The organism is Psychroflexus tropicus DSM 15496 (assembly GCF_000378765.1).
GTDB classification, from domain to species: domain Bacteria; phylum Bacteroidota; class Bacteroidia; order Flavobacteriales; family Flavobacteriaceae; genus Psychroflexus; species Psychroflexus tropicus.
The window spans coordinates 576,543-633,970 of the sequence record NZ_KB905342.1 but is presented as its reverse complement, the minus strand read 5'-3'; the positions used below and the strand labels follow the sequence as shown (position 1 = coordinate 633,970).

General features: G+C 35.7%; 58 protein-coding genes and 1 pseudogene. 20 read left to right on the top strand and 39 right to left on the bottom strand.

All coding sequences use genetic code 11. The features are described 5' to 3' along the window. The first annotated feature begins 1 nt into the window (after nt 1). Complete coding sequence (locus F598_RS0102835) at nt 2–2,455, top strand: ligase-associated DNA damage response DEXH box helicase (protein WP_019037509.1); 2,454 nt, start codon at nt 2–4, stop codon at nt 2,453–2,455. 285 nt (nt 2,456–2,740) lie between these two features. On the opposite strand, the gene pncA is transcribed toward F598_RS0102835, so the two are convergent. From pncA to F598_RS0102730, 22 genes and pseudogenes are all read right to left on the bottom strand, one after another. Then, nucleotides 2,741–3,331: a bifunctional nicotinamidase/pyrazinamidase gene (gene pncA, locus F598_RS0102830; protein WP_026302480.1), complete on the bottom strand. Its 591-nt coding sequence runs from the start codon at nt 3,329–3,331 to the stop codon at nt 2,741–2,743. 4 nt (nt 3,332–3,335) lie between these two features. Beyond that, nucleotides 3,336–4,739 carry a nicotinate phosphoribosyltransferase gene (locus F598_RS0102825; RefSeq protein WP_019037507.1) on the bottom strand — a complete coding sequence of 468 codons (1,404 nt, stop codon included), beginning with the start codon at nt 4,737–4,739 and terminating at the stop codon, nt 3,336–3,338. A 141-nt stretch (nt 4,740–4,880) separates the two neighbouring features. Continuing rightward, nucleotides 4,881–5,633, bottom strand: a complete 753-nt coding sequence (locus F598_RS0102820) for a glycosyltransferase family 2 protein (RefSeq protein WP_019037506.1) — start codon at nt 5,631–5,633, stop codon at nt 4,881–4,883. After that, on the bottom strand, nt 5,633–6,982 hold the full coding sequence (locus F598_RS0102815; RefSeq protein ID WP_019037505.1) for an undecaprenyl-phosphate glucose phosphotransferase: 1,350 nt from the start codon (nt 6,980–6,982) through the stop codon (nt 5,633–5,635). The genes F598_RS0102820 and F598_RS0102815 overlap by 1 nt, the downstream gene beginning before the upstream one ends. A gap of 3 nt (nt 6,983–6,985) precedes the next feature. Continuing rightward, nucleotides 6,986–7,972, bottom strand: coding sequence for a UDP-glucuronic acid decarboxylase family protein (locus F598_RS0102810; RefSeq protein WP_019037504.1), 987 nt, complete (start codon nt 7,970–7,972; stop codon nt 6,986–6,988). A 3-nt stretch (nt 7,973–7,975) separates the two neighbouring features. Next, nucleotides 7,976–9,283 carry a UDP-glucose dehydrogenase family protein gene (locus tag F598_RS0102805; protein ID WP_019037503.1) on the bottom strand — a complete coding sequence of 436 codons (1,308 nt, stop codon included), beginning with the start codon at nt 9,281–9,283 and terminating at the stop codon, nt 7,976–7,978. 100 nt (nt 9,284–9,383) lie between these two features. Continuing rightward, nucleotides 9,384–10,484 carry a DUF1972 domain-containing protein gene (locus F598_RS0102800; protein ID WP_019037502.1) on the bottom strand — a complete coding sequence of 367 codons (1,101 nt, stop codon included), beginning with the start codon at nt 10,482–10,484 and terminating at the stop codon, nt 9,384–9,386. Continuing rightward, on the bottom strand, nt 10,447–11,715 hold the full coding sequence (locus F598_RS0102795) for an O-antigen ligase family protein (protein ID WP_019037501.1): 1,269 nt from the start codon (nt 11,713–11,715) through the stop codon (nt 10,447–10,449). Before F598_RS0102795 ends, F598_RS0102800 begins: the two co-directional genes overlap by 38 nt. Further along, the gene (locus F598_RS0102790) at nt 11,708–12,874 is read right to left on the bottom strand and encodes a glycosyltransferase family protein (RefSeq protein ID WP_019037500.1); all 1,167 of its coding nucleotides are present in this window, start codon (nt 12,872–12,874) and stop codon (nt 11,708–11,710) included. Before F598_RS0102790 ends, F598_RS0102795 begins: the two co-directional genes overlap by 8 nt. Then, nucleotides 12,831–14,090, bottom strand: a complete 1,260-nt coding sequence (locus tag F598_RS0102785; protein ID WP_019037499.1) for a hypothetical protein — start codon at nt 14,088–14,090, stop codon at nt 12,831–12,833. Before F598_RS0102785 ends, F598_RS0102790 begins: the two co-directional genes overlap by 44 nt. Beyond that, nucleotides 14,084–15,052, bottom strand: a complete 969-nt coding sequence (locus F598_RS14300; RefSeq protein ID WP_019037498.1) for a glycosyltransferase — start codon at nt 15,050–15,052, stop codon at nt 14,084–14,086. The genes F598_RS0102785 and F598_RS14300 overlap by 7 nt, the downstream gene beginning before the upstream one ends. Then, complete coding sequence (locus F598_RS14860; RefSeq protein WP_019037497.1) at nt 15,049–15,927, bottom strand: sulfotransferase; 879 nt, start codon at nt 15,925–15,927, stop codon at nt 15,049–15,051. The genes F598_RS14300 and F598_RS14860 overlap by 4 nt, the downstream gene beginning before the upstream one ends. Further along, nucleotides 15,914–16,399, bottom strand: coding sequence for a hypothetical protein (locus F598_RS0102770; RefSeq protein WP_019037496.1), 486 nt, complete (start codon nt 16,397–16,399; stop codon nt 15,914–15,916). The genes F598_RS14860 and F598_RS0102770 overlap by 14 nt, the downstream gene beginning before the upstream one ends. A gap of 2 nt (nt 16,400–16,401) precedes the next feature. Continuing rightward, a complete protein-coding gene (locus F598_RS0102765) occupies nt 16,402–17,700 on the bottom strand; it encodes a flippase (protein ID WP_019037495.1) in 1,299 nt (432 codons plus the stop codon). An 86-nt stretch (nt 17,701–17,786) separates the two neighbouring features. Then, a complete protein-coding gene (locus tag F598_RS0102760) occupies nt 17,787–18,761 on the bottom strand; it encodes a hypothetical protein (RefSeq protein WP_019037494.1) in 975 nt (324 codons plus the stop codon). A 104-nt stretch (nt 18,762–18,865) separates the two neighbouring features. After that, nucleotides 18,866–20,767 (bottom strand): amidophosphoribosyltransferase, encoded by a 1,902-nt coding sequence (locus F598_RS0102755; protein WP_026302479.1) that lies wholly within the window; start codon nt 20,765–20,767, stop codon nt 18,866–18,868. A 42-nt stretch (nt 20,768–20,809) separates the two neighbouring features. Beyond that, nucleotides 20,810–21,733 carry a PfkB family carbohydrate kinase gene (locus tag F598_RS0102750; RefSeq protein ID WP_019037492.1) on the bottom strand — a complete coding sequence of 308 codons (924 nt, stop codon included), beginning with the start codon at nt 21,731–21,733 and terminating at the stop codon, nt 20,810–20,812. A 232-nt stretch (nt 21,734–21,965) separates the two neighbouring features. Continuing rightward, a pseudogene (locus tag F598_RS15575) lies at nt 21,966–22,043 on the bottom strand (ribonuclease H); the annotation flags it as partial. Between the two features lie 79 nt (nt 22,044–22,122). Then, the gene (locus F598_RS0102745; protein WP_019037491.1) at nt 22,123–22,755 is read right to left on the bottom strand and encodes a hypothetical protein; all 633 of its coding nucleotides are present in this window, start codon (nt 22,753–22,755) and stop codon (nt 22,123–22,125) included. Nucleotides 22,756–22,758: 3 nt separating this feature from the next. Next, a complete protein-coding gene (locus F598_RS0102740) occupies nt 22,759–23,442 on the bottom strand; it encodes a hypothetical protein (RefSeq protein ID WP_019037490.1) in 684 nt (227 codons plus the stop codon). Nucleotides 23,443–23,489: 47 nt separating this feature from the next. Beyond that, nucleotides 23,490–23,981 carry a hypothetical protein gene (locus tag F598_RS0102735; protein ID WP_019037489.1) on the bottom strand — a complete coding sequence of 164 codons (492 nt, stop codon included), beginning with the start codon at nt 23,979–23,981 and terminating at the stop codon, nt 23,490–23,492. Next, nucleotides 23,944–24,243, bottom strand: a complete 300-nt coding sequence (locus F598_RS0102730) for a hypothetical protein (protein WP_019037488.1) — start codon at nt 24,241–24,243, stop codon at nt 23,944–23,946. Before F598_RS0102730 ends, F598_RS0102735 begins: the two co-directional genes overlap by 38 nt. Nucleotides 24,244–24,449: 206 nt before the next feature. Between F598_RS0102730 and F598_RS0102725 the strand changes: the two genes are divergently transcribed. Beyond that, entirely contained in the window at nt 24,450–24,782 is a 333-nt protein-coding gene (locus F598_RS0102725; protein ID WP_019037487.1) for a helix-turn-helix domain-containing protein, read from the top strand. A 3-nt stretch (nt 24,783–24,785) separates the two neighbouring features. Here F598_RS0102725 and F598_RS0102720 read toward each other — a convergent pair whose 3' ends face one another. Continuing rightward, entirely contained in the window at nt 24,786–25,406 is a 621-nt protein-coding gene (locus F598_RS0102720; protein WP_019037486.1) for a ribonuclease H1 domain-containing protein, read from the bottom strand. A 124-nt stretch (nt 25,407–25,530) separates the two neighbouring features. On the opposite strand from F598_RS0102720, the gene F598_RS15420 reads away from it, so the two are divergent. Further along, entirely contained in the window at nt 25,531–26,145 is a 615-nt protein-coding gene (locus F598_RS15420; protein ID WP_019037485.1) for a 2TM domain-containing protein, read from the top strand. 40 nt (nt 26,146–26,185) lie between these two features. Beyond that, nucleotides 26,186–27,322: an amidohydrolase family protein gene (locus tag F598_RS0102710; protein ID WP_019037484.1), complete on the top strand. Its 1,137-nt coding sequence runs from the start codon at nt 26,186–26,188 to the stop codon at nt 27,320–27,322. A 95-nt stretch (nt 27,323–27,417) separates the two neighbouring features. Here the strand turns inward: F598_RS0102710 and purN are convergent, their stop codons facing one another. Next, complete coding sequence (gene purN, locus F598_RS0102705) at nt 27,418–28,005, bottom strand: phosphoribosylglycinamide formyltransferase (protein WP_019037483.1); 588 nt, start codon at nt 28,003–28,005, stop codon at nt 27,418–27,420. Nucleotides 28,006–28,159: 154 nt separating this feature from the next. Here purN and F598_RS0102700 point away from each other — a divergent pair, with 154 nt between their 5' ends. The 5 genes from F598_RS0102700 (at nt 28,160) to pyk (ending at nt 32,465) form a co-directional block, all read left to right on the top strand. Then, nucleotides 28,160–28,396, top strand: coding sequence for an acyl carrier protein (locus tag F598_RS0102700; RefSeq protein ID WP_019037482.1), 237 nt, complete (start codon nt 28,160–28,162; stop codon nt 28,394–28,396). A 13-nt stretch (nt 28,397–28,409) separates the two neighbouring features. Beyond that, a complete protein-coding gene (fabF, locus tag F598_RS0102695) occupies nt 28,410–29,663 on the top strand; it encodes a beta-ketoacyl-ACP synthase II (protein WP_019037481.1) in 1,254 nt (417 codons plus the stop codon). A gap of 14 nt (nt 29,664–29,677) precedes the next feature. Further along, nucleotides 29,678–30,415 carry a ribonuclease III gene (rnc, locus tag F598_RS0102690; RefSeq protein WP_019037480.1) on the top strand — a complete coding sequence of 246 codons (738 nt, stop codon included), beginning with the start codon at nt 29,678–29,680 and terminating at the stop codon, nt 30,413–30,415. Nucleotides 30,416–30,555: 140 nt separating this feature from the next. Then, a complete protein-coding gene (locus tag F598_RS0102685; protein ID WP_026302477.1) occupies nt 30,556–31,035 on the top strand; it encodes an IPExxxVDY family protein in 480 nt (159 codons plus the stop codon). Then, entirely contained in the window at nt 31,035–32,465 is a 1,431-nt protein-coding gene (gene pyk, locus F598_RS0102680; protein WP_019037478.1) for a pyruvate kinase, read from the top strand. Before F598_RS0102685 ends, pyk begins: the two co-directional genes overlap by 1 nt. A 49-nt stretch (nt 32,466–32,514) precedes the next feature. Here the strand turns inward: pyk and rsmI are convergent, their stop codons facing one another. Next, complete coding sequence (gene rsmI / locus F598_RS0102675; RefSeq protein WP_019037477.1) at nt 32,515–33,195, bottom strand: 16S rRNA (cytidine(1402)-2'-O)-methyltransferase; 681 nt, start codon at nt 33,193–33,195, stop codon at nt 32,515–32,517. Then, complete coding sequence (locus F598_RS0102670) at nt 33,195–34,121, bottom strand: hypothetical protein (protein ID WP_019037476.1); 927 nt, start codon at nt 34,119–34,121, stop codon at nt 33,195–33,197. Before F598_RS0102670 ends, rsmI begins: the two co-directional genes overlap by 1 nt. A gap of 99 nt (nt 34,122–34,220) precedes the next feature. Here F598_RS0102670 and F598_RS0102665 point away from each other — a divergent pair, with 99 nt between their 5' ends. Beyond that, a complete protein-coding gene (locus F598_RS0102665) occupies nt 34,221–34,862 on the top strand; it encodes a thymidine kinase (RefSeq protein WP_019037475.1) in 642 nt (213 codons plus the stop codon). Next, the gene (alr, locus tag F598_RS0102660; protein ID WP_019037474.1) at nt 34,862–35,965 is read left to right on the top strand and encodes an alanine racemase; all 1,104 of its coding nucleotides are present in this window, start codon (nt 34,862–34,864) and stop codon (nt 35,963–35,965) included. Before F598_RS0102665 ends, alr begins: the two co-directional genes overlap by 1 nt. A gap of 122 nt (nt 35,966–36,087) precedes the next feature. Here the strand turns inward: alr and F598_RS0102655 are convergent, their stop codons facing one another. The 3 genes from F598_RS0102655 to F598_RS0102645 form a co-directional block, all read right to left on the bottom strand. Then, entirely contained in the window at nt 36,088–37,455 is a 1,368-nt protein-coding gene (locus F598_RS0102655; protein ID WP_026302476.1) for an alpha/beta hydrolase family protein, read from the bottom strand. 24 nt (nt 37,456–37,479) lie between these two features. Beyond that, nucleotides 37,480–37,782, bottom strand: coding sequence for a DUF3784 domain-containing protein (locus tag F598_RS0102650; RefSeq protein WP_026302475.1), 303 nt, complete (start codon nt 37,780–37,782; stop codon nt 37,480–37,482). A gap of 187 nt (nt 37,783–37,969) precedes the next feature. Then, nucleotides 37,970–38,383 carry a hypothetical protein gene (locus tag F598_RS0102645; RefSeq protein WP_019037471.1) on the bottom strand — a complete coding sequence of 138 codons (414 nt, stop codon included), beginning with the start codon at nt 38,381–38,383 and terminating at the stop codon, nt 37,970–37,972. Nucleotides 38,384–38,850: 467 nt separating this feature from the next. On the opposite strand from F598_RS0102645, the gene F598_RS0102640 reads away from it, so the two are divergent. Further along, nucleotides 38,851–39,078, top strand: a complete 228-nt coding sequence (locus F598_RS0102640; RefSeq protein WP_019037470.1) for a GIY-YIG nuclease family protein — start codon at nt 38,851–38,853, stop codon at nt 39,076–39,078. On the opposite strand, the gene F598_RS15790 is transcribed toward F598_RS0102640, so the two are convergent. After that, on the bottom strand, nt 39,035–39,388 hold the full coding sequence (locus F598_RS15790; protein ID WP_211209317.1) for an SdpI family protein: 354 nt from the start codon (nt 39,386–39,388) through the stop codon (nt 39,035–39,037). The two genes, F598_RS0102640 and F598_RS15790, sit on opposite strands and share 44 nt — an antisense overlap. Nucleotides 39,389–39,532: 144 nt before the next feature. Between F598_RS15790 and uvrC the strand changes: the two genes are divergently transcribed. The 6 genes from uvrC (at nt 39,533) to F598_RS0102610 (ending at nt 47,676) form a co-directional block, all read left to right on the top strand. After that, nucleotides 39,533–41,335: an excinuclease ABC subunit UvrC gene (uvrC, locus tag F598_RS0102635; RefSeq protein WP_019037469.1), complete on the top strand. Its 1,803-nt coding sequence runs from the start codon at nt 39,533–39,535 to the stop codon at nt 41,333–41,335. Further along, the gene (locus F598_RS0102630; protein WP_019037468.1) at nt 41,325–43,568 is read left to right on the top strand and encodes a patatin-like phospholipase family protein; all 2,244 of its coding nucleotides are present in this window, start codon (nt 41,325–41,327) and stop codon (nt 43,566–43,568) included. Before uvrC ends, F598_RS0102630 begins: the two co-directional genes overlap by 11 nt. Before the next feature lie 173 nt (nt 43,569–43,741). Beyond that, complete coding sequence (locus F598_RS0102625) at nt 43,742–44,908, top strand: homogentisate 1,2-dioxygenase (RefSeq protein ID WP_019037467.1); 1,167 nt, start codon at nt 43,742–43,744, stop codon at nt 44,906–44,908. Between the two features lie 206 nt (nt 44,909–45,114). Further along, the gene (gene hppD / locus F598_RS0102620) at nt 45,115–46,254 is read left to right on the top strand and encodes a 4-hydroxyphenylpyruvate dioxygenase (protein ID WP_019037466.1); all 1,140 of its coding nucleotides are present in this window, start codon (nt 45,115–45,117) and stop codon (nt 46,252–46,254) included. Nucleotides 46,255–46,398: 144 nt separating this feature from the next. Beyond that, complete coding sequence (locus tag F598_RS0102615; RefSeq protein ID WP_019037465.1) at nt 46,399–47,166, top strand: DUF3108 domain-containing protein; 768 nt, start codon at nt 46,399–46,401, stop codon at nt 47,164–47,166. A 21-nt stretch (nt 47,167–47,187) separates the two neighbouring features. Further along, nucleotides 47,188–47,676: a UpxY family transcription antiterminator gene (locus F598_RS0102610; RefSeq protein ID WP_019037464.1), complete on the top strand. Its 489-nt coding sequence runs from the start codon at nt 47,188–47,190 to the stop codon at nt 47,674–47,676. 27 nt (nt 47,677–47,703) lie between these two features. On the opposite strand, the gene F598_RS0102605 is transcribed toward F598_RS0102610, so the two are convergent. From F598_RS0102605 to F598_RS14850, 3 genes are all read right to left on the bottom strand, one after another. Continuing rightward, a complete protein-coding gene (locus F598_RS0102605; protein ID WP_019037463.1) occupies nt 47,704–49,065 on the bottom strand; it encodes a DUF5723 family protein in 1,362 nt (453 codons plus the stop codon). Further along, nucleotides 49,062–49,631: a hypothetical protein gene (locus F598_RS0102600; RefSeq protein ID WP_019037462.1), complete on the bottom strand. Its 570-nt coding sequence runs from the start codon at nt 49,629–49,631 to the stop codon at nt 49,062–49,064. Before F598_RS0102600 ends, F598_RS0102605 begins: the two co-directional genes overlap by 4 nt. A 62-nt stretch (nt 49,632–49,693) precedes the next feature. Next, nucleotides 49,694–50,152, bottom strand: coding sequence for a toxin-antitoxin system YwqK family antitoxin (locus tag F598_RS14850; RefSeq protein WP_019037461.1), 459 nt, complete (start codon nt 50,150–50,152; stop codon nt 49,694–49,696). 83 nt (nt 50,153–50,235) lie between these two features. On the opposite strand from F598_RS14850, the gene F598_RS0102590 reads away from it, so the two are divergent. Next, on the top strand, nt 50,236–51,108 hold the full coding sequence (locus F598_RS0102590) for a transporter (protein ID WP_157594932.1): 873 nt from the start codon (nt 50,236–50,238) through the stop codon (nt 51,106–51,108). Between the two features lie 13 nt (nt 51,109–51,121). Then, a complete protein-coding gene (locus F598_RS0102585) occupies nt 51,122–52,114 on the top strand; it encodes a fasciclin domain-containing protein (RefSeq protein WP_019037459.1) in 993 nt (330 codons plus the stop codon). A gap of 90 nt (nt 52,115–52,204) precedes the next feature. On the opposite strand, the gene F598_RS0102580 is transcribed toward F598_RS0102585, so the two are convergent. The 6 genes from F598_RS0102580 to F598_RS0102555 all read right to left on the bottom strand — a co-directional run bounded on the left by F598_RS0102580 (nt 52,205) and on the right by F598_RS0102555 (nt 57,172). Further along, entirely contained in the window at nt 52,205–52,669 is a 465-nt protein-coding gene (locus F598_RS0102580; protein ID WP_033408322.1) for a hypothetical protein, read from the bottom strand. 214 nt (nt 52,670–52,883) lie between these two features. Then, nucleotides 52,884–53,561: a hypothetical protein gene (locus F598_RS0102575; RefSeq protein ID WP_019037457.1), complete on the bottom strand. Its 678-nt coding sequence runs from the start codon at nt 53,559–53,561 to the stop codon at nt 52,884–52,886. 114 nt (nt 53,562–53,675) lie between these two features. Further along, complete coding sequence (locus F598_RS14845) at nt 53,676–54,323, bottom strand: hypothetical protein (protein WP_019037456.1); 648 nt, start codon at nt 54,321–54,323, stop codon at nt 53,676–53,678. Nucleotides 54,324–54,566: 243 nt separating this feature from the next. Next, nucleotides 54,567–55,046 carry a hypothetical protein gene (locus tag F598_RS0102565; RefSeq protein WP_019037455.1) on the bottom strand — a complete coding sequence of 160 codons (480 nt, stop codon included), beginning with the start codon at nt 55,044–55,046 and terminating at the stop codon, nt 54,567–54,569. 148 nt (nt 55,047–55,194) lie between these two features. Continuing rightward, on the bottom strand, nt 55,195–56,292 hold the full coding sequence (locus tag F598_RS14840) for a TlpA disulfide reductase family protein (RefSeq protein WP_019037454.1): 1,098 nt from the start codon (nt 56,290–56,292) through the stop codon (nt 55,195–55,197). A gap of 154 nt (nt 56,293–56,446) precedes the next feature. Next, a complete protein-coding gene (locus F598_RS0102555) occupies nt 56,447–57,172 on the bottom strand; it encodes an outer membrane beta-barrel protein (RefSeq protein WP_033408235.1) in 726 nt (241 codons plus the stop codon). Nucleotides 57,173–57,428: the final 256 nt, after the last annotated feature.

Genomic DNA, 57,428 nt, shown 5'->3' with positions numbered 1-57,428 from the left:
TATGCCTAAGCCAGCTGATATATCCTTATTCACCAATTGGTTTGCCTCCAAGGGCTGGACTCCTTTTAAATTCCAGACTGAAACCTGGCAAGCTTTTGCAGAAGGTAAACACGGTTTGCTAAATGCTCCCACCGGCAGTGGTAAAACCTACGCGCTTTGGGTTCCTATTTTTTTGGAAATTTTAAAACTCAAATCAGGGCAAAAACGCAAGTCTTCAAGCTTAAAGGCAGTCTGGATCACGCCGCTAAGAGCGCTTTCTATTGAAATCCAACAGGCTGCAGAGCAATTGATTTTGGATCTGGACCTGGATATGAGCATCGGTATTCGAACGGGGGATACTCCACAAAAAGAAAGAGCCAAACAAAAGAGGAAAATGCCCGACCTCTTGGTGACTACTCCAGAGAGTCTTCAGCTTTTGTTAGCCTCTAAAGACTATCCTAAAACCTTTAGAGATTGCCAGGCGATTGTGGTAGATGAATGGCATGAACTCTTGGGCACCAAACGTGGTGTACAAATGGAATTGGCGCTCTCTCGCTTTAAAACCATTAATTCTAAACTTCGCATCTGGGGAATTTCGGCCACCATCGGAAATCTGGATCAGGCCCGTGAGGTACTCCTGGGTGTAAATCCTGAACTTCTCGAAAATTCCAAGCTCGTAAAAGCAGATCTCGAAAAGGCTATTCGTGTTCAAAGCATCATTCCAGACACCATGGATAAATTCCCCTGGCGTGGTCATTTGGGATTGCATTTATTAGAAGAGGTAATCCCTATCCTCAAAGCTTCCAAAACAACCCTTCTCTTTACCAATACCCGCTCTCAGTGTGAAATCTGGTTTCAAAAAATTCTGGAAAAGCATCCAGAATTTGCCGGGGAACTGGCAATGCACCACGGGAGTATTAATAAAGAAACTCGGCTTTGGGTAGAGAGCGCCATCCGAAACGAAAGTTTAAAAGCGGTGGTTTGCACTTCGAGTTTGGACCTGGGAGTTGATTTTGCGCCTGTAGAAACCATTATTCAAATTGGTGGACCCAAGGGCGTAGCGAGATTTTTACAGCGCGCTGGAAGAAGCGGTCACCAGCCAGGTAAAGCCAGCGTGATCTATTTTTTACCTACCCATGCTATTGAATTGATTGAAGCTTCGGCTCTACAAAAGGCGGTAGAAAGTAAAGCAGTAGAAGATCGTTTGCCGTATTTGAATAGTTTTGATGTGTTAGTTCAATACTTGACTACTCTTGCGGTTTCCGATGGCTTTTACCCTTCTGATATTTTACCAGAAATCCAATCCACCTTTTGCTTCCAGACCCTCACGGAGGAACAGTGGAACTGGGCTTTGAATTTTATTACCAAAGGCGGAGAAGCTTTGCAGACTTACGATGAATACAGAAAAGTAGACATTGAGGAAGACGGCTTGCTTAAAGTGAACCGAAAAGGAATTGCGATGCGTCATCGACTGCAAATCGGAACTATTGTAAGCGATGCTGTTTTGACCGTTAAATATATGACTGGAGGTTTTATCGGCTCCATCGAAGAATGGTTTATTTCCAAATTGAAGCCAGGGGATGTGTTTACGTTTGCAGGCAGAAACTTGGAATTGGTCCGGGTAAAGCAGATGCAGGTCCTGGTGAGAAAATCTAAATCTAAAACCTCTAAAGTACCGAGCTGGATGGGCGGAAGATTAACATTGACTTCTCAAATGAGTGAGCTTCTTCGGGAGGAATTATACAACCAGGATGCTGACAATAAAAGCCCTGAACTCGTGGCTCTGGAACCCATCTTCGAACGTCAAAAATTAGAGTCTATTGTTCCCAGACCTCATCAATTTTTGATTGAAACCTTTAAAACCCGTGATGGTTATCATCATATTTTCTATCCTTTTGAGGGTAGGTTTGTTCACGAAGCAATGGGGAGCTTGCTGGCTTATCGAATAAGTTTACTATCGCCTATTTCATTTTCTTTGGCCTTTAATGATTATGGCTTTGAACTACTATCGGACCAACCGGTAGACATGCAATCTGTACTGGATAACAACCTGTTTTCTGCGGAATATTTACTGGATGATTTATCTAAAAGTTTAAATGCCACCGAAATGGCAAGACGAAAATTTAGAGATATTGCAGTAATTGCTGGTTTGGTTTTTACAGGTTATCCTAATAAACTGATCAAAAACAAACACCTGCAATCGAGTTCTCAATTGATTTTTGATGTCTTTAAAGACTTTGATCCAGATAATCCATTGTATCAGCAAGCTTTTACCGAAACTTTTGAGCATTCTCTGGAACAAGGACGTTTGCAAAATGCTATGGAACGGATTGCTACTCAAGAGATCGTCTGGAAGTCATGCCATAAACCTACTCCCTTTTCCTTTCCCATCATTACAGACCGGTTACGTGAAAAATTATCTTCAGAAAAATTGAGTGATCGCATTCAGAAAATGATCAAGAAGCTGCAGAAGTAGTCGAGTCGTGAGTAAAAATTAAATTATCTAAAATTAACTCGTAAATTTGGAATGAGAAATTAGTTAATGAGTTGGTGAGTTGGTGAGTTGGTGAGTTGGTGAGTTGGTGAGTTGGTGAGTTGATAGTAAATTTGAAATATCAGATTAGAAATGTAAAATCTAAAATATTCCCCACGCCGACTTCAGTTAAAACTTTACACCCAAGGCGCCGGATAAGATGTACGAGAACACTTAAGTTGACTATCTCAAAATGCACAAAGCTAACAATAGCAAATTCAATAGAAATTATACAATGACTACGCCCTCGGCTTTTAACTCTTGTTTCTGTTGCTCAAATTTTTCCTGATCCAAAGCTTTGGTCGCTTGGTCAATAAGCCTCACCTTGAAGCCTTCGTTTAAGGCATCTTTGATGGTAAAATAGACACAAATATCTCCTGCTAAACCGCAAATGTCGATGCTTTTACATTCTTTATCCTTTAGGTAACCCGCTAAGCCAGTTGATTTCTTATGGTGGTTATCGTAGAAGGCACTGTAGCTATCGATTTTAGCATCTGTTCCCTTTCTAAAAATGGCTTCTATACAATTGGTGTTCATTTGGGGATGAAATTCTGCACCTTTGGTTCCCTGAACACAGTGATCTGGCCATAAGGTCTGCTCATAACCATCGATGGTTAGATTTTGAAATGCTTTTTGATCCTCATGATTGGATGCAAAACTCATGTGGTGTTGCGGATGCCAATCTTGAGTGGCCAGCACCAAATCGTACTGTGGCTGAATCAAATTGATATGAGACACAATGTCGTCTCCATGTTTTACCTCCAGGCTACCCCCTGGCATGAAATCGTTTTGAGCGTCTACAATGAGTAAGGTTTTCATGGCATTAATTTTTATAATGGTTCCTAAGCAATTCGCGTTCTTCCAGTAATCGGTCTGAAATCCCAATTTTATAAATGTGGGGATTTTCAAAACGAAGAAACTCTTCTGTCAATTCTGAAAGTCGCTTTTCAGAATAATTTCTAATCTCTATCAGTGATTTTGTTGGCTGAAGGCGTTTACCGTTTTCCATCACCTTAGACAACAAAGGTTCTGCTGAACAATTGACGAATTGCAATGATTTAGACCTATCGAAAGGATGATTCATCTGATCGATTTCGGTTTCTTCTCTTAAGGTGATCGCATCGGCACCTATTAATTCTCCCTTATCATTTCTAATTCTGTAAACTTGTTTTTTGTGTGGCAGAGTCAGCTTAGCTAGATTTTCTGAAAGTTTGATTCTGGGCTTGTCGTTGGCAAAGGCCAACTTATACACTCCATCCAAAGCTGCATCTGGCTTTCCAATCACTAAATTGGTTCCTACTCCAAAAACATCTATGGGTCCATTTTGGTCTTTTAAACTTCGGATGACGTACTCGTCCAACTGATTGGACACTGCAATCTTTACATGATTCAATCCAGCCTCATCCAGGGTTTTTCTGCATTTCTTGGCGAGATAAGATAGATCGCCACTATCCAGCCGTATACCTTTGAGAGCTTCGCCTCTAGCCTTCATTTCTTTACCTACCTTAATGGCGTTGGGTAAACCGCTTTTAAGCGTATCGTAAGTATCAATTAGGAGAATGGTATTCTTTGGATGACTTTTAGCAAAGTCTCTGAAAGCGGTGAGTTCATCATCATAGCTTTGGATAAAAGAATGGGCCATGGTTCCTGAAATTGGAATCTCAAAATCTTTACCGGCAACGACATTACTCGTCGCTTCAAAACCTCCAATAAAGGCTGCTCTGCTGGCATGATAAGCTCCAGAACCCTGAGCTCTTCGCATTCCAAAGTCGATAAGTTGTTGATCTCCAGAAGATTTTTTTATTCGACTCGCCTTTGTGGCGATTAGGGTTTGAAAGTTGAGTGTATTCAGTAAGATGGTCTCGACCAGCTGAGCCTCTATCATATTGGCCTCCAACTGAAGCACTGGTCTGGTTGGGAACACAAGATCCCCTTCCTGTGCGCTGTAGATTGTTCCTTGAAATTTGAACTCCTTGAGATAATTTATAAACTCAGGGTCTAAACCGTAGTCACTCAAAAAATCCAGATCATCTTGGGAAAATCTAAATTCTTCAAGAATTTCCAAAAGGGTTTCTAAGCCTGCGAATACAGCATAGCCACCTTGATAAGGAAGTTTTCTAAAAAAGTAATCGAATACCGCTTCATGCTTATGTTTCCCTTGCTGAAAATAAACTTGTGCCATGTTGATCTGATACAGATCGGTATAGGTGGCAGTAAAGTGATGCATCTTAGCTATTGTGTTTCTTCAAAATTAAGGATTACAAAACGAGTTGAACTGCTTTGGTTTATAAATTAATGCTAAAGCACTGGATATATTAATTGAAAAAACCAGTGTTTTGAAAATTTGAGCTTATAAATTGAATGATGATTACTTCCTATATTTCTTGTAACCCAAGTAAGTCCACCACAATAGATAATAAAAAGAGTGGGCAATGGAAAGCTTTTCTATAGTTCTGTAAAATTTCCACTGATACCTAATTAAGTCAATTTTATTTCTGGACAGTGAATCCTCTCGCATTCTATATATAGCATGAGGTTTTTGAATTCCGTTAGCGTAATCGAGATCTTTGAGGTAGTTGAGCCATAGACCCATATCCTGACGTTTTCGGATAAGCGGCATGTATTTTTTACCTAACTGAGAGATGTCTACTACAGCAGTAAGGCAACTGATAGAATTGGATTTAAGAATGTCTTGATAAGTAACTTTTTCTGGCACGATAAAATCTGAATGTACAAATTTAAGTTGAGCATTCGACCTTTTATAGGAAGCAAAGACAAATTGATGCTTGCCTTTTTCCATGAACAGAAGAGAATCTTTAAGGTGAAAATCAAACCAGATGTCATCTGCATCCAAAAATGCTAAATAACGGCCTTTAGCAAGTTCTATCGCTTTATTTCTTGCGATGGCTGGACCGCTATTTTCTTCAAGTTGGGTGAATTTTATTCTTTGGTCTTCTTTTGCTACTTCTTTAATAATAGCCGGTGAATTGTCTGAGGATTTATCATCAACCAAAATGTGTTCCCAGTTAGTATATAATTGATCTTGAACTGATTTTATAGTCTCTAAGATGTAAGCTTCGGAATTATAAACCGGGGTGATTATGGAAACTAGATCTGACATCAATAAGCTTTTTTCTCACCTTGAATAGCATTTCTGATGGTTAGAAAAACTATTTTGATATCCATAAGCAAGGACCAGTTTTCTAAATAGAAAATATCGTATTTCACCCTGTTGATGATATCCTGATCTGTCTCCACTTCACCTCTGTATCCACTTACCTGTGCTAATCCTGTGATCCCTGGTTTCACGAAATGACGTACCATAAATTTATCGACGTTTTCTGCATACATATGAGTATGGCTTACCATATGAGGTCTTGGACCGGCCACGCTCATATCACCAAGTAGTACATTATAGAATTGAGGTAATTCATCTATGCTTGTTTTTCTTAGAAACTTCCCAATTTTAGTTATTCTTTTGTCATTTTTACGGACTTGATGAAGATCTGCTTCAGGATTGGGTTTCATAGATCGAAATTTGTAACAATAAAACTCTTTATAATCTAATCCATTTCGTTTTTGTTTAAAAAAAACAGCACCTTTACTTTCAATTTTTATCAGTATTGCAATTAAAGGTGTTAACCAAGAAAGTATAAAGATTAATACAATTAGACTAATTATGATGTCGAATGTACGTTTCAAAAACTTATTTAAGGCATCATCAAGTGGAATTTTTCTTAAGGAAAGAATAGGAAGGAATCCATAATACTCATAATTCAATTGACGAGAATAGACGTCTTTATTATCTGGCAAAAATTTTAATACTTTTAAATTATTGTCTGCATAAGTTATGATGGAATTTAGTTTTTTATTGGACAACTCTTCCATAGAACAGTATATCTCATCTACTTGATTTTTGAGAATAAATTCAAATATTGTATCTAAATCATTTTCAGATTTATTGAGGTCAAAAACTTTTAGACATTTATACCCATATTCAGGATTATGTTTAAAAAACGTGTTGAGCTGGAGACTACGTTTTGTTTTTCCAAGAATAACAGTTACTCTATAGTTACCACCTAGATCTTTTCTATATTTCTTTAGAAAGTAATAGAAAGAGATTTTGATCAAAAAAATCAGGCCAAAAGCTTTTCCTAAATAAAGAAAAATCCTTGAAGAATCTCTTCCATACTCATAAAAATAACCGAAAAAAGCAAATACAATCAGGGTAAATATAACAAATTGCTGAATGGTAAGGGATACGATTCTGGTCACCTTTGTATACCTGTAGACTTCATAAAAATTTGATTTCAGAGAAAGTAAAATCCAAGTAATGACAACATACAGATAAAAGGCCAGATTCAATTGTAAATCAAATTTGAACTGCAAGGCTAATGAAAGTAAAATGCTAATATCTACAAAGTAGGATATGGGGCGGATTAAACCAGAATAACGACCTGTTTTTGGCATGTATTAACGCTTATTTCGGTCTGTAAAGTCTTTATGCTCACTTCTCCTAAGCTCTTCTTTACTAAGTGATTTAAAATACTGATAAGTCAATTTCATTCCTTCTTCTCTTTCTACTTTAGGCTCCCAGCTTAAAATAGATTTGGCCTTAGAAATATCGGGCTGGCGCTGCATAGGATCATCCTTAGGAAGAGGTTTAAAAATTAATTTTTGGTCTGTACCTGTGAGCTTTATAATCTCCTTGGCAAAGTCCAAGATCGAAATTTCATAAGGATTGCCAATATTAATTGGTTCTGCGTAATCACTCATCAGCAGTCTGTAAATTCCTTCGACTTGATCATCCACATAACAAAAAGAGCGAGTTTGAGAACCATCTCCAAAAACGGTAAGATCTTCTCCCCTCAACGCCTGTCCTATAAAGGCAGGAATAACACGACCATCATTTAATCGCATTCTTGGCCCATAGGTATTAAAAATCCTTACAATTCTAGTCTCTAAACCATGAAAGCGATGATAAGCCATAGTGATGGACTCCTGAAAGCGTTTAGCTTCGTCATAAACCCCTCTAGGGCCAATCGTATTGACATTGCCATAATAATCTTCGGTTTGAGGATGCACCAAAGGATCTCCGTAGACTTCACTAGTAGACGCTATCAATAACCTAGCTCCTTTGGCTTTAGCTAAGCCTAAAAGATTGTGTGTCCCTAGAGAACCTACTTTAAGGGTCTGGATAGGAATTTTAAGATAATCAATTGGGCTTGCTGGAGAAGCAAAATGTAAAATGTAGTCTAAATCATCTGGAACATGAACAAATTTACTCACATCATGGTGATAGAATTCAAAATTCTCTAATTTCATCAGGTGTTCAATATTTTTAAGATCACCCGTAATCAGGTTGTCCATCCCTATTACTTTGAACCCTTCCTCTATAAATTTATCGCACAAGTGAGATCCTAAAAATCCTGCAGCTCCTGTGATCAATACATTTTTCATGCCTTATACCTTCTGTCTTCCTATTGAAATATAATGAATACCTTCTTTAGCCAACTCAACCGTCGGATATAAATTTCTACCATCAAAAATAACAGGTTGTTTTAAATTTGATTTTAAGCGTTTATAGTCTGGAGTTCTGAAAATACTCCATTCGGTACAAATAAGAAGAGCATCAGCATCCTGAGTCACCTCATACATGTCTTCTCCAAAACTGATTTTACCTCCATATTTCTGCTCTACATTTTCCATTGCTTCGGGATCAAAGGCTTTTATCTTAGCTCCCACTTCCAACAATTTATCGATCATATATAAAGCTGGAGCTTCACGAATATCATCGGTTTCGGGCTTGAAGGCTAAGCCCCAAACTGCAATGGTTTTTCCTTTTAAATCAGCATCGAAATAGCTAGAAAGTTCTGGAAAAAGTATAGTTTTTTGTTTTTCATTCACATCCACCACTGCCTCTAGGATTTTGAAGCTGTAATCGATGTCTTGACCTGATTTATGAAGTGCTTTTACATCTTTAGGGAAACAAGAACCTCCGTACCCAATGCCTGGAAACAGAAAGCGTTTTCCGATTCTGGAGTCGGTTCCCATTCCAATTCTCACTTTATCGACATCTGCCCCTACTTTCTGACAGTAGTTAGCTATCTCGTTCATAAAGGTGATCTTGGTTGCCAGAAAGGAGTTGGATGCATATTTGGTCAGTTCAGCTGACTTTTCATCCATAGTGATTACTGGGTTACCTGACCTTACAAATGGCTGATACAAGCGCTGCATGACTTCAGTAGCTCTCTCGCTACTGGACCCAATAACAATTCGTTCAGGCTTCATAAAATCGTCTACAGCAAAGCCTTCTCTTAGAAATTCAGGGTTAGAAACCACATCAAAGTCTGTTTTGCAGGTTTTGGCTATTGTCGCATGAACAAGATCAGCCGTACCCACAGGGACTGTGCTTTTGTCTACGATAACCTTATACGAGGTAATATATTCTCCTATCTCTTTGGCCACGCCTAACACATATTTTAAATCGGCAGAGCCGTCTTCATCTTCAGGAGTTGGCAAGGCGAGGAAAATAACCTCACCAAAGTCCAATCCCTCCTTTAGGCTGGTTGTAAAATTTAAGCGACCGGCTTCTATGTTTCTTTCGAAGAGGACATCTAAATGAGGCTCGTATATTGGAACTACCCCCGCTTTCATTTGTTCGACTTTATTTTTATCGATGTCGACACAAAGGACTTCATTTCCGTTTTCTGCTAAACAGGTTCCTGTAACCAGGCCTACATAGCCAGTCCCGATGACAGCTATTTTCATAAGGTTGAATTAAAAATGTTTCCAAAAATATCAAAAGATACACAACTAGCGAGAAAAAATAATTTAAATATATAACTCATTAGAATTGGTTGTAACTTAATTATGTTCTTTGAACCGTACATTGTTTAAAAAAATCTAAATAAGATTGATTTATATAGTTCCAACTAAAATTATTAGTTATTTTATTTTTATTATTTTTAATTTTCTCTACATGATTCTTTTTATTTAAAGACTCAATACATAAAGCTACTTCATTTTTATTCTCAAAATAAAACCCATCAGATCCCAAAATAAACTTATTGAAACTATTATTGTGAGCTACAATAAGGCAATTTGAGGCCATGGCTTCTAGTAATGATGGATTTGTACCTCCTACAGTATGTCCATGGAAATAGAGGTTTGAAAACCACCTCATTACATTCAAGTGGTTTTGATTATATATACCCCCAAGAAAAATAATTTTTTTTGAATTTCGGAACTTGTTAAAGATATAATTGCCAAAACTATTTGTATCATACTTACCAATAACAACAAATGGCTTTATAGAATTGCTCTTTTCAACTCCATCTAGAATAACTTCAATATTATTCTCTGGTTCTAATCTAGCAATAAGCATGTTATATTCATATTTAATTAAACTATAGTTATTTAATATCGATTCATCAACATTGTTTATAGGATTAGATCCATATGCTATAAATTTAGAATCTACATCATACTTAGTTCTTATATATGCTTGTATCCCTGGTGAATCAGATATTAAATAATCACTGCTTTTTACCGCTAAGTATTCTGCATATTTTAAAAATGTTCTAACTGGCTTAGAATATTTAGACCTCTTCCATTCTAGGCCATCCATATTTGTAATAATTATGGTTTTTTTTGGAAGAAGTCTATACCAAATTGAACTACTTGTATACCCTAGTTGGAGTATGATGTCAAAATCTCGATTACGTGCATCTTTTATACAGTTTAAGTCATATATAAACTGTCCTGCCGTATTTAGTTTATCCTCATAATCTTTACAATGTATAATGCTTACACCCCTGTATTTATCACCTTTAAAAGGATGAAGGCTTGAGTTATATACATATGTCTGGTGGCCTTTTTCTACAAGATAAATAGAAAAATTCTCAGCAAACTGCTCAAATCCTCCATGGTAGTTAGGTATACCCCTTGTTCCTAAAATTGCTATTTTCATGTTGTTTATTGTCTAATAAGAAATAAGTATTAAAGAAAAAGAAAAAAATAATTCCCTTGGTTCTCAATAAGTATGTTTCGAATAGCATCGCTATACATATTAGTATTAAAAAACACAGACCCAAAAGATTATTATATTTGAAATTTTGAAAAAAACTATAAACTAAATATAAAACCAGGATCAATAATCCAATTATTCCCGAACTAACCAATGAATATGCATATTGATTATGTGGACTATACCCTTCATAGTGAAATGGAGCAAGGCCATAAACCATGTAGTAGTAATCTAAGTAATCTTGATAATCACTTACCCCATAACCAAAGAGTAGATTACCATCATTTACTAAATGATAAATACTAATTTTTAAAAAAATAGCTCTTAGTTCTAAATCAGATATATTATCGATTTCAGAATTACTAAATTCTTTAGCGTTTGCTAATTCATCACTGGTTTCAAAAATCAAATCGTATTTAACCCCTTCAACGAATCTTTCTTTAAGGTATGGATTTGAATAAATTATAAAAGTGAATATTGTACCTATTGATATAATAAATAATAAAGTCTTCTTTGACTTTTTCGAAAAAATTTCATGAATAAGTGAAACTATTATTGTTGCAGCAATAATAGCTTTAGACGCACAAAACAAAAGACCCAACGCAAAGGTTAATAAAAAAATAAGGTTGATTTTAATATCAATTCTTTTATAAACCTGATTTAAGCAAATCAAAATTCCTAAGGAGAGAAAAAGTGAAAAATAGACAGCGTTTATACCTACAAACTCGGTGAAATCATGAAAATAATACATTGAACTTGGACCTCCGCTTAATAAATTAATAATATTAATTAAAATAAGACTTAAAGTAATTAATACTAAAGCATAAGAGTAGGTCTTTTTAATTTTGTCAAAAAAGAAAGGTTTTAAAAGTGTCAAAAGGGAAAAAGGAATAATCAAAGCCAGAAAATTCTTATCAATCTGTCTTAAAAATTCATTTGAATTATATCCGTATAAACCATTTAGCAAAATATAAGTATAAAACACTGCAGGAAAAATGAAAGAAGCATCTAGTAAATCCTTTAAACCTTTTTTGTTTTTTTTAAAAACATATAATGAAATTGCGAATGAAACTATAATAAATATATTTCCTACCAATCTAGGCAGTGGTATACTTATTGAAATCCCAGTCAATAAAATCAAGTGAAGGTTCGGATGTAAGAGTACTTTATTCATGCTCAAGTAGCGATATAATTTTTTCAGACTTAGACTCCCAACTAAACTTATCGGAATCAAATTTTTTTTTGGAATCTAGATCTTTTTTAAGGAATTCAGAGAATTGAAACTTATCTTTAGCTAAGTATAGGTAGTCAGATAAATCTAATAATCCATTACCATGAGTGCCTATGACCTTTAATCCTGCTTGAAGGTATTCATATGCTTTAATAGAATCACCACCATGCTGTTTATCATTAATCTCATAGGGAATTATACCAACATCAAAATTATTTACATAGCAGGGGTAAATATCATATTTTTTATCACCCAAAAAGTATAGATTAGCTGAATTGTTAATTTCCTTAAACTTTTCCTTATCTAATATTTGACCTACAAAAACGAAGCTTATATCTGGATTATCTTTTACAATGTAATTTATAATATCCGTATCGATTAGGTATGACATTTTTCCTCCAAATCCAGCAATTGGGTGGGGTATACTCCTCATGTCTTGAGGCACTTCTAAACAATTCTTAGCAAATGATTGGCTAACTCCGTTTTTGATTAGACTAATTTTTTTTGCACCAAAATTATCCTTGAAAAAGTCTTGGTTTTCTTTAGAGTTAGTTATCCACGTTTTAATATGTTCACTTAATGAATTATAACCATTACTAATTTCCGAATTTAAATGTGAATAATTAGGGAACTTAGTGAAGTTATCCCATGCATCAAACAGTTTGAATTTAGATTTTAATTTGATTGCCAGTTTATTAGAGAAAACATTTTGGCATATAAGTGAAGTGTTTGATATATCAAGCATATCTAATACTTGATAAATAAATTGCAATAATTTTTTATCACCGTAACGTCTTATAAACCACTTATGCCTTAAAAGTATCTGATTTATAACATCTAAAGACAAATAATCTAAAACATAAATTTTGTCTGAAACCTTTGTTAATGCAAAACCTCTTCGCTTAAATATCAATTCACCCGGCAACCTTTGTTTATATTGATTTAATAGCAACTCTAATTTGGTGAACGGCCTGTTTATAATTAAGATTTTTTCAACCCTATCATTTTTTGCAAAAGCTTTTATGAAGTGAACATCTCTTGTTCTAAAACCTTCATTTTCACTTTTTCTCCAGTCGTGGAATGGTATTATTATTAAATTCATTGGGGTACTTAATGCTAAAAATTAAAAAAAGACTAATCAAAATCCCTATTTCGGAAAATGGAGTCGTATACATCATATAAATGATGGTTATTGGAAAAATGAATATGAATAAATATTGATTTTTCTTTAATGTTGATCTGATCAAATGATATATGTAAAACAACAAAGTTAATAATCCAAATAGGCCCAGATCAAAATAGCACCATATGAATTGAGAAAAATGTATTGTATTCTTAAATTTACCTGTTAGAATATCAAAGTAAGAATAAGGCCCACTTCCTATGTATTTTGTTTCCAATTCATTTATGGCAACTATTATTATTTGTAGCCTTTTGGCTTTAGCTTCATCGTAGAAATATTTTGCCTTTTCTACCGTATAATTATTCTCAATCGTACCTCCAAGCTTTGAGGTGATAAAGCCTATATTTCTAATGTTATAAACAAGGAAAACAAAAGCTAGAGACGTAACTATTATATAGAATTTCCGATTATAAATTGATTTCGGAATTCTAGAATAAACTAAATAGATAATATAAATAGCCCAAGTAGAGATTAATAATGCTTTAGATATATTTGATTCTGCTAACAATACTGTAATACTTAAGTACAAAGCATAAAAAAATCTATACTTTACATAATTTGATATATTATTAAAATCAAACAATAAACCAGCAATTATAAACAACAAAAAGCATCCTAAAGAATGATCCGACTTAACTAAAAATGTACCATATAAAAAATCAAATGATGCTATATTTTGCCCACTATTATTGAAGGTCATAAGCTGATCATAGAAGTTTCCTTGAATTAGTAATACTGGAAGCTGAATACAAGCAATAAACAATATAAATTGCAGATACGACCTAGGATTTAAATAACCTTCCTTTCTGTTTATATAAAAAAAATAAAATGTGCTTAAGGGTAAAATCGAAAAATTAAGATAAATAAGGGTTTTAGCAGTATTCGTACCATTAAATAACGCGCTTATTAATATACTGAGCATATAAAGTAAAAAACTTATAAACACCCAGTTCAGCATTATTTTCTTTTTTACTAGAGCATATACAATATAGTTAAGGAGCATAACGAATCCAAGTACAATGGTCAATCCTGTATTGGACAAACCAATGATAAACTGAAGCAAACCACCTATTAAAAAAGTGAAACTAAGTATCAGATAAAAAGATATAGTGTATATTGTCTTTAGCTTTAACATTTACTCGATTTTATTCCTTTTATATAGTACTTAAATTTCCATAAATGTTTTGGTCTTAATATGAAAACTAGTAAAGTCCCTAAAATATGACATAGTGCATTAGAATAATACACTAGTTTATTTGTAATAAATTTTAATTCAAAATTGATCCCATTTCTTACTGAATAAAATATTTTGATTTTAGAGTTAGTATTTATAAACCTATTGCTTATAATATTTACTTTTTTACCCTTCAAATGAAAAGATTTCTCTAAATCATTTACAACGCTTTTTAAAATTAAAAAAATCCCATCCCCTTTTTGAGTGATTCGGTATGAAAAATCATAATCGTCACCATATAAAAAAAAGTCTTCATCAGGTAGACCAATTGTTTCTATTAAAGAACTCCTAAAAAAAAGCCCTCCATAGGGAGCTACATCAACCTTTCCTACATCAGTTTTAGTTAATTTATTTTTTTTTGACTTGGTGACTAAACCTTTTAATTTATGAAAGAAATTTATTCCTAAAAAAGAATTGTTAGGACCCAACATCAAATTTGGCTTATTAAGTTCTATTGCCTTTTTGAAAATATTTCTATCAGGTCTGTAAGAAAGTAAAGCAATATCCTTTTTATATTGTTTAGAAAGTAATTGCCAATTTTGGTAAAGTACATCCAGCGCTTGATTCTCAGGCAGGTTATCATCATCTAGTAGCCAAATAAAGTCTGAATTAATATTTAAAGCTTTTAGGATTCCATCTTTATAGCCCTTAGCAGAGCCAGTGTTTTTTCCTTGATTAAGTATCTTTAGTTTTTCAATTTTGAGGGATTCTAGTGAAATCCTGCTTTCTTTAGAAATAGCGTTATTTACAAATATAATTTTATCTATTTTATCACTTTCATTTAAAGCCAATAGTACTTTTGTAAAATAATTTGATCTATCGCCGTAACTAACGATAACTGCCGTAGTTAAACCATTATTCATATGAGATTGTGATAATTCAGCCTTTTTACTAAGGGGTTGTCTTTTATATTTTTATAAAACTTTACTGCTTGTGGATCTTTTCTAAATGCAAAAGCCCTATTGTAATCTGCTTTGGAAATAATTGAATTCAAAATTGACTGATCAGGATTCAATTCGAGATATTCACTTAATTCAGTCAAAACTATTTTTGGTGATTTTAGAAAATCTTCATAATTGATATGTATTACATCTTTGAATTTACTATCAGCTTCTAAAGCTTTCGAAGTATACATTTTCCATAGGTTGAACGAGTATTCTAGATCTTTAACTAGTGGTGAGTGGCAAAATATTCTTTCTTTAATTAATAGATTGCTTTTGATTCTTTTCTTCATAGAAACCTTAAATTCTTCATCAAATTTATTCTCTCTTGACCTAAGACTTAAGGCTACATCAACTGGGTTTCTATAAATATGAACGATTTTAGCATTGGGATAAATCTCCTTATAAAAATCTAATAAAAGTGAATTTCTTGGATCCTTCCATCCCCATTTATAGTTTATTGATGAGTTCAATTTGTATCCAATATACTTTGATAAACCAAAATAAGGAAGTGCACTTAACGATTTAATTTTAGATTGTAGGAATTCTGAGATTTGAGGCATAGTTTTAATTTCAATTTCTCTTAAATCGAGCGGATTATCCCAAGTTGCTCCAAATTGGTATAAAAGCCAATCATTAATACGTTGAAAAAATACTGACTCGTCATTCATAGACTTATCTCTACCCATGAAAACTCCTAAATTAGAGATGAAACCGGTAAGCATTGAAGTACCTGACCTGTGCATACCTATAATAATAATTGGTTGTTGGCTTTCCTTCATTCTATCTAAATTCAATAAACATTTTTTTTTCTAATAGAGGTGTCGATTTAATAAAAGGGTCGTAGCTTCTGTTTATCAATTTTCTTTCAAAACGGTTTCGACCTTCTTTTTTTAAATAGATATTGGTTGAAAAATACCGATCAAATGTATCATCGTCAATGGTGATTTGTTTTGATCCGAAATCAATAGTAATCGTTTTGATATAAAGAGATGTAGTGTATTTTTCTTCTCCAAGATCTATTCTAAACCTTCTGGGTTTAATTTTTTTTGGGATTTCAAAAACAATTCTTTGATATTGCCTACTTCCTAAAACTTTCTTTTTTAATAAATTATTGTTGTTAAATTTAGGATGTTCATCATCTGTAAAGAAAAGCTGAATTGTCTCATCATACTCTGATCTGAATACCATAGTCACTTTCGTTTCATCTTTTTTTTCTTCAATACATGAAAAAAAAACAAAAAGAATAATAAATGTGATTTTTTTCATGATTATAATTTATGGAAGTAAGTTTTAATTCCAACTATCTTCTTTAAATAGATGGCACATCCAATGTTCCAGAATGCCATACTTGCAACAGTAGCACCTGCAGCTCCTAAACCACCATATAAAGGCGTCAAAAAAGAAGTAAGTATGATGTTTATTATCAGTGCAGCCAACACAAAATTCTGATGTACTTTTTGCTTACCGATCATTTGAAGTATAATTCCTACAGAACCAGAGAATGAATTTATGATTTGTCCTGCGCATAGTAGAATCAAAATTGAGCTTCCTTCAATAAACTCTTCTCCAAATAGACTTAAAATAAAATTATTAAAAATAATGATAACAGAAGCAATAGCAATCGTTATAAAAAAATTTATGTTAGTGGAAAAACGAACAATGTTTTTAAAACTATCATCACCTTCTGCATGACTTTTAGCAATTTTAGGTGCTAGTATTGAATTGATAGCAGATAGACTGAAGGATGTCAAAGCAGCAATTTTTACTGCCACGGAGTAAATTCCTATGTTGGATTTAGTCTCGAATACACCCATAATTTGTGTATCTACCATTGTAAGTAAAATTAAGATGGATGATGAAAGTAACATTGGAAAAGATTCCTTTATAAAATCCAAATATTTGTATGTAGAAATTGTAATATAATTCAATTTTCTAATCACAATAAAAAAGCTTGTAAATGCAGTAATAAAAACAGCCCAGAAGTGAGCCTTTAAGATTATAATGGGATCTTGATTACTACTCCAAAAGATAATTAATATAAGTAACGAAATTAAAAATCTACTTGGGTAATTGATAAAACTAAAAGCAAGACTTTGTTTTTTGGCTCTAAAATAACTACTACAAATTATAGCAATATTCCAGAATGGTATCGAAAGTAAAATCCAAGGTAAAAAATTAATCAACTCTGGTTTTGGCTGCTGGTAAAAACGAAAAATAATCGCTTCTTTAAAAAAAAATATTAAACTTGAAAAAAGGCAACTAGCTATGAACGTGACAATAACTGATTTATAGAAAACACCTGCTTCAGTGTTGTTTTTTGATTGTGAAAAAAACTTAACAATATTTGTATCCAATCCTAACCTTCCAAACACTCCAATAATTAAAAAAAAAGAAAAACAAAGGGCCACTAAACCATAAATATCTGCACCGTAATTATTTGAAACATATATTGTAAATACATAGCCTATAAAGGCGCCAAATAACCTAAGGATTAAAAAATAACTCCCTTTTTTAAGTATTTCTTTATAATCTGAATTTTCAAGGATTTTCTTTATGGGATTATTCATTAATCTCAAGAAACATTTTGTTTGATGATATACATTGCTTTTAAATTTTAAAATCCTCTGTGATGCTCAGTATTGTAATTTTCAAATTAGTTGCGAACAAAACGAAGAACTGCTTGGCTTAAGAATATGATAAAATAAATGAAAAGGTATAACCCCAATAATGCAACAGGAAATAGTATACTAGAGCTATTTCGATCTTCACTTAACATACCATATGACGAATCTATTACTTTTAAAACTTCATTTTCAGACGACAATTTGTTTCTTAGCGATAAGTCATCATATAAAAGATTCTTTTTTTGACTTAGCAACTCTCTAAAATTTTGACTTCCAGTGAAAGAAACAGCATTATCATTGAGATTAGGCATTATTCCAATTTCATTTCTACCTTTGATAATGCTATCAATTTGAGATCTAATTTCTTTGTTCTGAATCAGTTGTTCTTTATAATTTTCTAAAGTTGTTGTCTTTAGATCAGTATAATATGGATTAGATGACAACTTGCCGAACAAGTGATTAGATATCTCTTTACCAAATGCACTTCCTTTTATGAATATTCTTATTTGATGAGTAGGGTATTCATTAATGTTAATCTCCTCCTCTAAAAATGAAATATCGCCATATTCTTCAAGTAGAAGTTCAAATATTTCTCTATTTTCTTCAGACTTATTAACTAAATTATAAACATCGACCACTGGGTCGACTTCTACCTCTAGAACTTTCTCGTAATTTTCGCCAAAAATTTCTCTTAAATAAACTGTATCTTCAGATTTAAGTTTAGCATTTATAGAATTTATCTTGCTATATACATACTCAGTACTTTCGAAATTTGTCTTTATTAAGAATTCATTCACATAAACTTTCTTAGTAAGACTTATTAATAAAATCTGTAATCCAACTCCTATAACTAACACAATCAATAGCCTGAACTTATGCTTCCAAAGAAATCGAAATACTTGCACTATCCCAATTAAAATGGATTTGAAAATGAATTTGATTTTATCAAAAACAACACTTAAGTCGATTTCATCTGAGGAAGATTGAGTTTGATGATCTTGCATAATATAGATTAGAAATGGTAAATAATAATATTCGAAATTAAGTATTATTTGACAGTAAATAGATGTCAGCCCAATAAAAAAGGTTGCGTTTAAAACTACCTTATTTAATAAGCCCTATCGCTTTTCCCTTCGTAAAAGTTCATAAACGCTTTATTCACGACTTTATTACCTCCTTGGGTAGGATAATCTCCAGTGAAATACCAGTCACCTAAATTTTTTGGGCAAGCATCATGCAATTTGTCTACTGTTTGGTAAATGACCTTTACCTCAGATTGGATAGACTCGTCACTTAAAAGCTGAGCTATTCGATCTGAGATCTCCTCGTAAGTAAACGGAGCATACACCGCTTTCACATGGTTCTCTTCAGCCTGTGTTGCAAACTCAGACTGGTCTTTACATTTCTCGTAGACAGCGTCCATCGTTTCCTGATAAATCCCTCTTTCTTTAAGTAATGAAACCGCAGCCTGGAAAGCTACAAAGTCTTCTAGCTTGGCCATGTCTATCCCATAGCAGTCTGGATATCGAATCTGAGGTGCCGAGGAGACAATAATGATTTTCTTTGGGTTTAAACGGTCTAGCATCTTGAGGATACTCTTTTTTAAAGTGGTTCCTCTTACAATACTGTCGTCTATCACCACCAAATTATCTGTGGGTTTGACTACACCGTAGGTCACATCGTAAACATGAGCTACCAGGTCATCTCTGCTGCTGTCTTCGGTTATAAACGTTCTTAACTTAACATCCTTAACAGCAATTTTTTCAGTTCTCAATCTTAGGTTCAGAATTTCAGAAAGCCGTTCGTCAGTCAGGTTTTCTTTTTCTTTCAGAATGGCTTGATTTTTCTGATGATTCAATTCATCCTGTGCTGCTTCGACCATCCCATAAAACGAGGTTTCAGCAGTATTCGGAATGAAGGAAAACACAGAATTCATGGTATCATAATCAATAGCCTTCAGTACTTCTGGCATTAAAAGTCGACCTAAATTTTTTCGCTCTTTATAAATTTCAGCATCGCTTCCTCTGGAGAAGTAAATCCGCTCAAAAGAACATGCCTTACGCTCTCTTGGCTTGAGTATCGTTTTAAAATGAACCGAGCCGTCTTTCTTAGTGATAATCGCTTCCCCTGGCATCAGTTCTTGAACCTCTTCAAAAGGAACATTGAAGGCTGTTTGAATCACGGGACGCTCTGAAGCTACCACCACGACTTCATCGTCTTTGTAATAATACGCAGGACGAATGCCGTTAGGATCTCTCAACACAAAAGAATCTCCATGGCCTAACATCCCGGCAATCACATAACCCCCATCCCAGTCTTTGGAGGATTTTCTTAAAATCTTATGAACTTTAAGTTGCTCAACAATATGAGGAGAGGCCTCTTTTTTGTTGAAGCCTTCCTCTTTTAATTTTTTATAAAGTTTTCTGACTTCAGAGTCTAAAAAATGACCGATTTTCTCCATCACGGTCACTGTATCAGCTTTCTCTTTAGGATGCTGTCCCAGTTCAACCAAATTCTGAAACAATTCGTTCACATTGGTCATGTTGAAGTTTCCAGCAACGATCAGGTTACGATGCATCCAATTATTTTGCCTTAAAAAAGGATGTACGCTTTCAATACTATTTTTACCGTAAGTACCATAACGCACATGGCCCAGATACACTTCACCTAAGTAAGGAAGGTCTGTTTTTCTGGCATCTATATCTTCTAAAATCCCGGGATGGATTTCCAGCTCTTTATTGATTCGCTGGTTAACTTGAGCAAAAATATCCTGTATGGGCTGAGCTTCGTTAGATCTAATTCTGCTGATGTATCTATGTCCTGGCTTAACATCCAACTTCACACTAGCAAGGCCAGCACCGTCCTGACCTCGATTGTGCTGTTTTTCCATCATCAAATACATCTTATTGATGCCGTAAAACGCACTCCCGTATTTCTCTTTATAGTAAGAAATCGGCTTTAGAAGCCTTAGTGTAGCAATGCCACATTCATGTTTTATAAGTTCACTCATCCCTGTGTCTATAAAAAAGCCCCGAATCATCAGGGCAACATATTAAGCTAAATTGATTTCAAATTGAGTAAGCGCTTTAAAGCTTTCCAGACGCTTTTCTACTTCATCTTTATCTAGATTCAACATCTTATCTGTTCCAAATTTTTCAACACAAAAGGACGCTAAATTGGATCCATAAATCACTGCATTCTTCATGTTTTCAAAAGAGATATCTTTTGTACTGGCCAGATAACCTACAAATCCTCCTGCAAAGGTATCTCCCGCCCCTGTTGGATCAAATACTTCTTCCAGCGGTAAAGCCGGTGCAAAAAACATTTCTTCGTTATGGAATAACAAAGCGCCATGCTCTCCTTTCTTAATCACCACATAATCTGGCCCCATATCTCTAATGGTTCTGGCAGCTTTCACTAAAGAATATTCACCGGATAACTGTCTCGCTTCTTCATCGTTGATAGTGATCACATCTACTTTTGAAATCACTTGTTTAAGTAAATCCAGCTCAGAATCCATCCAAAAGTTCATTGTGTCTAGCACAATAAGCTTAGGATCATTAACCTGCTCGATCACACTTAACTGAACAGCTGGGTGCAAATTTCCTAGCATCACAATTTCTGACTGCTTGAAGTCTTCTGGAACTACTGGGCTAAAATCTGCTAGCACATTCAACTGAGTATCTAGAGTATCTCTGGTGTTCATATCATTATGATACCTACCGCTCCAAAAGAAGGTCTTTCCACCTTCTACAACATTTAAGCCTTCTAAATTCACCTTGCGATCGGTAAGTAAATCCAAATACGATTGTGGAAAGTCATCACCAACTACAGAAACCACCGAAGATTCTACATCAAACTGAGAGGCACTAAGGGCAATATAAGTCCCTGCACCACCAAGAATTTTATCGGTTTTACCAAAAGGCGTTTCAATGGCATCAAAAGCTACAGTTCCTACAATCAATAATTTGCTCATCTGTCTTTAAATTTTTTGCAAATATAGGGTTTCTGTAAGAATTTAATCGGTTGAATGTTTTATTTCAAGTAGTATGAATAGCCTAAAGAAAATACTAATCAAGGGATAAGGTTTTAATGGCTTCTTAAAGTTTGGTTTCTACAAATCTAATTCTCATTTTTAAAAACCTCACAGGTTTTTAAAACCTGTGAGGTCTAATTAAATTATTTTTTAGATTTATCACTTCTGGACTTTATTTCCTCCCAAAATCCGCAGGGATTTCCCCCCAGGATTTGGTCTCCCATTTTAATATGGGATTGTTGAAGCTGTTTTTTCTAACCACTACTTTGCTCTTAGAATAAAAAAACCTAAAAGTGTACAGGTTTTTAAGAAAATACAAATAACTAAATTCAAATTTTAAATCTAGCTGTTGGCAGTAGAGTGATTGCTTCAAAAACCCCAAATGTGTAGTATGCCTTAGCTTTTAAGCCCAATTCAAAATATGTATTGATATCGAAAAAGTACTCTGGAGAAATAAATATACCTGCATCGTTTATGGTGTCGCTGCTTAATCTAAAGCCTGTAAAATTTTCAAAAACAACAATTTGCAACCTGTTTTCTGTTTGATTCAAATAATACAAGCCAAACGTTAATTGGAAACCATTTTTAAAAACTTGTCTAAAATGCACATCAATATAATTGGTTTGAAGAATATTATCATAGTCTGAAAGCAACAACTCTACACTATCGTTAAAAACCAAACTCCTATCTATACTTTCTCTGTGCTGTTGTCTTGATAATCCCAAACCTATATATCTGTTTTTGGGTAATCTAAAGTCAAAATTCAATTCCTGAAACGAACCAAAAGGTGAAACTGACAAATTCAATGGATCTTCTGGATTTCCATCTGCGTATTCTAAATATGAAATACCATAGGAATAAGCAACCTCAAATTTGGATGAGTCAGAATTATTCATCTTATCCGATTGAGAATAGAGCACAGAGATAAATAAAAGACTAATTGGCAAAAATAAAATTTTCATAATTTAAAATTTAAATCCAAGTATTAGGTTAAAGTTATAATAGTCTGGTAATCTGTTTAGCGTATCAAAATCATCTTCTCCAGTAAAAGCCGATAAAAATGAAACCTCAAAACCTATTAAATAGTTTTTATAAAAATTATAATGGGTCTGTAGTCCATAAATTCCAAAAAAACTATTATAATTTTCGGTTTCCACCTCATTTTCGAATGAGATGATTTCAAGTGTCTCTTCATCAAAAGTTGTGTTCAATAACACATGCTGTTTAGAACTAGAAAAGTTATATCCAAAACCACCAAATACTGAAAAGCTCCAAGTATCGCTATTTACGAATAGGAAATGAATTTTAGAACCCAAAGAATGATTTCTAATACGCGACCAATCTGTCTCGAAAAATAAGTTTAAACCACCAGATAAGCCTAGGATTTCCTGTTCTAATTGTTCTGCATCATCAATATAGTCTGGTAAATTACTAACCTGAGCATACGTATAGAATACATCAAATGCAAAAGAATTTGAAAATCGATTTTGATAGTTTATTCCAGCTGAAAAATTTTTAGCATCTTGAGAAGATTCCGAAAAAATTGGCTTCCCAAGTGTTAGGCTAAAATTTTGATTTAAAGTGTTTTGAGAAACAACTACTGACACATTAATCAAAATCAAAATCAAAATCTTGAATAAATATTTCATACACATAAAAGTTTCCTGGCACAAACGCCAGGAAATAAACTTAGACATTAATCAGTCAGATCAGTATAATAATGGTTAAAATAATAATTAAACCTATCATTCCATTTATGATTATAATGCACCCCACCAGATTGAATTGTACTCCCTGAGGTTCCAGGACCTACATTTGTTGCCAATACATGTCTTCTGCTAATTTCAAAATTTACCCTTAAAATTGCTTTACCTGTATTTACATTGATTTTAACTTCACCACTAACTTCTGCTGAAGGTTTTATAGCTCCATTTTCTAGCTTAAAGCCAGATTTAGCTTTCAATTCAGCAGAGGCACTTGCTCTTAAATGATGAATCGAAAAAACGGCTATAGATTGTGAGTTTTCAGACATAGTCCAATCTGGATCAAATTCTGTATTAAAGCCAACCCATCTTTTCTTTCTACAGTCTTTCCTTCTAATTCTAATTTCCCTTACAACGTAATCGTTGCCCTTTGCAGTTATTGTACCGTCAGAATTTTGAGTTTTCGATCTTCGACTTATTCTCATATTTCAATTTATAAAGATGGTTTAATGCATCATTCATGTTGTCAAACTTTGGTAGTTCATCTCTTGAAAGTTTAGTTTTTTCAACATTTAGGAAAGACTCTTTCTCAACGATACTTAATTTATTAAATTCTTTTAAATCATATTTCTCAAGTTTATTATGGTCATATGTCGTGAATTCTTCATCATTCTCACAAGACATACAGATCAATATCAGTATAAAAATCAATTTTTTCATATCATTCAGTTTTAATTCTTTAAACATTTTAAGTCAATTAAAGATTTTGACTGTAGCTACTGCCTAAAATTAGTCGGATTTAGAGGTTAAAAAAATGTGAAAACAAGCATAAACTGTTAATTAACACTTGAGAATGTAAATTTTACGGTTTTCCCGTAACATGTTTAAGGTCAAACCGTAACAACTTTTCAATAAAGTAATATACTTTTATAGTATATAGTTAATCGCTCATAATGAAACTTTTAAAACTTATAAAACAACGAAAGAATAGAGGATTAAGTCAAGAGTGCATTGCAGAAAAAATGAACTTTACACAATCTCAATATTGTAGAAGAGAAAATGGTTTAATACAAATGACAATTTCAGAATGGGAGAAACTAAGCTTGATTTTAGATGTTAATTTGAATGAAATTTATGAAAGCAAATTTATTAAACAACAAAATGGCATACCTATTTTAATAATAAATTCTTCTTTATATAATGATGTTTTGATTTTAAATAGAGAATTAAAATTGCTTAAAAAAGAAAATCAAAAATTAAAAAAAATTCTAAGGAGTAAAAAATAATCTTCACTTCCTCCCAAAATCAGCCGGGATTTCGCCCCAGGATTTGGTCTCCCATTTCAGAATGGGGTTTTTAAAAGTGTGTTTAGAAAGCCAGATTTCAGCTCTTTTGATCAATTCGAAAAGCTTTTCGTTTTTAGCGTTTTTAGCGAGGTTAGTTTTACACTTCTTCTGTCGAATCCAGGACATAGCAATTCTGGAATCTGTGTAAATAGGTAGATCACTTTTTTTTTCTTTCAAAAAGGCTAGTCCATGAACCAGGGCTAAAAACTCACCAATATTATTGGTCCCATTAGGAAAAGGTCCCATATGAAAAAGCACTTGCTTGGTTTTAGTGACTACTCCCCTATATTCCATCTTTCCCGGATTTCCGCTAGAAGCAGCATCTACAGCGATAGACTTCCATTCAATCCCTTCTTTGGAATAGGATTTCGGAATCTGCTTTTTTTGCTTCTGAAAACTAAAAAATCCCATGGCGTAAGCTTCCTTTGCTTCCTCAAGACTTTCAAAGGATTTATACTTCGCATTTGGGTAGTTCTGGATCTTGAGCTTACACTCCTGCCAACTGGAATAAATTCCTGGCTCATAGCCCTCCCAAACCACATAAAATTTTTTCTTTTTACCCATTCAGCTCTTTTATTAGTCAAGAAATAACAGTTCATCCCTAAAATTCAACACTTCAGCAGATTCGATTTCAGAAAGGTGGTTAAAGTAGAGATATTTGAGTCAATAATAACAAAAATAATTAGCTATGAAAACTTCAAACATCGAAAACAAACAATCGGGATTAGCATATCAAGAAGCTAAGGAAAAGGTAAAAACCCTAAAATCCTTTTATTTCAGTGTCATGATTTACGGGTTGGTGAACGCAGGGCTCATCTATATCTGGTTTAAGTTTTCAGGTACAGACTTTCAATGGTTCTGGTTTCCTCTCATCGGCTGGGGATTAGGATTGCTCTTTAAAGGCTTAGCTGCATATGATATAAATTTCATTTTTGGCAAAAAGTGGGAAGAAAGAAAATTAAAAATGTTTATGAATAGAGAGGAACTTAGTTTAGAGAAAAAAACTGTTCAGCCTCAGGCCTACCAGGAAGCGAAAAAAAAGGTAGATAGCATCAAAGGTTTTTATAGTCACTTTTTAGTTTACCTCATCGTGAATTCATTTATAGTAACAACCATAGTGTGGAATACAAACATAGACTTATTGAGTTTTGCAGCTTTATCGACTCCCTTCTTTTGGGGAATAGGACTAGTCTCGCACGCTTTTGGAGTATTTGGAGACGCTCTTTTTTTTAATAAAGACTGGGAAAACCGAAAAATTAAGGAGTTGATGGATTCTAAATTCGTGAATTCAAATAAAGTTTAAATTTGAAGTGAAAGTTAATGTTCCACAAAACCTTAAGCTTATGAAATTCCTACTCATCTCAATTTCATTCCTTTTTTGGATACAACTTAAAGCTCAGGATACGTTCATCATAAAAGATGTAAAAATCTTTGATGGGGAGGAAGTTTTAAAAAATACTTCTGTAAAAATTGAAGGTGATAAAATAGTAGCTATCGACGAAGGTCTCCAAGTCGATGCGGGTACACAGGTCATTGATGGTCGTGGTAAAACCTTAATTCCAGCTCTATCTAATGCTCATGTCCACGTCTGGTCTCCATTATCTTTAAATCAGGCTGCTAAAGCTGGCGTCCTTAATGTCATGGACATGCATGGCATTGAAAATTTCCAACAGGGTATGAAAAAACTAAAGGATTCTACCAATTTTGCACGCTATTATGTCGCAGGTTATGCCGCCACTGCTCCGGAAGGTCACGGCACTCAGTTTGGCTTCCCAGTTCCTACATTGGATGGTCCCGAAGACGCAGCAGAATTTGTAGAAGGGCGAGTGAAATCTGAAGTAGATTACATCAAAATTATTGTAGAGCCTTACAAGAACACCTTATCTCATGAGACCGTGGCGGAAATCATTAAAGAAGCTCATAATAAAGGTCTAAAATCCGTCGTGCACGTCAGTCGGTTAGAGGATGGCCTCAACGTTTTAGAGAATAATGCAAATGGATTGGTGCATATTTGGTGGGACAAGACTGTGGATGAAGAAACCCTTAATCGTTTATCGAACACTAAACGCTTTTTTATCATCCCTACCCTGTTAACGACCCTCAAAGCTTTTGATAATATTGGAGAAGCCAGCAAAGAGTTTTTGACTAAAAAACAACTTTTATCAGAGGTGAGAAAATTACATCAGGCTGATATTCCAATTTTAGCAGGCACAGATCCGCCTAACCTAGGCATCAATTACGGCACAGACCTATATGAGGAGCTCTTTTTATTTAAAGAAGCTGGTTTATCTAACCTTGAGATTTTAAAAACAGCCACCTCCAACATAGCTGATGCTTTTGAACTTAAAAAAGCGGGTTACATAAGAAAAAATTACAAGGCAGACCTCCTTCTTATAAATGGAGATCCTACTGAGAATATTGAAGATATTTCTAATATTGAGATGATTTGGAAGGCTGGCGATCAAGTGGAGGTGGACTAGCCTTATTCTATGTCAATTGGTTCGAAAAGTAACTCCATAATGATCAATTGACCACGAGAGCTTATTTAGAACAATCTGTACAGAAAATGGATTACTTATCCAATTACACGTTCTATGACTTTTGGATAGTACTCATATTCTAGGGCATGAATCTTATCTTCCAATGAGCTCAAATTCTCATTATCTTCTAAATCTACTTTATACTGTGCTATGATCTCACCTTCGTCGTAGTTTTGATTAACATAGTGTATAGTAATGCCGCTTTCTTTTTCTCTGTGCTTTAGAATTTTCTTGAAAACTCGCTCTCCATACATGCCCTCCCCTCCATATTTAGGTAAAAGAGAAGGGTGAATATTTACAATTCTATTAGGGAATTCGGCTAAGAAGGAGCTAGGTATTTTTAGTAGAAAGCCTGCTAAAACAATAAGATTCGGCTGTATGTCTTGTATGACCTCAAGTAGGGCATTGGTCTCGTATAGATCTTCTTTATCAAAATGAATGCACTTAATTTTCAAATCATGAGCTCTTCTCAGCACCCTGGATTTTTTATTATTCGAAATAACATGAGAAACTTCAATTTCCTTATGATCTCTAAAGTAATGGTATATATTAATGGCGTTGGTGCCATTCCCGGAGGCAAATATGATGATTTTTTTCTTTGAGTTTGATTTGGAATCTTTCATTAAAGTCAATATTAAATATGAAATTTAAGCAATTTCAAAACTAATTTATAAAATATTATTGTGTAAATTTAAGCACATTTTCAGCTTTAAAACTTGTTTTAAACTAAAGTTTTATATTTTTGCGCACTGAATTTAAACATAAAAAAATACAATCATGTCAGACATTGCATCAAGAGTAAAAGCCATTATCGTTGATAAGTTGGGCGTTGACGAAAACGAAGTTGTTACAGAAGCTAGCTTTACAAACGATTTGGGAGCAGATTCTTTAGATACAGTAGAACTTATCATGGAATTTGAGAAAGAATTTGATATTCAAATACCAGATGATCAAGCAGAAAACATCTCTACAGTTGGTCAAGCTATTTCTTACATTGAGGAAGCAAAAAAATAAATAGTCTTATTTCATGGAATTAAAGCGAGTTGTTGTTACTGGTATGGGCGCTCTTACGCCCATTGGGAATAATATTTCAGAATACTGGGAAGGATTAAAGCACGGTAAAAGTGGTGCAGCGCCTATCACCTATTTTGACACAGAACTATTCAAAACTAAATTCGCTTGTGAAATAAAAAATTTCAATGCCAACGATTACTTCGACAGGAAAGAAGTGAGACGACTAGATCGATTTGCTCAGTACGCTTTGGTATCTTCAGATGAAGCTATTTTAGATTCTGGCATAGATCTTAATGTTGTTGATAAATATCGTGTTGGTGTGATTTGGGGTGCAGGAATTGGAGGTTTGGAAACTTTTCAAAACGAAGTTATCGATTTCGCTAAAGGGGATGGCACTCCTAGATTTAATCCATTTTTTATCCCCAAAATGATAGCTGATATTGCCCCCGGTAATATTTCTATCAAGCACGGGTTTATGGGTCCTAACTATGCCACAGTTTCTGCCTGTGCTTCATCTGCTAACGCCATGATAGATGCTCTTAACTATATCAGGTTAGGTTACAGTGATATCATAGTGACAGGCGGTAGTGAAGCAGCCGTAACCAAAGCTGGTATGGGAGGATTTAATTCCATGCATGCACTTTCTACAAAAAACGATGATCCACAAAAAGCATCTCGACCATTTGATGCTAATAGAGATGGTTTTGTTTTGGGAGAAGGTGGAGGTGCTCTTATTCTTGAGGAATACGAACATGCCAAGGCCAGAGGTGCCAAAATTTATGCTGAAGTTATTGGAGGTGGAATGTCCTCTGATGCTTACCATATGACGGCTCCACATCCAGAAGGAAAAGGTGTTGTGGCGGTGATGAAAAACTGCTTGCATAACTCAGGGTTAAATCCAGAAGACGTAGATACCATAAATACCCATGGCACATCTACGCCCTTAGGAGATGTGGCAGAATTAAAAGCTATCAAACAAGTGTTTGGAGAGCACGCAAAAACAATTAACATCAATTCTACCAAGTCCATGACGGGTCACCTTTTAGGCGCTGCAGGAGCTGTAGAAGCTATAGCTTCTATTTTAGCGATGCAACATAGCTTGGTACCGCCTACGATCAATCATGAGACCGCAGATGAGAATATAGATTCTGAACTCAACCTTACATTGAACAAGCCACAAGAACGGAAAATTAAAGTGGCTATGAGCAATACTTTTGGGTTTGGCGGGCATAATGCATGTGTTGCTTTTAAAAGCTTGGATGAGTAGCCTATTATTTTTGAATGAAATTTTTAAATTATATACTTAATGAATCCCGTTCTCATAGAGACGGGATTTTTTTTAAAAAAATCCAGAAGATTGTAAAGGTTAAGCCTGCTAACTTATCTCTTTATAAACAAGCCTTTACTCATTGTTCTCTAAAAATTAAAAATGAGGAAGGGAACATCATAAGTTACGAGCGGCTGGAGTTTCTTGGGGATTCCATCCTAGGAGCTATCATATCGACTTATCTGTTTGAAAATGCACCTCACGGAGACGAAGGTTACCTTACCAAAATGAGGTCCAAGATAGTTAGTAGAAAGAATCTTAATCTATTAGGAGAAAAATTTCAGCTTACAGATCTTATCCAATCTGATATTCCAGCAGAAAAGCTTGGCAAAAACATCAATGGAAATTTATTCGAAGCTTTAATTGGAGCCATATATGTAGATAAAGGCTTTAAAGCTTGCGAAGAATTTATTTATAAGAAAGTTATTCAGGAAGATGTAGATCTAGCCAAGCTTGAGAAACGTGTGGTTAGCTATAAAAGCCTAATGATCGAGTGGTGCCAAAAAAACAAATTCAGTTTTGAGTTCATTATTGAAGATGATATTGGAAAAGATGAAGAAAAACATTTTGCTGTAAAGTTGATCATCAATGACGAGATTTCTGGTAAAGCTCGAGAAACCTCCAAAAAAAGAGCAGAAGAAAAAGCCTCCCAACGAGCTTACTTTAGCTTCCAAAATCATATCCATCCTTAAAATTCTTTCCACGAAAACGATTTCTTAAGTTGTCAGCCTTGATAAACCTCTATCTTGTTTGATGCATCTTGTTTTGTTTCATATATTTACATGGATTCGTATTGAGAATTCGATATAAAACCGAAGGTTAATTTATCATGATGAAAAAAAGAAGATTTAGTTTGTCTGATTTTGAATTTTGTGATTTTAAATTAATCGGTCTACATTCTCAGCAGGAACCACATAAAATTGCTTACTTCATTAACCTAGCTCTTGAAACTAATTTTAAAAGAGTCAATACAGACCTAGAGCTTATCATTAATGGTAAAACGATTCATTTTCCAATTTTTGAATTTTTCAATAAAGATTGGGATACAAAATCGTATCTTATTAGTAATAAGGTAAATGTTGAAGAAAAAGTCATTGGAAATAGTCTCTTCGCAATAGAGGATTATCTTTCTCAAGAATTTTTGCTTAGTGACCATAAACGTGTAGATTACTTATTAAAAATTAACGACGATTTAAATATTTTCGATCCTAAACTCATAATAGATAGGCTCGTAAAAATGCGTCAAATCTCAATGGCCTATACCATAGAAACAGACGCTATTAAACATCCAGAACATTTAATATTAGACTAATGAAAGCGACTAAAAAAACAAAAATAGTTTCCACACTTGGCCCTGCCACCAGTAAAAAAGAAGTTCTAAGAGATATGCTTGAGGCTGGTGTCAATATTTTTAGAATCAACTTCTCTCATGCAGACCATGAGGGAGTGAAAGAGCGCGTGAAAATGATTCGCGATCTTAATGAAGAATACGGGTATAATGCTGGAATACTTGGAGATTTACAAGGACCTAAACTAAGAGTTGGGGTCATGAAAGACGAAGTGGTAGTAGAACCTGGAGAAGAAATCACCTTCGCTACAGGTAAGGAATTTGAAGGCACTAAGCAAAGGGTTTACATGAATTACGACACCTTCCCTCAAGATGTAAAGCCAGGAGAACGTATTTTACTAGACGATGGTAAACTGATTTTTGAGGTGATGACCACTGATAAAAAGTCTGAAGTAAAGACTAAAGTCATTCAGGGAGGTCCTTTAAAATCGAGAAAAGGGGTAAACTTACCAAACACAAATATCTCTCTTCCTGCTCTTACGGAAAAGGATGTAAAGGACGCCATCTTTGCCTGTGAACTTCAGGTGGACTGGATAGCTTTATCTTTTGTAAGGTTCGCCAGCGATCTTAAGCAATTGCAAAAGATCATTAAAAAACACAGTGATCATAAAATCCCTATCATTTCTAAGATCGAAAAGCCTGAGGGCGTCAGAAACATCGATAAGATCATTGCTTATTGCGATGGACTTATGGTAGCTCGAGGAGATTTAGGTGTTGAAATACCAGCCCATGAAGTACCATTAATTCAAAAGCAGCTAGTTCTTAAAGCTAAACAAGCGAGGATTCCAGTAATTATTGCAACACAAATGATGGAAACCATGATAGATAGCTTGACACCTACGAGAGCAGAGGTGAATGACGTAGCCAATTCGGTTATGGACGGAGCAGACGCCGTCATGCTTTCCGGAGAAACCTCCGTAGGAAAATACCCAGTACAGGTAATTCAAAAAATGGCTCAAATTTTAAAAAGTGTTGAAAATTCACCACTAATCAATGTCCCACAGGAAGCTCCTCAAATTCAAACCAAGCGTTATATAACGAAATCTATTTGTTATCACGCCGCCTTAATGGCCAACGAGATAGATGCTACCGCTATTTGCACATTAACAAATAGTGGGTACACGGCTTTCCAGATTTCGGCATGGAGACCGGATTCTCACATCCTCGCATTTACCTCAAATAAGAGAATTCTTACTCAGCTTAGTTTATTATGGGGCGTCAGAGCGTTTTATTACGATAAATTTAGCAGTACCGATGAAACTATAGAAGATATCAATTCTATTGCTAAAGAAATGAAATACGTTGAGAAAGGGGATTTCACTATTAATTTGGCAGCGATGCCAATTGAAGATAAAGGTATGGTGAATACCTTGAGAGTTTCTGAAATCAGTTAGAAAATAAAAATTGATTATTTAAAAAGCACTTCAATATTGAAGTGCTTTTTCATGTTTTTAGGCCAGATCCTGCCAGAACAACGACAAATTCCCCTTTGGGTTTTTTCTCCTCAAAAAGAGTGATAACCTCCGCCAAAGATCCGCGAATCGTCTCTTCATAGAGTTTTGAAATCTCTCTAGACACGCTTACCTGGCGATCTTCTCCAAAGTATTCTGACAAGTGCTGTAGCGTTTTTAAAAGCTTATAGGGAGACTCGTAAAACACCATGGTTCTATCTTCATCAGCTAAGGCTTTTAGTCTTTTTTGACGACCCTTCTTTGCCGGTAAGAAGCCTTCAAAAACAAATTTATCATTGGGTAAACCACTATTGACCAAAGCAGGTACAAAGGCCGTTGCCCCTGGCAAACATACTATTTCAACACCTTGGGACACGCAAGCTCTAGCAAGTAGAAACCCAGGATCAGAGATGCCAGGTGTTCCAGCATCGGTAATAATAGCTGTTGCTCTTCCGTTTTTGATTTGTCTAACTATAGCATCGGTCATGCTATGCTCGTTGTGTTGATGGTAACTCTGCATAGGAGTTTCAACTTCGTAATGCTTGAGTAATATTCCACTCACACGTGTGTCTTCAGCCAGAATTAGATCAACAGATTTCAAAACCTCAACCGCTCTGTAGGTCATATCTGAAAGATTACCAATAGGTGTAGGCACCATATACAATTTTGCCATTAAGCATCAAATTTTCGTTCAACGATTTGCATAAATCGCTCTTCAACCGCTTCCTTTCCTTCCCAGTGTCCATAATCTGGCTTGACCTGAAGCTGGATAAAGCGCAGAGCTTCTTCATAACTTGACATTGTATTTAGCTGAGAAAGAACTCGATTGTAATCATCTGTACTTCCTCCAAAAAGTTGATTGGTAAATGCAATCCTATCATTTAATCCAATTTTAATTCCCTTTTTGAGCTTGTCGTTTAAAGAGCGCTTCTCTTGATGCGCCGAGTTTAAATTGGATCTAGAGTCTTCACGTTTTGGGGGTTGAGCATCTTGCTCTTGAGGAGAAGAAGATACTCCCGAATTTGATTCTTGTGGCTCTTCAGGCTTTGACTCTTGCTTTTCTTCGGACCTAGGTTCAAAATTAGGAAGATCATCAAAATGCACGCCGTAACTGTTGAAATCGTCTTCAGCAGGTGAATTCTGTGTTCCAGGTTCTTCTTTGTTTAATTCTGAATCAGACGATGACTCCTCGTCTTTAGTGTCTGGATTGGTTCTGGAATGATGCGCTAGCTTTGCAAATTGCTCTAAAAGCAGGTCTACTTGCTCCGACTCTGGTGGCATTTGCGAAACAATATCCTTTATCTTTTCAGTATTAGGCTCAGAGATGGGATTAGGATTATAATCCATGCCATCTGGAGACTTATAATGCCCACTTTCTTCATCAATATCGCTGAATTGTTCAGAAAAAGCGTCCTTAAATTCAGTTTTGGATACTTCAGATTTTAAGCCGCCAAAGTGAGATTCTGCGAAAGCTAAAATGCTTAATTTTTCATATAAAATCGCAGTCTCCTTTTTCAATTGATGGATATCTGCTCTGTTTTTCAATTTCAAAATTCGTTCGGCAAGACTTATCAATTCGTCTTCCAGGACTCTCTTCATAACTTTTGTGATTTTCTTTTTAAAGACCCTATTATTTTGCTAATTTTAGCCCTACTCTCTTCGAGTAAGAATTTAATTACTAACGCCCTAAATTACAAAATGTTTCTCGAAAACACTGTTAATCACAAAGAGCAATTTGGATGGATCGAAGTGATCTGTGGAAGTATGTTTTCAGGAAAAACAGAAGAATTGATCCGGCGGTTGAAGCGAGCAAAGTTTGCTAAACAGAAAGTAGAGATCTTCAAACCTCAAATCGACCGTCGATACGATGACGAAGAAGTGGTCTCACACGATGAAAATTCAATTCGTTCTACACCCGTACCTGCAGCGGCAAATATTCGTCTTTTAGCAGATAGTTGTGATGTGGTGGGTATTGATGAAGCCCAGTTTTTTGATGATGAGATCATCTCCGTTTGCAATGATCTAGCCAACAGGGGCGTGAGAGTGATCGTTGCCGGACTCGACATGGATTTTAAGGGTAATCCTTTTGGACCTATGCCTCATTTGATGGCTACCGCAGAATATGTTACCAAAGTACACGCCGTGTGTACCCGTACGGGAAATTTGGCTCAGTATAGTTTCAGAAAATCACCCAAAGAAGATTTAGTGCTTTTGGGAGAAACTGAAGAATATGAGCCACTAAGCAGAGCAGCCTACTTTAAAGCCATGCTCAAAGAAAAAGTAAAGCATATTGACGTGAAAGATCCCGAGGAATTTTCTCAAGAGAAAAAAGCTAAGTAATGTCCAAAGTTCTTGAAACCCGTCTGGAAATTGACCTCGGTGCTTTAAAATCAAATTTTGATTTACTGAAAAGTTATTTAAGCCCAACAACTAAGATGATGGGTGTGGTGAAAGCCTTTGCCTACGGCACCGATTCTGTGCTTATCGGTAAACATCTGGTCGATATTGGCGCAGAACATCTGGCGGTGGCCTACATCGAAGAAGGAGTAAGATTGAGAAAGGCTGGTGTCAAAGTTCCCATACTTGTTTTCTATCCACAATTAGAAGAGCTAAAAGATCTCATAGATTATCATCTCACTCCTAGTGTATATACCCACCGCTTTCTGGAAGGCTTGTGTTCAGAATTAAAACAGCATAACGTTAACAAGTTTGATGTTCATCTTAAGATCAATACGGGTCTCAATCGACTAGGTTTTGAACTGTCAGAATTGGACTCGGTAGTAAAGCATTTGGAGGCCGAGCCTAAGATTAAGGTATCTGGAGTCTTTTCACATCTTGCGGCCTCAGGTAATAAAGATGAAGTGGAATTCACTAAAACTCAAATCTCTGAATTTAAAGAGGCCAGAAGCTTCTTCAAAACCCATCTTGATTATGATTTTGATAGTCACCTCTGCAACTCAAGTGGTATTCTGAATTTTACAGAAGCAGAATTTGACATGGTAAGGGCAGGAATTGCTTTATATGGTTATGGTAACAACCCCACCGAGCATAAAATGCTGAAGGCTGTGGCTAGCTTAAAAACAGTCATTGCTCAGTTGCGAAATATTCAAAAAGGAGACAGTGTGGGTTACGAACGCAAATTTAAAGCTGAAGGCCCCACCCAAATAGCCACGCTGCCCTTGGGCTACGCCGACGGGATTTCCAGAATGTTTGGCAACGGTAAAGCACAAGTCTTAATCAATGGAAGCAAAGCTCCAATTGTGGGCAACGTTTGTATGGACACCCTTATGGTGGATGTTACTGGTATTGATTGTAAGGAGGGTGACGAAGTAGAAGTTTTTGGTAAAAACCATACCGTCATCGACTTTGATAGAGAGCAACAAACCATACCTTACGAGGTCATCACCAGAATTTCTCAACGGGTGACACGGTTGGTGGTGTAGGGTTTAACGGTAATGATTTTAATTTTTAATGTGTACTCGAGAACTTCCCTATGCAGGTTTTGAATACATACTGCCTCACTATGAAATAAGTTAATGCCATATTTTAATTATACGCTATAGTCTTAATCCACTTGTTCTAAAATCCAGCTTGTCATTTTTTTCAAAACTTCAGGAGAAATGGTTTGTTCTAGCTGAGCATATTCGTTTAGAGAACCTGTTTCACTTTCTTGAAATAAGTGGTTGAGGTTATCAAATTCAAGTATTTCAAAATCCGTATTGCCGCTTTTTTTAAGACTAGTTTTAATAGCTTCCAAGTTTTCCTTTGGAGTGACTTGCAAATCTTTACTACCATTGATAGCTAAGACCGGACAATTGACTTTCTCAATAAACTCTGAAGGTTTGGAACGAATCAAACTTACAATTTCAGAACTTCCGAGCTGATTAACTATAGCTTCTCTTTGGTTTTCAGGTATCAAGGGACCATAATTTTTGATATAAAATGAATTTAAACTATCCTTTAGAGCCTGTTTTTCTAGGCTAGTTTCAGTAATTATGGCATAAGTACCTTTCATCATTTTTTGTCCGAATTCTATTTGAGCTTCATTAGCTCCTATCTGTCTCTCAAGCGCAGCTTTTTGTAGTAACATCATTTCGTCACCATCAAGACCAGGTGCCGCCATCAGCACCAGAAAACTGACATCGGTTCTTTCTGAAGCTACTTTTGACCCTACTATACCACCAAGGCTATGACCTATTAAGCCAATTTTCTTTTTGTTGATGTTTTTTCTAGTTTTCAGATATGAGATAGCAGAAGACACATCCTCAGAAAATTCAGAAATTTTTGCTGCTTCAAAATTACCTTCCGATTCTCCAATACCTCGTTCATCATATCTTAAAACACCAATCCCATTTTTGGTTAAATGATCTGCAATGACTAAGTATGGCTTGTGGCCGTACATGTTTCCAACCCGATCATGAGGGCCACTTCCGCTAATGATAATGACCACTGGAAACTTACCTTTCTTATTTGGTAGTGATAATGTCCCCTTGATTTGGAGACCCTCAGAACTCTTGAAAGCTACGTTTTCAGTATAATAATCAAAAGGAGGGAGAGGTTCTTGAGGCCTTTGCAATTTAACTTTTTCCCCAAGCTTAAGATCTAACACTATGGGATTGCCTCCTTTGAATAGATGACCATTTATTTCAGACTTATTTTTGACTTTTCCCTTATAAACCAAATTCAGTTTTGGAAAGGTCATAACTATTACAGAATCTTTTACTGTTGTTTCCTCTGCCTTCACATCAAAAAGCCCATTGAATGGGATATCTATTGATGATTCAAAGGTATTTTGTTTTTTAAAAATTGAAAAGTTAATTTCTATGGATCCCTTTGAACCCGTTAACATTCCTGTCCAGTTTCCCGTGATATCCTGAGCAAATAGGGAAATTGAAAATGTGGTCATTAAAAATAGGATGAAGTGATATTTCATTTTAGAATGGATTAATTAGAGATTTTAGATTTTATATCGATCTGAGTTTGACATGATCAATAAATAAGGAATACCAATTACAAGAGCTAGACCTAAAGCGTAAAACTCATAGTCGGAGTTTGCTGTCCAATAGGAGGTCAACAGCCCGATGATGACAACGAAAGCCATTCCAAACATGACATTCTTCATTAAAGTGGCAATGCCTTCGATGTCATACTTACCCTTTTCTTCTTGAGTCATGGTATTGTAGCCTGCAATTAAGAAATACATTTTTCCATACTTTACTAAAATACCTATGAGAACGAATATAATTGGAACTGTAATCATAACTAGTTATATAATAATTGATTTAATTTCAACTTTATATTATCTGGCCTCGTGATAAATTTAAATTTTTATGAATTGGATATAAATATAAAATCAGAGCTCCAATCATTGTTAATGCAAATGTAAAAATACCAAATGCCAAAAAAATGAGGACATGGAATGTTATCGCAGCAATAAAATTTAAATACTACTGCGGGTCTTTACAGGTCACACAATATGTAGCACGAGTACCATTAGAAATTAAAGCATCTTGGCCATTATTTAGGCAATCTTTTATTAATCTGCCGCAGGACATAGGACCACTACATTCGTCTCCTGATTTAGAGAATTCGGTTTTAGCAAATTGTCCCAACTGAGCCATTTTTAAAGATTCACCAGTTAGGCTAAACTTAACAGTTTCAAGTCCTTCTTCAGTTTTAGAGAAGGTCATCACGACATCTCCTTTAGGATAATAGCTAGATAACTCTTCATAAATACTAAAACTCTCTTCTGTAAAATTCGACTCTACATCTGTAATAATTTCATCCTCGTTAGACTTACTGCAAGAGATTACAAAAACGGAAAGAAATAATAGTAGATTTAAAAATTTATACGTTTTCATAATTTAAATTTTTAGATAATTAAACAGTTTTAAATCGTGATGGATTATCGTAAACTTCAAGATTTGAAGTTTAAGATCTTATGAAAAACATACATTTGTAAAACGCAGAAGGATGTATGCTTCATGCATTTTTCGGGACAAGCTTCTACATGTAGGAGCTTTCTCTTTTGTAAAGGGAATAACTATTTCAATAGCAATATCTTATGTTATTAGGTAAATTTAAATCAAATAATTATTATTCGGTTACGGTTTAACCGTAAACATTTTATGGGAAAACCGTAAAAAGGTAAAATTTAACATTTTATAGTATTACTTGATTTTTAAACTATTGAGCAGATATTTTCCTTTAATTACATACAACAAAAGATTATTCAAGCTTATCCATAGCAAAACTAACTGCACCGAATATTATCTAGCTTTGTTTCAATTGGAGGTTTTTTCGGGTTAACTTTGTATGAGAAGTAATTATGAAAACTACAGATCTCGACATACAAGTGAAAACCCTTCCAGAGCAACCTGGGGTGTATCAGTATTATGATAGGGACGATAGGATTTTGTATGTGGGGAAAGCTAAAAACTTAAAAAAACGGGTCTCCTCCTATTTCAATAAGCAACACGACAGCCACCGCATTGGGGTGATGGTCAAAAAGATCAGGAGTCAGACTTTTCGTACCTCTTTAGTGCAAGCTCGGTAGAATAAATACATATCATAGAACCAATTAGAAATTCTGCTAAAGAAAAAATTGGAATCACTGGAAAATCAAAATTACTTGTGTACATGGTTAATCCCATGATGACCTGCGAGAGGATAACGATGATTGGTACTTTAATCCAATGCTTTGAAAAATAGCTTTGTGCGAATTTCCAATTGTTGATATTCTTTGATGATCTTTTAGTCCTATACCCATAAATAGCATTAATCTCCTTTGGAGGATAGAAATAAAGAAGCAACGGTACTCCTATAATTATAAGGTTAAAGATTAGTAACTGATAAATTTCTGACACTGATTTCCATTTTATTAAATATAACACCTTTCGATAAACTAAGCTTAAACTTATAAGGACTTGTTTTTATTTTTATTTAGCAATTCCTTTCCTTAAAAAAGTCATTTTACTTCCAGCATATCTCTTAACTTTGTAGGATTCAAGATGAAAACTACAGACCTCGACATACAAGTGAAAACCCTTCCAGAGCAACCTGGAGTTTATCAGTATTACGATAAGGACGACAGGATTTTGTATGTGGGGAAGGCTAAAAATCTAAAAAAAAGGGTCTCCTCCTATTTCAATAAGCAACACGACAGCCACCGTATTGGGGTGATGGTCAAAAAGATCAGGAACATTAAGCATATCGTCGTTGACTCTGAAATGGATGCGCTGCTGCTAGAGAATAACCTTATAAAAAAACACCAGCCAAGGTTCAACATCATGTTGAGGGATGACAAAACTTACCCCTGGCTTTGTATCAAGAATGAACGTTTTCCCCGAGTGTTTCTCACACGACAGGTCATCAAAGATGGCAGTGAGTATTATGGCCCCTATCCTAGCATTAGAACAGTCAAAACACTTTTAGGACTAATCAAGGGACTGTATCAACTCAGAACCTGCAATTATGATCTGTCCAAAGCTAAAATTGATAATGGCAAATATAAAGTTTGCCTAGAATACCACTTGGGCAATTGTAAAGGTCCTTGTGAAGACCTTCAGGATGAAGAGGAGTATCTCAAGCAGATTGAAGCCATCCGAAACATCGTAAAGGGAAATTTGAAAGATTCTTTAAAAGATTTTAAAGATCAAATGAATCAATTGGCAGCAGAGATGAGGTTTGAGGAAGCTGAAAAAGTTAAGCGTAAGATTCATACCTTAGAAAAATACCAGTCTAAATCTACTGTCGTAAATCCCAAAATAAACAACGTAGATGTGTTTTCAATTGTAAGTGATGAAGGTTATGGATACGTCAATTTTATGCAGTTGTCTCATGGGGCAATTATCCGTTCGCATACTATTGAGATGAAGAAAAAGCTAGACGAAAGCGATGCTGAACTTTTGGAACTCGGGATTACCGAAATACGACAGCGCTTTGAGTCTAACTCTCCAGAAATTTACGTTCCTTTTGAAGTGGAAGCTGGAGAAAACGTAAAAGTTACAGTTCCTAAACTAGGAGATAAAAAAGCGATTGTAGACCTTTCGACGCGAAATGCTAAGTATTTCCGCATGGAGCGGTTTAAGCAAATGAAAATCGTAGACCCAGATCGGCACACCAACCGACTGATGGCTCAAATGAAAGAAGATTTGAGACTTAGTGAAGAGCCTCGCCATATAGAATGTTTTGACAACTCCAACATACAAGGCTCCAATCCTGTTGCTGCCTGCGTTGTTTTTAAAAACGGTAAACCTAGTAAGAAGGATTATCGTAAGTTTAATATTAAAACTGTAGAAGGACCCGATGATTTTGCCTCCATGGAAGAAGTAGTGTATCGCCGCTACAGGCGGTTGCTGGAAGAAGATGAGCCGTTGCCGCAGCTGGTCATTGTAGATGGCGGGAAGGGACAGCTATCTTCTGGAGTGAAAGCTTTGGAGCGTTTAGGCTTAAGAGGTAAGGTCCCCATAATTGGCATCGCTAAGCGACTGGAAGAATTATTTTATCCAGGTGATAAATATCCGCTGTATCTGGATAAGAAAACCGAAACTTTAAAAATTATTCAGCAGCTCAGAAATGAAGCCCACCGCTTTGGAATCACCTTTCATAGAAATAAGCGAAGTAAAAGTGCCATTGGTACAGAACTGGAAGAGATTACAGGAATTGGTGAGAAAACCTCAATAGAGTTACTACAGCATTTTAGATCCATTACTAAAGTGAAACAAGCCAAGCTCAAGGACTTAGAGGAGGTGATTGGAATTTCCAAGGCCAACCTGATATACTCTCATTACCACAAACAAGATGAAGCTTAACCTCATTTTTTTACTTATACCTGTTTTTGTATGGGGACAGCGTCTGGATCTTAATAAGCTGGATAGCTTACAAAGATCGGGACAGGACATTAAAGTAGGTCTAGTCTTAAGCGGCGGAGGCGCCAAAGGACTTGCTCATATTGGCGTCTTAAAAGTGATTGAGGAAGTTGGTCTCAGAATTGATTACATCGGTGGTACGAGTATGGGTGCTATCGTTGGTGGTTTATACGCCTCGGGATATACCACTCAGCAACTCGACTCTATTTTTAATACTACAGATTTTTCAAATTTAATTCAGGATAATCTCCCTAGAGGAGCAAAAAGCTTTAACGAAAGACGAGACTCCGATCGTTATGCTCTAAAACTTCCCTTTGATAATTTTCAAATTCGTTTTCCCTCTGGTATTTCTAAAGGGCAGAATATTTACAACTTATACGCACAGCTACTATCTCATATAAAAGAAGAAGACTTTTCCAAACTCCCCATTCCCTTCTTCTGCATGGCTACCAATGTGGAAACTGGCGAAGTCGTACAGCTTGAAAAAGGAGATCTGGCAACTTCATTGACTGCCAGCGGCGCTATCCCAACCTTATTCAGCCCGGTTTACATTAATGGTATGATGCTGACCGATGGCGGAGTGGTGAATAATTTCCCTGTAGAAGAAGTAAGAGCTAAAGGAATGGATATCGTTATTGGCGTGGATGTACAGGATGACTTGAGAGACAGAGAAGAACTGGTAAGTGGGTTTGACATCCTTACACAGGTCAATAATTTTAGAACCATAGCAGCAGCTGGAGAAAAAAAGCTTAAAACCGATATTTACATCAAGCCAGATATCGAAGACTTCAGCGTTTTATCTTTTGATGAGGGTGAGATAATTATCAAAAACGGCCTAAAGGCTGGTAAAGACAAGCTTAAGGTTTTAAAAAAGATGGCGTCCTATCAAAACCAAATAAGGTCCGCTTTTGCAGTCCAAGTTCAAGATAGTATCAACATTGGTAATATCAATATTCTTGGTAACACGAATTTCCCAAGAAATTTTGTTACAGGTAAACTCAAATTGAAAACCTTTGAAAAAACAAGTTTTAATCGCCTTAACGCAGGACTCAATAATTTATCAGCTACAGGAAATTTTGAAAAAATAAATTATGATCTCACAGAAAATGGAGATTTCCAGGATCTTACCTTGAGATTATATGAAAGTAATCAAAACACTCAATTAAAGTTTGGAGTACATTATGATCAACTCTATAAAACAAGTTTTCTTACCAATTTTACTCAGAAAAGCCTTTTCTTAAGAAATGATTTAGCCTCTTTAGACTTGATTATTGGGGATAACCTGAGGTACAATTTCAATTATTACATCGACAAGGGGAGATACTGGAGCATTGGAATCATGTCCAGGTACAATCAATTTGAAGATGATATTAATTTTGAATCTCTTCAACAAACCATAGGGTCGCAGGACACCCTGAACCTCAACCAGCTGAGATTGAAAAATGAAGATTTCACCAACCAAGTTTACGTAGAAACGTTTTTAACCCAGGATTTCAAATTTGGCTTAGGGGCAGAGTATAAACATCTCGAAGCTACAACTGAAACCTTTATCGAAGATCCTGAAGTGGATGAAGCAGAAACCATCATCCAGGAGAATGATCTTTTTAGCACTTATGGTTATTTAAGAATTGATACCATGAATGATAGATTTTACCCTACATCAGGTTATTTTTTTAGCGGACATATGAATATTTATTTTCCTGTTTTTGACGATTATACAGAGTTTGCCATCGCCAAAGGTGAAGTTGGCTATGCGCATCCTATAACCAAAAAACTATCTGGCTACATAGGCTCTGAGCTCGGCTTTACTACTGGAAATGAAAACATTCCTGGTCTCAATTTTTTCTTGGGTGGTTTTGGAAATCAAACCATCAACAACTTTAGACATTTTCTAGGCTATGATTTCTTCACGCTCTCAGCTGATTCTTATATTAAAGGGATTTTACAGTTAGACTATAATTTTTATAAAAAAAATCACCTGATCCTTACCGCAAATTATGCCAACGTTGAGGATGATTTGCTTTCTACTGGAAATTGGTTAAGCACTCCCGATTTTTCGGGTTACGGAATCGGTTTAGGCTCGCAGACCATTTTAGGTCCCGTTGACCTTAAATATTCCTATTCTCCAGAAACCAGTGAAAGTATATGGTATATCTCTATCGGGTACTGGTTTTAAAACGTGCTTCGTGATAAATGACTGATGGCTACCTCCAATCGGACCACACAGGCTTTAGTCTTACAAGGTTTATAAGATACCTGGATATAATTTTCCTTAACAAATGTTGAGATAGTTGCCCTCAATATTTCAAAATACATCTATTTTCACGATATTTGAATAAACCCTTAAAAATGCCTTTCTACCATAAACTTGGCAAGATTCCGCATAAAAGACATACCATCTTTAAAAAACCTGATGGTACGTTATATCGCGAACAATTATTTGGAACCATTGGATTTGACGGGATGTCAACCAACAGTTATCACGAGCACCACCCTACTCAGGTGAAAGAGATCTTAGGTCATAAAGATGTAACTCCTCAAATTGCGGTAAACACCAATTTGAAGTCTTATAAATTTCATGGGTTTAAAACTATTCCTCAACCCGATTACCTGGAGAGCAGAACTACGGTCTTACATAATGCTGATGTGAGTATTATTCTAGCTGCACCGACTGAATCCTCAAAGGAGTATTTCTACAAAAATGCGGATGCCGACGAATTATTATTCATTCACAAAGGGAAAGGCAAGTTGAGAACCCATCTCGGGAATTTGGATTTTGAATACGGAGATTACCTCTTGATCCCTAGAGGTGTGATTTATAAAATGGACTTCGACACCGAAGATAATCGTTTATTTATCGTGGAATCACGCCGACCGATTTACACCCCAAAGCGCTACAGAAATCATTTTGGACAATTGCTGGAACATGCCCCATTCTGTGAGCGAGACTTAAGGCAACCTTATGAATTAGAGACCAATGATGAAACAGGAGATTTCTTAATCAAGGTGAAGAAAGAGAATCAGTTGTTTGATATGGTCTATGCCACTCATCCTTTTGATGTTGTAGGTTATGATGGGTATAATTATCCTTATGCATTTTCCATACATGATTTTGAACCCATCACAGGTCGAGTACACCAGCCCCCACCAGTGCATCAAACCTTTGAAACCGATGCTTTTGTGGTGTGTTCCTTCTGCCCTCGGCTATTTGATTATCATCCTGAAAGTATTCCTGCTCCCTACAATCATAGCAATATTGATAGCGATGAGGTGTTGTATTATGTAGACGGCGATTTTATGAGTAGAAACGACATAGAAGCAGGGCATATATCTTTACATCCGGCTGGTATTCCTCACGGACCTCATCCTGGAGCCGTAGAGCGAAGTATAGGACAAACTAAAACTGAAGAACTGGCTGTAATGGTGGATACCTTTAAGCCTTTAAAAATAACCAAGAAAGGTATGGCTATTGCAGATGATAGCTACCATAAATCCTGGTTAGAAGATAAACATTAATAAATCCGACAGCGATAAGGATTGTCGTGGAAAGCTTACTTGGGCAAGCACTGCAAAGTCTTTCCAGACTTGGGCGACAGCATGAAGCCGAAGCATGGCGATAGACTTGCAAAGCTTGCCCAAGGAACTTGAAACAAAAAGCCTGACCCCGCAAAGCATTTGCGGGGAATCGCCACAAACTGTAAGTAGAATAAAAATATAGTATTATGAGCACAGATACCACAAGTCAAAAATTACCTAAGGTTAATCCTAAGGCAGAAGATTTTTTACCCATTTTGGGTACCGATTTCGTTGAGCTCTACGTCGGTAATGCCAAGCAGGCCGCCTATTATTACCAAACCGCCTGGGGATTCCAACCTGTGGCTTACGCCGGACTAGAAACTGGTAAAAAAGACACGACTTCTTATGTGTTGCAACAAGGTAAAATCCGTTTGGTTTTAACCAGCCCGATGAGTAAAGGTGGAGACCTCAACAGACACATTAGCGAACATGGAGACGGAGTTAAGTTTGTGTCCTTGTGGGTGGACGATGCTACTAAAAGCTTCGAAGAAACGGTAAAGCGAGGGGCGAGGCCCTACGCAGAGCCTTATACCATAAAAGATGATAATGGTAAGGCCGTCATTTCTGGGATCCATACCTATGGAGAAACCATTCATTTGTTCATTGAGCGGAAAGATTACGCAGGACCTTTTCTGCCAGGATATAAGGCCTGGACAAAACCCTACCAAACAGAAGATGTTGGTTTGAAATATATTGACCATATGGTAGGCAACGTTGGCTGGAATGAAATGAATAAATGGGTGAACTTTTATGCTGAGGTCATGGGGTTTGCCCAGCTGCTTTCTTTCGACGATAAGGATATCTCTACAGAATACACCGCCTTGATGAGTAAAGTGATGAGTAATGGCAATGGACGAATTAAATTTCCTATTAATGAGCCTGCAGAAGGGAAAAAGAAATCTCAGATTGAAGAATATATCGATTTTTATAATGGTGCAGGAGTACAGCATATTGCTGTTGCTACAGATAATATTATCGAAACGGTAAGTGAGCTTCAGCGGCGAGGAGTGGAATTCTTGAATATCCCTGAAACTTACTACGACACCGTTCTAGACAGGGTTGGAGAAATCGACGAAGATTTAGCTCCTTTGAAAGAATTAGGCATCTTGATCGATAGTGATGATGAGGGTTATTTACTTCAAATCTTTACTAAACCTGTTTTAGACAGGCCCACCATGTTCTTTGAAATCATCCAGCGTAAAGGAGCCCAGTCTTTTGGAAAAGGAAATTTTAAAGCTTTGTTTGAAGCCATAGAACGCGAGCAAACCCTGCGTGGCACCTTGTAAGACTAAATTAAAAACAAATAACTTCATGAGCTTTAGCCTCCAGGTTGAAGCTCTTTTAATGATTTGATATTTTATGATAAAGTCCTCATAAAATAAAGGCATGTTAATTGATAATATTGAAATTTGGACAAACGTTATATCTACATGAAACTCATCTTCAGCCTCTTGATTTTTAGCTTAAGCCTTGCAGCTTATAGTCAATCCTCATATCAGGAAGGAGAAAAACTTAGTTTTAGAATTAAATACGGTTGGTTCAATACCAGTAAAGCAAGTTTAGAAATTAAAAAGACATCCTATCAGGAAGAGCAAGTTTTTCATATCGTAGGCGTTGGAAAGAGTGTAGGCTTACTGGATTTTTTCTTCAAGGTGAGGGATCGTTACGAGAGTTATATTACCAAAGACGAAGGCTTGCCCGTTAAATTCATTAGAGACATCAATGAAGGAGGATATAAAAAACACAAAGAATTGTTTTTTAATCATAATACTCAGCAGGTAAGGGTTCTTGATTTTAAGCATGATACAGAAAATAGTTTTTACTTTAAGCCAAATACACAAGACATGTTATCGGCTCTTTATAAGCTGAGGAATACTATTGATGTCAATACTGTAAGGGCAGGGCAGGAATTTAATATCAACATGTTCTTTGATGATGAAAATTACGACTTCAAGACAAAGATTCTGGGTTTTGAAACCATTGAAACTAAGTTTGGGAAGGTCAGATGCATAAAAATAAGACCTTACGTCGTGGCCGATCGTGTTTTTGAAGAGAGTGAGAGCCTTACATTTTGGGTCAGTGCAGATCAAAATAAAATTCCGGTCAAGATTGAAGCTGAACTTGCCGTAGGTTCGCTTACCGCAGAGCTTGACCATTACGAAGGTCTCAAGCACAGCTTTAAGATTTTGATGGATTAACGACTAGAGCTTTCAATCACTATGAGCACTACCTCATCTAAAGATTGGTTTGTCTTATTCACCAAACCAAGATCAGAAAAAAAACTTGCAGAACTGCTTATCCGAGACGGAATTGAAGCCTATTGCCCGGTTCAAATTCAATACAAACAGTGGAGTGATAGGAAGAAAAAGGTAGAAACCCCTCTTCTCCCCTCCATGATTTTAGTTCGACTTGAAGAGACAGAAAGAGACCGTGTATTTAACAGAAAACAGGCCTTAAGGTATTTATACTGGTTAGGACGCCCTGCAACTGTAAGCACCAAAGAAGTAGAAGGACTTATCTCTATGGCAGAAGATACAACCTTCGAAAAACATGGGCTTGAAAAACTGAAACCTGGCGAGACTTTAGACATGACCAAGTTAGGGTTTGAACAGGTAGAAGGTACCGTGAAATTTGTAAATCAACGCGAATGCTGGATTATTTTAAAACACCTGGGCTACCTCGTAAAATTCAAAAGGACTAAAGCTTAACTCATTCTTTTTCCAGATAGGGACTTGCTAAAATTTCAGATTCATTCCAAACTGATAAGCTAAAGCTTCAGCATTATAGATGTTGCTAAAGTGATTAAGACGATTCACGTTAGCAAATAGGTTCACTGGCCCTGCATTAATCGCGAGACCACCTCCAAAATTAGGCTGATTAAATTGGTCTATACCAAAGCTCACCTTTGCGTAAACTGTTTTCCAGAAGCTTCGCTCGTACATGGTCTTCAAGCTATAAAATAAATTTCCTGCACTTACCATGGTAAACGCGTGAAAGCTTAGTGTTTGATTACCCTCACGTTTCCCTGCGGGTTTTAATCTGCAATCACATCGATTGGCCTCTCCCCCAAAATTATAGCTCAACCCCAAATTGAGTTTAGCAGGTTGAACATAGGTATAAGCCCCTGAAGTGGTTTCTGTAGGTAAGTTCTGCTCTATTTCATCCCCTAAGTTTTGGTAATAGGTAATCAGATCATCACCCTGAGAGAATTCTGGGAATTGGATGGGAAGTCCATCATATTCAAAGAATCCTCGTGATGCGTCTCTTCTGGTGTTTTTAGAAAAATAAATAAACCCAAGGTCTAATAGGCTGGCCGTCAACTCCCATCTCCTATTCAAATCATAAGACAAACCAAAGTCCAGACCTAAGCCATAATTGGATCCAATGAGGATGTTTCCAGGGGAAAGTTCGTCTCCATTTTCGAGGCCAGTACTGTCGAAACTGAGGTTAAGGTTACTAATGCTCTGTTCCAAAAGAATACCACTATCTCCAGGGCCAGTATTGAATTGACCTGAGTTTCTTACCGATCTAATATTCACGCTAGAAGTATAAAGCTTTCCTCTTACCCCCAACCTCAGCTTATCGTTCATTTTCTGGTTGACTCCCAAATGAAAAACCGTTTGTAGATTTGCTCTAAAATTAATTTCACCTATGTCGTAACTTCTATCCTGACCAGCATTGCCAAAATAAGCCAGCTCCATTAGATCTTTTGGGAAATTGAGCACACCGTCACTCTCCTGATACACGCCTGCGGTATAATACCTGTTTTTATGTTTGAAGCCAATATTAATGAGATCCAATTTCTGATTAAAAGCTACAACATCTTTAGAAGAAATTCGGTCTAAAGCTGAGGCCACATTAGTATTGAAATTGGTAGCGTTAAACAGATTATCTACATTCAAAACTGAATTACCTGCTGAAGCATAGATATTGGATAGCACAGGAATACTTACGTGAAAAGTGGTCTGCTCGTAGTCTGCTCCAGGATTGAGCATTAAAGACTGCGGGTTATGGAGTTGATTATACAATAGGTGCTTGTCCTGCGCAGAAACCAGGCTCAAACTAATCAAGCAAAATATCAATAGGTAATACCTCATTCTCCTGCAAATTCATAGCTCCCCTCCACAACACATTCCATGCGTAGTCGCCCAGAATTGGAGTTGGAAGCAGGTTGATTAACGAGAAACTCAGCTCTAATACTCGTTGTTATGGTTTCAAGTTCCTGAGGGGTTAAGGCTACAGAAAATGTTTTGATAGTCGGGTTATCTACCGATCCAGCAGGAATGGGTTCAGTTACCCTAAAGGTTTCTATATTATTGACATCAAAAAAGACAAAATCTATGGTTTGCCTTCTGTTGATACTATTCTCTGCCAAAAATTTGAACTCTAGTTCCACTAAATTATCAACATTGAATTCTTCGTTGAGAAAATCAACATCGATAAAATCTCTTATAGAATTTTGAACAGGGATAGAATCGTTGCCCGTATTGATTAAGCCAGCGCTGTATTCTGCTTCGAACACATTGAGTTCGAAGATTGGATTCAACTCAAAGTCATCAGTATCAAAATCCCTATCGTCTGTGCAACCTAGGTATGTGATTGAGATGACGCCCAAAAGAAGCATTACCAGTTTGTCTTTCAAATAAAAACTATATACATTCATCGTCTTAAAAAAGTGGCTAATAAACAAAAATTGTAGCAGTTAAAATGGAAATAGGATTAATTTTATAAGTCAATAGGGTTTTCTCTAAATTCTTTAAGGCTAAACCATTCGTGTGTCCTTTCGCCCTTTACGTAATACTCGGCTTTTACAGGTTTACCATTGACTTTATATAGGGCTAAGCCTTCTCTTTTACCATCTACCAGCTCCACAGACACTATGGTATCTTCTTTATAGTAGTTCCACCAGGAAGTAGCCATACCGTTTTTGTAGTGACCCTCTTTGGTTTTTAAGCCTGTTTCATTATAATAAAACCAATATCCTGCTTTTTTATTGTCCTGAAATTTCCCTTTGGATTTTACATGGCCCTGCGGATAGTAATAATACCAATAGTTCTGTTTGAGTTCATTTTTTATCCAACCTTCTGCCTTCAAATTCCCATTATCATAAAAGGATTTGACATAATCCAATCTTCCTCCGGAAAGACTAATGAGTAAACAAATGAGGGTGATATAGATTTTCATTTTTAAATACCTACGAAAAAAATTTATATGTGGTTGTTGAACCCAAAGCATAAAAACCTCGTAACTACAGTAAAATATATATCATGAAAACAAAAATCATTTTACTTGCGCTTGGAATGTTCTCATTACATGTCACTGCGCAAAGTCCAGTTTCTGGATTTATGCAAAACTCAGGAGAAGGTGCCGTATCCTTATCCTACAATTACGAAAGTTTCGACAAGGTACTGCTAGTCCCTTCAGAAATAGATGGAGTTCCTGTCTTTAATGAAAAGTCCCTTTCAAGTTTCAATTTGTATACGGAGGTTGGTTTATCAGACCGTTTTAATGTGACTCTTAGTATCCCTTATATAGATGCTGAAGGAGAAGCCTCTCAGGCGGTTTTGGATGAAACCGGTTTTGAAAATTCAAGAAACGGCCTACAAGATCTGGGTATTCACTTAAAATATTTGGTCACGAGCTTGGAGTTAGGAACAGGAAATTTAGACTTGATCGGTTCTGTAGGAATTGAAACTCCATTATCTGATTATGAAGTGGACGAGGGACTACAATCCATCCTGGCTATCGGGAATGGGTCGACAAGGTTCAATACGATTGGTATAGCCACTTACAAGTTACAGAATGGCCTTTTTGCAACTGGACAATTCGGTTATAGTATCCGTAATAACGACGTACCTAATGCTCTACTCTCTCAATTGAAAGTAGGCTACGCCGGAGAAAACATCTATGGAGATGTCTATTTAGGTTCTCAAAAATCAACTTCTGGTGTCGATATTCTAGGTGAAGGCTTTACAGGTTTTTTCCCAGCTGCAGAAGTCAGTTATACGATTCTTGGCGCCAATATTTACGTTCCTTTTGCCGATAAGCTTGGTGCTTCGGTAGGTGTAGGACAAATACTTGCTGGACGAAATATCGGTAAAGCTACCGGTTACTCAGCAGGACTTACTTATTCATTTTAAAACATATCAAATCATGAAAACACAACTATTAAAAATCACTTTCCTAATGGTTTTAGCCTTAGGAATATCAAGTTGCGAAAACGAATCCAACTACGAAGATGAAACCCCATCTATCGCCAATATTGCTGTATCAAATTCTGATTTTAGTACACTAGAAGCTGCAGCGGTTCAAGGTGGATTAGCAGTGACCTTGAGTAACTCCAATCCCAACGATCCTTCTGGAAGCTATACAGTGTTTGCTCCTACCAATAGTGCTTTTGACAGGTTAGGCCTCAATGAAGAAACTTTAGGAGTCTTACAGGATGATTTCTTAACCAGTACTCTATTGTATCACACCTCTAATGGGGATTTACTGTCTTCTAATATTGAAGCAGGAGGATCTGCTGCTTCCTTACTTGGAGTGAACAGACGATTTATTGAGCGGGATGGTGAATTATTCATCAATGGTTCAAAAATATTAGCTACAGATATCGATGCCAGCAACGGCACAGTACACGTTATTGACAAAGTGATGATCGCCACAGGTGGAGATATTGTTCAGTCAGCTTTAGCCCTTCAAAATTCCAACGTGTTTGTCAATCCTGAATTGACCTTTTTGGTAGAGGCAGTACTTTATGCAGAATTAGCCGAAGCGCTCACCGCTTCTGAAGGCAGTCCTTCTTTTACAGTGTTTGCTCCTACAGACCAGGCTTTCATTAACCTCGGTGCTGCCTTAGGGCTTACGTTTGAAGAGCCAGCAGACATCAGACAATTACCAAAGGAAACGGTTCAAGCTGTACTTCTTAATCATGTGGTAGCCAATGGTGGACAGTTCACCTCAGAATTATCTCAGGGGACGATCACCCCTTTAGGAGGCGATCCACTTACATTAGGAGCCTATACCAATGGTGTATTGACAGTTCAAGGGGTAGGAAATGAAAATCCTGCTAACATGGGCATTCCCGATGTACAGGCTGTAAATGGAGTGATTCACGTGATTGATCAGGTGTTGCTCCCTAACTTATAATTGGTTTTGTTTATTTTTTAGTTCAAACAAACTGCGATGTTACTCATCGCAGTTTTTTTTATGCTAAACGCTTAGCCCTTGATAGATGACTTATTGCTGAGTAGTTCTTTGAGGAACGTATCTGAACTTATCAAAATTTTTCGGCATCACATTGGTAACCTCTAGCGTATTTGAAGTCAAATTAGGCTTAATTTTTATAATTTTAGTCGACTCGGTGATCTCCACATTATGATTACTTCTCATATTCACTACATCTTTATGTAGGACTTCGAAATAATGTTTCCCCTCTTCCAGGTCAATGATAAGGTATTCACTGGGACCTAACTGTCCCAAAGGCTTATCATCAATCCAGACGTTTAAGCGCGCGGTATTGTCCATTTTATGCAGAAGATCAGCTCCATTATAAATAAGCACACTGCCTTCCCCTAAGTCATCCGGCTTTATGTTTTGCATACTTGTCTTGGTATAATTATACGCAGAGGGGATAGGTTTTAACCCACAGGAGGTGAGTAAAAGAAAGACGGATAAAACAAGGCTAATTTTGAGTGTTTTCATGTTCGATTTTTGAAGTGATTCTGTTTTATAAATATAAATCATATTCACTTTCATTAGCTTTTTTTTGAAATTAAATTGAGAATCTCTTAAACAAGAAAGTATAAAAAAACGGCCAGATTACTCCAGCCGTTTTTAGGTAAACAATGATATCAATTATTAGAACTGATGAGTGCAATTTATGAGACTGAAGTTTTCTTAGTAAGCAGTTTCATGGTTATACCTCCTTAGTAATAGAAGCTTTTAGGGAACAGTTTAAGCTTTCAATATACTCCTTTCTTTCCAGCAGCTGACTTACTTCCGCTTCAAAGGTTTTGGAATTGTTTAGCCTGGGAAAGGCGAGTTTGTTTTTAGCCATTGAATTAGAGAGCAAAAGATTGAAGTAATTATAAATAAGAAGCATGTACTGTAGACCATCTGCTTTAACCTGAGTAAAGCCTAATTTTTCTGCTGTTCGTTGGTTTAGGATGTAGCTAGTGCCTCGTACAATGAGGTCTTTATTCGTGGCCTGTTCTTCAATTAAAGACAAGAGGCCTTCGAGGTATTGCTGAATGATGATTGCTGTTCTTTGCCGGCCACTAGACTGCCTGTCGAGAACAAAATAATAGTCAAACAAAGTACCCCCATGAATAGTAATCACTCCATTTTTAGGGTTTTCGGCAATAAATAGGGCCGAATAATAAGTCATTTTCCCGCTCTTTTTGATAGAGGGCATATCAAAAAAAGGAGCAACGATAGATAGAGTAATGATGAAGCTAAAGATGGCAATGAGGTAAATCCCTGTGTAAAAAGCAAGGCCGACAGCTGCAGCTATGAGGGCTAAGGTGACCAGGCCAAGAAAAAGCTGAAAGCGGTTTTGTTCTTTTGGAGTCTTGCTGTAAAACCTATGTGTCATTGATGAGGGGCTGAATCAAAAGAAGCTTATAACTCATTTATTATGGCAAATATAAATTTTTGAGGTAACACTAAAAGTCTTAGACATTTTAAATCGATAGTGTATTGATTTATTTTATTCTAAGAAAAACATTCCTATGATTATAGGAGTACAAATGAGTACAGAAATGATTGCAGGCAGAACCCAGCTTGGTTTAAAATGTTTAAAGTCTTTACCTATATATTGATTCCAGAAGTATTCATTCAAAATTATGGCCCCAATAATATTCAGACCTATTACAAATCTGCTGAATATCTCCACGGTATTGACAAGGAATAGTGTAAGTCCAAAATATATTAATCCAAACACCAAAACCTGAAGCCTTGCTTTTTGCTCCTGCATTCGTTTAAGATTGGACATCAACAAGACTGCTCCAAAAATGGAAGAAAAAAGTACAGCAAAGCTGAGTATAACCCGTTTTGAATATAAGCTTGGAGCATCAGGGTCTATCGCCGTTTCTTCTTTATTCTCCAGGATGTCATCTGGAGCGGTTTGTTGAAAATAAAAGGAGCTGGTTTCGTTTTGCTTCGTCTGTTTAGATGATTCTTCTGTCATCACAACAGAATTCTGTTCTTTGTTTGGCAGGCTAGAAACACGTTTATCTAAAACCAATTTAGCGGTGCTAATCGCTTCTTTGGTATACTTGTGCTTATCGATGAGAATTTGATTGAGTTCTGCATCAGCTTTACGAGTAAAGTCTTTGTATAAATAAGATTGAGGCATCGTCTTACATACTAACTACAAGGTTGCTCAAAGCAGTTATTAAAGCCATCGGGACAAACGGTTTCTGTACACGGCCCATCGTCTTCGGTACAAGCTGTAAAAGTGAGGGTGGTGACAAATAGTAAAGCAGCGAGGAGGTGTTTAGGTGTCATAAGTTGATTGTTTGGTTAGAGTTTTTGATACGATTAGTTATGCTGACTAAAAAATAAAAAGTAATGACTATATATGGTATTTGATGATTAATTATTTTTTGCTTTTTTCATTGATAGTATCCAAAATCCAATTGATTTCTTTTAGAAAATACTCTTGATTTTCTTTTACTAACATTTTACTATCGGAATTCAAATTTTCAGGACTTAAAATCAATCGCTTCCAAAGTTCATATTCCGGGATTTTATTTTGTAGAAAATATCCTAAATCGGATTCCGACTCTGAATATCTATTTTCAGCCAAGACATATAGTTTATGATAGTCAAATGCATTTGATAATTCACTATTAAGAAACCCAATAGCAGTTGATTCTATTCGATTACTTGTCTCAATAATCTCATAAATGCCGTCATGGTCGAGGTCTCGAATGGAATACGTATTCAAAACAACTCCGTCGTGATTTGCAGATTTAGTCTTAAGTGTTGATATAGTACTTTCAATCAGTTCAAGATTGTTTTGTCCACTACAAGCATAGCTTAAAGCTAGTAAGAATACTAAAATGCTTGTTCTCATCGTGTTTTTAGAATTTTTGCAACACATCAGTGAAATTAATAATAAAAGAATTATGATTTTTTTTTCTAGTTTTTAAAGGTTGCACGGCGATTTGGCTTTTCGCACTCTCCAGTAGGGCATTACTTATAGGTATTAATAGAAATTAGAGTTATTCCAGTACTTCTTTTACTTTTTGAATTAAATTTTCGCCTCTCAGGTTCCGAGCGACTATAATTCCATTTTTGTCAATTAAAAAATTATCTGGGATTCCACTAATACCATAAATTAAATACGGATCCGCTTTTCTTCCTTCTTCTTCCCATAGGTTGACCCAATTCAACTCATTTTCCTCAATTGATTTTAGCCATCTTTTTTTGGTTTGGTCTTGGGAAATGCTAACAATTTCAAATCCATCTTCTTTAAATGAAGAATAGGCTTTTTTGAGAGCGGGATACTCCTCTATACATGGTCGACACCAAGACGCCCAAAAATCCAATAAGATAAGTTTCCCATCAAAATCAGACAATTTAACCAACTCGTCATTTTCATTGGTCATTGAAAAGTCAATATATGGATCTCCAATTTGTGGGTTTTTGTAGAGTTCTAAAAATCTCTTTATAGATTTCCCGTAAACTGAATTTTTAACATTTTCGTCAAAATTATTATATAACTCTGTAACTGTCTTGTTTGAAAACGAAGTTGAATATAAGTCAAGGGTGCTTGCGCTCACAAAAGATTGAGGGTTATTTCTAATAAACTCTCGTTCAATTTTTAATCTATTTTGCATAACCTTCTTCAATTCTGGTTTTGCAATAATTTTTAAACTATCCTTGATTTCATCGTTATAAACTATTTTAGAAAGACTATCTCTTTTTTTTCTATACTCCCAAATAGGTTTCCAAAGTTTCTCACTTTCTTTTTGAGAATCTGAACCTGAAATAGTTGCAGCATCAAATTCACCATCTTTTGCTTGAAACATTATTTCTCCTGATTCTAACCAAAGCCTTGAATAATTTTGACTATTCTTAACCATTAAATTATATTCCTTTGGGTGTTCTATATACCCCTTCATTGAAAATTCACCATTTTCTATTTTGGTAGAATCTTCAATTTTTTCATTTAACATCAAATAAATCCAACTCTCATTTTCGATTCCCTCCAATTCTCCTTTAAGTACAAATTCATTATCTCCGACTGCTTTTTTATTTTCATTGCAACCACATAGGGTCACAAAGCTTAAGATTCCGATTAGTGTTGTTCTTTTCATTAGTTAGTTTATTTATTGTATTTTGCGTTTATGTATATATATGGTAGATTGTTAAAGCAGAAATGTTAGCAAATAAAGTCCGCTTCCCAATACTTATCGGGACTTGTAAGGTAGGCTTTAACAAACAATTGATTTTATACGGTGGTAGCATATCTTATAGTATGATTCCCATACCTAAATTTAGTGTTGTAGGTTCTTTTTCATTATTAAGTTCAAAGAATTGGTTCAAATCAGAATCATTATTTTTTATAGAATTAAAATATTGATTAATTCTCAGAAGAATAAACCCTTGTTTATTGGACGAAAAGGATATAGTTTTCTTTAATTGAATGAACGCACCAAAACTTATTGAATTATAATCATCCTTAAGATCATTATTAAAACTCATATTAGGAATAACATCTGGTTCGCTTGGATAAAATATATCAATCTGAGATAAGTCTACTGTCGTGTCTCCCTTTTCTTTCGCAGATAGCAAAAAGCTAGCAAATCCTCCAATTCCAAATTGATAAGATTTATCTTGACTAAAATGAAAATTGAAATTTATTGGTGTCTGGATTTGACTAATACTCCGATTTCCTTTATTCGTAACTACACCAATTTTGTCTTCGATAGAAAATCTGTCCAGAAAAAATCCAATTCCAAAGTCAAGAGAAGATTTCTCACTCAACTTGTAGTTTAGACTCGGCAAAATAAATGCACCGATATTTATTGAGGATTTAATCTCAGGACTTCCGTCCACATTTGAATTAGATAGTTCACTTGTTTTTGGAACTGATAATGTTGGTCCAGCAGATAATTCAAAATTTATTTTTTGGTTTTGTGAATAAATTTTGGTTAAAACACCAATCATCAAAATCAGTAAAAATTTTTGTTTCATTTTATAGTTTGGGATTCGTGGTTAACGGTTCGGCTATGCGTAGTGCGGGATTTCAAGGCACTTCACTTTCCGTTTAGCAGTTAGTTTATCAAATGTAAATACTTTCATATCAGCACTTTCGCCCGCATTACGTATAGCCATTGTTGTGCGGTCGTACTTTTTTTTCGGTCGTCTGTCAGCGTTGGCAAAGACATACTCTTTTGCAATTTTTGGCTTGAGTGTCGGCTGGTGCGAATTGCAAATGTGTATGGCTTTT

Excerpts from the sequence above, each read along its gene's own strand:
- F598_RS0102835 (WP_019037509.1), top strand. The coding sequence starts at position 2 with ATGCCTAAGCCAGCTGATATATCCTTATTCACCAATTGGTTTGCCTCC.
- pncA (WP_026302480.1), bottom strand. The coding sequence starts at position 3,331 with ATGAAAACCTTACTCATTGTAGACGCTCAAAACGATTTCATGCCAGGG.
- F598_RS0102825 (WP_019037507.1), bottom strand. The coding sequence starts at position 4,739 with ATGCATCACTTTACTGCCACCTATACCGATCTGTATCAGATCAACATG.
- F598_RS0102820 (WP_019037506.1), bottom strand. The coding sequence starts at position 5,633 with ATGTCAGATCTAGTTTCCATAATCACCCCGGTTTATAATTCCGAAGCT.
- F598_RS0102815 (WP_019037505.1), bottom strand. The coding sequence starts at position 6,982 with ATGCCAAAAACAGGTCGTTATTCTGGTTTAATCCGCCCCATATCCTAC.
- F598_RS0102810 (WP_019037504.1), bottom strand. The coding sequence starts at position 7,972 with ATGAAAAATGTATTGATCACAGGAGCTGCAGGATTTTTAGGATCTCAC.
- F598_RS0102805 (WP_019037503.1), bottom strand. The coding sequence starts at position 9,283 with ATGAAAATAGCTGTCATCGGGACTGGCTATGTAGGCCTGGTTACAGGA.
- F598_RS0102800 (WP_019037502.1), bottom strand. The coding sequence starts at position 10,484 with ATGAAAATAGCAATTTTAGGAACAAGGGGTATACCTAACTACCATGGA.
- F598_RS0102795 (WP_019037501.1), bottom strand. The coding sequence starts at position 11,715 with ATGAATAAAGTACTCTTACATCCGAACCTTCACTTGATTTTATTGACT.
- F598_RS0102790 (WP_019037500.1), bottom strand. The coding sequence starts at position 12,874 with ATGAATTTAATAATAATACCATTCCACGACTGGAGAAAAAGTGAAAAT.
- F598_RS0102785 (WP_019037499.1), bottom strand. The coding sequence starts at position 14,090 with ATGTTAAAGCTAAAGACAATATACACTATATCTTTTTATCTGATACTT.
- F598_RS14300 (WP_019037498.1), bottom strand. The coding sequence starts at position 15,052 with ATGAATAATGGTTTAACTACGGCAGTTATCGTTAGTTACGGCGATAGA.
- F598_RS0102770 (WP_019037496.1), bottom strand. The coding sequence starts at position 16,399 with ATGAAAAAAATCACATTTATTATTCTTTTTGTTTTTTTTTCATGTATT.
- F598_RS0102765 (WP_019037495.1), bottom strand. The coding sequence starts at position 17,700 with ATGAATAATCCCATAAAGAAAATCCTTGAAAATTCAGATTATAAAGAA.
- F598_RS0102760 (WP_019037494.1), bottom strand. The coding sequence starts at position 18,761 with ATGCAAGATCATCAAACTCAATCTTCCTCAGATGAAATCGACTTAAGT.
- F598_RS0102755 (WP_026302479.1), bottom strand. The coding sequence starts at position 20,767 with ATGAGTGAACTTATAAAACATGAATGTGGCATTGCTACACTAAGGCTT.
- F598_RS0102750 (WP_019037492.1), bottom strand. The coding sequence starts at position 21,733 with ATGAGCAAATTATTGATTGTAGGAACTGTAGCTTTTGATGCCATTGAA.
- F598_RS0102745 (WP_019037491.1), bottom strand. The coding sequence starts at position 22,755 with ATGAAAATTTTATTTTTGCCAATTAGTCTTTTATTTATCTCTGTGCTC.
- F598_RS0102740 (WP_019037490.1), bottom strand. The coding sequence starts at position 23,442 with ATGAAATATTTATTCAAGATTTTGATTTTGATTTTGATTAATGTGTCA.
- F598_RS0102735 (WP_019037489.1), bottom strand. The coding sequence starts at position 23,981 with ATGAGAATAAGTCGAAGATCGAAAACTCAAAATTCTGACGGTACAATA.
- F598_RS0102730 (WP_019037488.1), bottom strand. The coding sequence starts at position 24,243 with ATGTTTAAAGAATTAAAACTGAATGATATGAAAAAATTGATTTTTATA.
- F598_RS0102725 (WP_019037487.1), top strand. The coding sequence starts at position 24,450 with ATGAAACTTTTAAAACTTATAAAACAACGAAAGAATAGAGGATTAAGT.
- F598_RS0102720 (WP_019037486.1), bottom strand. The coding sequence starts at position 25,406 with ATGGGTAAAAAGAAAAAATTTTATGTGGTTTGGGAGGGCTATGAGCCA.
- F598_RS15420 (WP_019037485.1), top strand. The coding sequence starts at position 25,531 with ATGAAAACTTCAAACATCGAAAACAAACAATCGGGATTAGCATATCAA.
- F598_RS0102710 (WP_019037484.1), top strand. The coding sequence starts at position 26,186 with ATGAAATTCCTACTCATCTCAATTTCATTCCTTTTTTGGATACAACTT.
- purN (WP_019037483.1), bottom strand. The coding sequence starts at position 28,005 with ATGAAAGATTCCAAATCAAACTCAAAGAAAAAAATCATCATATTTGCC.
- F598_RS0102700 (WP_019037482.1), top strand. The coding sequence starts at position 28,160 with ATGTCAGACATTGCATCAAGAGTAAAAGCCATTATCGTTGATAAGTTG.
- fabF (WP_019037481.1), top strand. The coding sequence starts at position 28,410 with ATGGAATTAAAGCGAGTTGTTGTTACTGGTATGGGCGCTCTTACGCCC.
- rnc (WP_019037480.1), top strand. The coding sequence starts at position 29,678 with ATGAAATTTTTAAATTATATACTTAATGAATCCCGTTCTCATAGAGAC.
- F598_RS0102685 (WP_026302477.1), top strand. The coding sequence starts at position 30,556 with ATGAAAAAAAGAAGATTTAGTTTGTCTGATTTTGAATTTTGTGATTTT.
- pyk (WP_019037478.1), top strand. The coding sequence starts at position 31,035 with ATGAAAGCGACTAAAAAAACAAAAATAGTTTCCACACTTGGCCCTGCC.
- rsmI (WP_019037477.1), bottom strand. The coding sequence starts at position 33,195 with ATGGCAAAATTGTATATGGTGCCTACACCTATTGGTAATCTTTCAGAT.
- F598_RS0102670 (WP_019037476.1), bottom strand. The coding sequence starts at position 34,121 with ATGAAGAGAGTCCTGGAAGACGAATTGATAAGTCTTGCCGAACGAATT.
- F598_RS0102665 (WP_019037475.1), top strand. The coding sequence starts at position 34,221 with ATGTTTCTCGAAAACACTGTTAATCACAAAGAGCAATTTGGATGGATC.
- alr (WP_019037474.1), top strand. The coding sequence starts at position 34,862 with ATGTCCAAAGTTCTTGAAACCCGTCTGGAAATTGACCTCGGTGCTTTA.
- F598_RS0102655 (WP_026302476.1), bottom strand. The coding sequence starts at position 37,455 with ATGAAATATCACTTCATCCTATTTTTAATGACCACATTTTCAATTTCC.
- F598_RS0102650 (WP_026302475.1), bottom strand. The coding sequence starts at position 37,782 with ATGATTACAGTTCCAATTATATTCGTTCTCATAGGTATTTTAGTAAAG.
- F598_RS0102645 (WP_019037471.1), bottom strand. The coding sequence starts at position 38,383 with ATGAAAACGTATAAATTTTTAAATCTACTATTATTTCTTTCCGTTTTT.
- F598_RS0102640 (WP_019037470.1), top strand. The coding sequence starts at position 38,851 with ATGAAAACTACAGATCTCGACATACAAGTGAAAACCCTTCCAGAGCAA.
- uvrC (WP_019037469.1), top strand. The coding sequence starts at position 39,533 with ATGAAAACTACAGACCTCGACATACAAGTGAAAACCCTTCCAGAGCAA.
- F598_RS0102630 (WP_019037468.1), top strand. The coding sequence starts at position 41,325 with ATGAAGCTTAACCTCATTTTTTTACTTATACCTGTTTTTGTATGGGGA.
- F598_RS0102625 (WP_019037467.1), top strand. The coding sequence starts at position 43,742 with ATGCCTTTCTACCATAAACTTGGCAAGATTCCGCATAAAAGACATACC.
- hppD (WP_019037466.1), top strand. The coding sequence starts at position 45,115 with ATGAGCACAGATACCACAAGTCAAAAATTACCTAAGGTTAATCCTAAG.
- F598_RS0102615 (WP_019037465.1), top strand. The coding sequence starts at position 46,399 with ATGAAACTCATCTTCAGCCTCTTGATTTTTAGCTTAAGCCTTGCAGCT.
- F598_RS0102610 (WP_019037464.1), top strand. The coding sequence starts at position 47,188 with ATGAGCACTACCTCATCTAAAGATTGGTTTGTCTTATTCACCAAACCA.
- F598_RS0102605 (WP_019037463.1), bottom strand. The coding sequence starts at position 49,065 with ATGAGGTATTACCTATTGATATTTTGCTTGATTAGTTTGAGCCTGGTT.
- F598_RS0102600 (WP_019037462.1), bottom strand. The coding sequence starts at position 49,631 with ATGAATGTATATAGTTTTTATTTGAAAGACAAACTGGTAATGCTTCTT.
- F598_RS14850 (WP_019037461.1), bottom strand. The coding sequence starts at position 50,152 with ATGAAAATCTATATCACCCTCATTTGTTTACTCATTAGTCTTTCCGGA.
- F598_RS0102590 (WP_157594932.1), top strand. The coding sequence starts at position 50,236 with ATGAAAACAAAAATCATTTTACTTGCGCTTGGAATGTTCTCATTACAT.
- F598_RS0102585 (WP_019037459.1), top strand. The coding sequence starts at position 51,122 with ATGAAAACACAACTATTAAAAATCACTTTCCTAATGGTTTTAGCCTTA.
- F598_RS0102580 (WP_033408322.1), bottom strand. The coding sequence starts at position 52,669 with ATGAAAACACTCAAAATTAGCCTTGTTTTATCCGTCTTTCTTTTACTC.
- F598_RS0102575 (WP_019037457.1), bottom strand. The coding sequence starts at position 53,561 with ATGACACATAGGTTTTACAGCAAGACTCCAAAAGAACAAAACCGCTTT.
- F598_RS14845 (WP_019037456.1), bottom strand. The coding sequence starts at position 54,323 with ATGCCTCAATCTTATTTATACAAAGACTTTACTCGTAAAGCTGATGCA.
- F598_RS0102565 (WP_019037455.1), bottom strand. The coding sequence starts at position 55,046 with ATGAGAACAAGCATTTTAGTATTCTTACTAGCTTTAAGCTATGCTTGT.
- F598_RS14840 (WP_019037454.1), bottom strand. The coding sequence starts at position 56,292 with ATGAAAAGAACAACACTAATCGGAATCTTAAGCTTTGTGACCCTATGT.
- F598_RS0102555 (WP_033408235.1), bottom strand. The coding sequence starts at position 57,172 with ATGAAACAAAAATTTTTACTGATTTTGATGATTGGTGTTTTAACCAAA.